Genomic DNA, 56062 nt, shown 5'->3' on the forward strand with positions numbered 1-56062 from the left:
GTTTGGTCTTCCCCTGCTTTGACGGCCTAGGTACTTGCGGTGAATACCGGAGCTAGGTGAGTTGGCACCTTCCCTCGAGGGGCGTGATCGTCGCCTCGCGCTGCGGTCGAGTCCGATGGATGGCTGTGCGTCCCCGGTGCGCTGTGGGCCGGTTGAACTGGGGCAGAGCTCTTGCGTCGGTGTGACTCTTCCCAGGAATGCGTCTTCCGGAATGTTCCCGCTGCGGTTCGACGTGAGCTGCGCCCTGAGATGTTGACACTGGAAATCTCTGTCGCTGGGACTCGTGCTCGCTGGATAGACCTGCCACTGATGCGGGAGTCTTGGTTGTGGAACATGCACCTGGGGGTGATTGCTCCGCGTTGTCTACGGAACTGGCTCCAGTGGTGGGGAAGGAGGCGGCGTGGTGGAGGGGATACGCCGAGGATGTTTCACGTGAAACATCCTCGGTTCACGGTTGTTTGGCGCACGGCGTAGGCGTAGGCGTAGGCGTAGGCGTAGGCATAGGCATAGATGTGGTTCGGTACGCCAGTTCGGATGCTTCCGGTCGATGCTGTGTCCTCGTGCGCGGTTCGGGGATGACTGCGCGCGACGAGAGTGTTTCACGTGAAACGCCGATGATGCCGTCACGCATTGCTCAGAACTTTGTGCAAACGGCTATGGCTACCCAGCCGGCGGTTCAGTCTGGGCGTAGGCATATTCGTGAGCTTCGCGGAGGACGTAGGTAGTGAGTGTACGTTTCACCTGAAACAAGGGACGGCTCCTGCGAAGAGACGCGGTGTCGAGGCGAGTTTCACCGGACCTTGCTGAGCTCGTCTGATTGCGGGTGAACGTCCTCACACAGCGAAGAGAGCTCCTCTGAGAGGTGAGAGCCGCGCGCTTGCCGAAACTAGTGGATGCGGAAGAGGCGTGCGAAGCAGCCGCTCTGAGCTTCTCGAACGTGCTGTGGTGATGATGACGGCACCGCGGGAAGGAGTCCGCTACCACGACAGGGGATTCTGCCAACCTCGCAGCCAGGCTTTCGTCCAGTCGGCGCGGTGTGACTCACGTACAAACGTCGCACTCGGAGTGTTTCACGTGAAACATGGTCCACGCGTGCACACTACGGTTGCTCCGTTGCTGGTGAGGAACCCGCCCCAGTGTCCGAAGGATCAATGAGATCTTGGGGCGGTGGTCGTGTCTCGGAGTCTGTTCAACCCCGATCCGCAGCGGATTGGGAGTACGTGCATCGATGACCGCACCGTGCTCTGGTCGCCTGTGGGGTGTACCGATGCACGAAGGATCACCACTCGTTGACTGGCGCTGGGTACTGCGCGCGGGCGAACGTGGCTTCCATGAATAACAGTGGGGGAGGATAGTGAGTCTTGCCCACGAGGCGAGGTGCAGTCCGTAGGCCTATGTTTCACGTGAAACGCCGCGCCTGTCGAGGGTGATGGCCGGTGTTGGGAGAGCTCGTTCCCGTCTAGCGGGTTCAGTGTGTGATCTATGACAGGCGATGTGTGCCCCGTGGGTGAGTGGTGAGTGGTGAGTGGTGAGTGGTGAGTGGTGAGGCGTGAGGGTGAAGTGGCGACGGAATGGACGGTGGTGGGGCGTGCGGCACCGGATTGTGTGATTTTACGCGCGGTCACGTATCCGGTGTCCGCTGTCCCGATGGCCCCGTGGCCCCGTGGCCCCGTGGCCCCGTGGCCCCGTGGGCGAGCGGCGAGCGGCGAGAAGTGAGAAGTTGAGGCGTGAGAGGTGAAGTGGCGACGGAATGGACGGTGGTGGGGCGTGCGGCACCGGATTGTGTGGTCTTACGCGCGGTCACGTGTCCGGTGTCCGCTATCGGGTTGGTGGATGGCAGTGGTCGACGGCCGGTTTCCGGCTTGATGTGGGGAAGAAGGCAGTCCTGGCGGCTGTGGGAGATGGGTGAGATAGCGAGATCGACCACAGTTTCACGTGAAACAACGCACGAGTCATCCTTCTCCTCTGCGCCTCACGGACCCCAGATGATCCTGGCCGGAGCGGCGAACGTGGTGCGACTGCGTTGAGCATGTTGGCTGATGAGGTGACACTTCACGTGGGCCACCCCTCTGCCTTGCGTCTACCTAGTCGCAGAGGCCGACGATCAGCGTGACCAACGCCCCTCGAACGTGCGGAGGGGGAGTACTTGGCCAACGTTTCACGTGAGACGCTCTTGTGATCCCCCATCCAGTCCTCGTCCACAAGCTCCCAGATGCCCGGCCGGCAAGACGAACGTGACGCGACAGTACTGAAGATGGTGGCGCCGACCACCGTTTCATGCGGGACCGACTTGTTTTCCCCATCCACTCTTCGTCCACAGGCTCCCAGGTGACTCTGATCGGCGTGACGAGAGTGATGCGACAGGCCGAAGATGGTGGCGCTGGCCACCGTTTCACGTGAAACATCACATGAGCGCCCCTCTCTGCTTCACATCCATCTAGTCGCAGAGGCTGACGATCGGCGTGACCAACACCTTGCGGGAGTGCGAAAGGGGAGGAGCTGACCACCGCTTCAGGTGAAGCAATCTTGTGAGCGTCGCATATGCCCTTCGTCCAGGGCTCCCAGCAGCTGCCGATCGGCGTGACCGGCGTCATGGGACAGTGTGGAAGGAGTGGATCCGGCCCCGTTTCACGTGAAACATCACAAAGAGACACCTCGCTACTCTTCGTCCACACATTCCCAGATGTGGCGTCACGAACGCGATACGACAGTCCTGAAGAGCGGTGGATTCGTCCACCGTTTCACGTGAAACGCCACAGGATTCGCCCCTCGGCTCTCCATGCATCGACTCGCAGACGGAGTCGGCCAACGTGACGAATGTGATGCAAGAGCGCGTAGGGGAGTGGTGCCGCATCATGGCGTCACGAACGTCGATGCAACGCGAGCGCACGGACATGCACCTGCCGAGACTGGAGCGACGCCGCAGCCACAGGCATCGGTGGGCGCCCTGCTGCGAGCACACCTTGGCGCAGGCAGAGACTCCGATCTCGCCAGAGCAACACACCTGTCAGTGACTTCTCACCAAGACGAGCAGCTCTGAAGATAACCAGGACAGTCCAGAAAAACACAGAGAGTAGTCCCCAGGCCCTACATCTCCGCTCAGCCACGTCGCCTGTAGCGATTAGACTCGAACCCGGCCCCGAAAGGAGTGGATGTTTCACGTGAAACAATCCGAAAAGGCATCACCGAACACCTTCGGGATGGATACGCCGCTCGCGCGGGAGCTCGCCGACCTCTCTGCCCGCCGCAGGGTTCTCGAAGACGTCTCGATCGACTTCAGCGGTGACACCCGCATCCTCACCGTCTCGAACCAGAAGGGCGGCGTGGGCAAGACCACGACGGCGGTGAACATCGCCTCAGCCCTCGCAGGACTCGGCGCCAAGGTCCTCGTGATCGACCTCGACCCGCAGGGCAACGCGTCCACCGCCTTGGGGGTGCCCCACAGTGCGGAAGTCCCCAGCGTCTACGACGTGCTGATCGATGAGTTCCCTCTCGCAGACATCGTGCAGCAGAGCCCCGAGAACGAGAACCTCTTCTGCGCGCCGAGCACGATCCACCTCGCCGGCGCCGAGATCGAGCTCGTCGCCCAGGTCGCTCGTGAGCACCGACTGCGTCGTGCTCTGCTCGACTACCTCGAGAGCAACCCGATGGACTTCGTCATCATCGACTGCCCTCCGTCTCTGGGGCTGCTGACGATCAACGCCTTCACGGCGGCGTCCGAGGTCTTCATCCCCATCCAGTGCGAGTACTACGCCCTGGAAGGACTGAGTCAGCTGCTCGGGAGCATCCAGATGATCCAGAAGCACCTGAACCCCGGGCTGCACCTGTCGACCATCCTGCTCACGATGTTCGACGGACGCACCCGCCTCGCCCACCAGGTGGCCGAAGAGGTACGCACTCACTTCCCGACGCAGGTGCTCGACACCGTGATCCCGCGCTCGGTGCGGGTCTCGGAGGCGCCGAGCTTCGGACAGACCGTGATCGCCTACGATGGGCAGTCCGCCGGTGCGATCGCGTATCGCGAGGCCGCCGTCGAGATCGCGTCGCGCACAGCGGCGCAGAGCAAGGAGAAATGATGGCGAAGCGCACTGGGCTGGGTCGGGGGATCAGCGCCCTCATTCCCACCGCTGATCAGGCAGAGCGTCCGGTGGATGTGTTCTTCCCCGGGGCATCCATCAAGAAGGTCGAAGAGGCTGCAGCGCAGCCCGTCGAGGATGCCGCGCCCGAACTCGAGGCGATCCCCGGCATCCACCTGATCCAGATCGACCCGCACGAGATCGTTCCCAACCCTCGTCAGCCGCGCACGCACTTCGACACGGAGCACCTCGCAGAGCTCGTGCACAGCGTGCGCGAGTTCGGTGTCATGCAGCCCGTCGTCGTGCGCAGGAACAGCGAGGGAGCTTACGAGCTCATCATGGGCGAGCGCCGTACGCGTGCGGCCCGCGAGGCGGGACTCACGTCGATCCCCGCGGTCGTCCGCGAGACGGCCGATGAGGACCTGCTTCGAGACGCTCTGCTCGAGAACCTGCACCGGTCGGAGCTGAACCCCCTGGAAGAGGCATCCGCCTACCAGCAGCTGCTCGAGGACTTCGGCATCACGCAGGAGGAGCTCGCGACCCGTATCGGACGATCGCGTCCGCGCATCAGCAACACGATCCGTCTGCTCAAACTGCCCGTCCCCGTGCAGCAGCGCGTCGCCGCCGGTGTGCTGAGCGCCGGCCATGCCCGCGCCATCCTGAGTCTGGAGACGCCGGAGGCGATGCAGCGGCTCGCCGACAAGGTCGTCAACGAAGACCTGTCTGTCCGCGCGACCGAGGTCGCGGCGAAGACCGAGCCGTCCACGCCCGCTCGCACCGCGAAGCCGACTCCCGGCGCGCGCCGCGCGTACCTCGATGAGGTCGCTGGAAAGCTGGGTGACAGGCTCAACACCCGGGTGAAGATCAGCCTCGGTGCACGCAAAGGCCAGGTCACGATTGATTTCGCATCCATCCAGGATCTGAATCGCATCCTCGATGAGCTCGGTGAAGAGGGCTACGGCCGCAGCTGACGACCGCCGAGACCACGAAGAACCCCGCGCTGCAGAAACCTGTGGCGCGGGGTTCTTCGTTGTGCAAGTGTGTTGACCACCGACGCCGTCGCCGGTGGTCATGACGGAGGGTGGGATCATGGCTGGACACGGGGCAGTACCCCAGGAGGAATCGGTCTTCGACGACGAGGGCGACTCGAAGAGCGCAGGAGTGATCAGGATCGCCGTGGTCGCCGCGCTCGGTGGCTTCCTCTTCGGCTACGACAGCGCGGTCATCAACGGCGCGGTGTCGGCAGTCGAGAAGACCTTCGATGCGGATCCGGTGTCACTCGGGTTCGCCGTGGCATCCGCTCTGCTCGGCGCGGCCGTGGGCGCCCTGATCGCCGGAAGGATCGCCGACCGGGTCGGCCGACTCGCGGTCATGAAGATCGCCGCGGTGCTGTTCCTGATCTCCGCCGTGGTCGCCGGCCTCGCGCCCGACCTGTGGGTTCTCATCGTGGGGCGCGTGATCGGCGGTCTGGGTGTCGGCATGGCGTCGGTGATCGCCCCGGCCTATATCGCCGAGATCGCTCCCGCACGCATCCGCGGACGTCTCGCCTCGCTGCAGCAGCTCGCGATCGTCACCGGCATCTTCATCTCCCTGCTCGTGGACTTCCTGATCGCCACCGCTGCCGGCGGCTCCAACGAGCCGTTCTGGCTGGGCCTGGGCGCCTGGCAGTGGATGTTCCTCGCCATGGCCGTCCCGGCCGTCGTGTACGGCGGGCTGGCTCTGACGATCCCCGAGTCCCCGCGGTTCCTGGTGGCTCAGCATCGCGTGGACGAGGCCAGGGAGGTGCTGGCGAAGATGCTCGGCCCCGACAAGATCGAGACGACCGTCATCCGCATCCAGGCCACCATGGAGCGCACCACCAAGCCCTCCTGGGCCGACCTGCGCACCCCGACGGGCAAGATCGCCGGCATCGTCTGGGTGGGCCTGCTGCTGTCGATCTTCCAGCAGTTCGTCGGCATCAACGTGATCTTCTACTACTCGAACATCCTCTGGGAGGCCGTCGGCTTCGACGAGTCGCAGGCGTTCGTCATCACGGTGATCAGTGCGGTGATCAACATCCTGACGACGCTGATCGCGATCGCGACGGTCGACCGCTTCGGGCGCAAGCCGCTGCTCATCATCGGCTCGATCGGCATGACCGTGACGCTGGCGACCATGGCCGTGATCTTCGGCACGGCGCCGGTCGTCGACGGCACGCCGGTGCTCCAGGGAGCAGCGGGACCGATCGCCCTCATCGCGGCGAACCTCTTCGTGATCTCGTTCGGCATGTCGTGGGGCCCCGTGGTCTGGGTGCTGCTCGGCGAGATGTTCCCGAACCGCATGCGCGCCGCGGCGCTCTCGCTGGCCGCAGCCGGGCAGTGGATCGCGAACTGGGTCATCACGGTCTCGTTCCCGGGCCTCAAGGACGTCTCCCTGGGCCTCGCATACGGCCTCTACGCGACCTTCGCCCTGCTGTCGCTGCTGTTCGTGTGGCGGTTCGTGCAGGAGACGAAGGGCAAGTCCCTGGAGGACATGGGGGAGACCACGCGATGAGGAGCGGATGCCGCCCGGCATCCGCTCCCGCCACGTAGGCTGGAAGCATGACCGAGCACGTTCCCCGCCGCGCCAGCCTCGAAGTGCTGCGTGCGGAGGCGTCGGACGAGCTGGCCGTGCTGATCCAGGAGCGGCTCCTCGGGGGAGAGGACCCCTGGGAGTTCATGGAGGAGCTGCCCAGCGTCGACGAGCTCGTCGTGTACCTGCTGCGTGCCGACAACATCGCCGCGAACGACGGCGTGCGGCCGAGCGAGGCGCGTCACTACCGTGTCCTGCGGCAGATCGCACTGGAGTATCCGGAGCTGACGCCAGCCGTATGGGGCCTGCTCGACGAGAAGCAGCGTCACCGTCGGTGGGATCCGACAGTGGCAGACGCCTCCTGAGAGGCGCTCCGTGCCCCGGATGCTCGTCGCCTACGACCCCGCCTGGCCGCAGCGCTTCGAGAGTATCGCGGCAGGGCTGCGCGCACTCGGCGACCCTGACTGGGTGATCGAGCACATCGGCTCCACGGCGGTCCCCGGACTGCGCGCGAAGCCGGTCATCGACCTTGCGATCAAGATGGAAGATGCGGCGGAGTTCGTCCGCCATCGACCCGCTCTGGAGAGCGCGGGGTGGCGTGCGGAGAGTTCTGTGCGCACGCATCCCGTCCTCGTCCTGAGCGACGACGGCACGCGCATCGCCATCGCGCACTTCTTCCCCGCGGAGGAGTGGGATGCCGCCAACCAGAGGATCCTGCGGGACTGGCTGCGCGCCCACGGTGATGACGCCGCGCTCTACGCCCACGCCAAGTGCGACGCGGTGGCGGCCGCGGCGCGGGGGAGATCGTCGTACAACGCGGCCAAGACCGAGGTGATCCAGGACATCGTGGATCGGGCGAGAGCATCCCTCGGCCTGCCATCGGTGCCTGTCTCCGACAAGTAGGGGATGCAGAAGGGCCGCCGCCCCGCGAAGGAGCGACGGCCCGAAGACTGCGTGCGGGAGGTCAGCCGATGAAAGCGGCGAGATCCTGCTCGAGAGCGAACTTCGGCTTGGCGCCGATGATGCTCGTCTTGACCTCTCCGCCGACGAAGACCTTCATCGCCGGGATCGAGGTGATCTGGTACTGCATCGCGAGCTGCGGGTTCTCGTCGACGTTCAGCTTGAGGATGGTGATCTTGTCGGGGTTGTCGGCCTGGATCTCATCCAGCACCGGCGACACCATACGACACGGACCGCACCACTCGGCCCAGAAGTCCACCAGCACCGGACCGTCGGCCTGCAGAACGTCCTGCTCCCAGGTCGCCTGGCTCGTAGCCTTTGCACTCATCAGAGTTTCTCCTTGATTCGAGGTTTCGTCCGCTACAACAGCGAACGATGCGATTGTGTTCCCGCTGCCTCAGGCGACGATGACCTCGGCGGCCTCCGCAGCGGGGACCTCCACCGAGGCGTCGTCAAAATCCGCGAGGAAGTGCTCCGCGTCGAGCGCGGCGACCGTGCCGGAGCCGGCGGCCGTGATGGCCTGACGGTAGGTGGGGTCGATCACGTCGCCGGCCGCGAAGACGCCGGGCACCGAGGTGACGGACGAACGACCGTCGACCCAGATGGTGCCCTCGTCGGTGAGCGTCAGCTTGTCGTGCACGAGGTGCGTGCGCGGGTCGTTGCCGATCGCGATGAACAGGCCGTCGAGGGGGAGGTCGCTGAGCGTGCCATCGACCGTGTTGCGCAGCTGCACACCGGTCACGGAATCGCCGCCGAGGACCTCTGCGACCTCGCTGTTCCACACGAACTCGATCTTCTCGTTCGCGAAGGCGCGCTCCTGCATGATCTTCGAGGCGCGCAGCGTGTCCTTGCGGTGGATCACGTAGACCTTGTCGGCGAAGCGCGTGAGGAAGGTCGCCTCCTCCATCGCGGAGTCGCCGCCTCCGACGACCGCGATCGTCTTCTCGCGGAAGAAGAACCCGTCGCAGGTCGCGCACCAGGAGACACCGTAGCCGGAGAGGCGCTCTTCGCCCTCGATGCCGAGCTTGCGGTAGGCGGAGCCCGTCGCGTAGATCAGGGTACGGGTCTCGTGCACGGCTCCGCTGCCGAGGGTGACCGTCTTCACGGGTCCTTCGAGGTCGAGTGAGGTGACGTCGTCGTAGAGGACCTCGGTGCCGAACTTCTCCGCCTGCTCCTGCAGCTTGGCCATGAGCTCGGGCCCCTGGATGCCCTCGGGGAAGCCGGGGTAGTTCTCGACCTCGGTGGTGTTCATCAGCTCGCCGCCGACCTCCACCGAGCTCGCGATGAGCAGCGGCTTGAGGCTCGCCCGCGCCGCGTAGATGGCGGCGGTGAATCCGGCGGGGCCGGAGCCGATGATGATGACCTGACGCATGTGCTCTCTCTCTTCCCTGAAAAGGGGTTCCGCTGCTTCAACCAATGGTAACCGCGGGGCATTCCCCGACCCAGCGCTCTCCTGGACGCGGAGTCCTCGTGCACTCGACGAGTACACGAGGACTCGACGGAGGGGACCGACGGACGAGGGACGGGCAGGGGGTCAGCGGCCGGGGAGGAACCTGCGGAGCATCCGCGTGGCGGCTGACAGCTCGGGGGCGCGGAGCAGGAGGAGCACGATCACGTAGACGACGACGGCGGCGAGGCCGATCACTCCCGTTCCGACGGCGCCCAGGAGGCGATCGAGGAAGTTGGATCCGCTGTTGCCGAGGGTCCAACCGCTCTCGGCGCCGAGAAGGAGATAGGCGCCCCATCCCGCGAAGCCGGCAGGTACGGCGGCGATGAAGAAACGGAGAAGGGAGAGAAGGGTCTTCGGGATCTCGAGTCCGCCGAGGCGATTGCGCAGGATCCAGATCGCGATGATCGTCTGGATGATCCCGGCGATCGACTGCCCGAGGGCGATGGCGGCGGCGAGCTGCTCGATCGGGGCCACAGCGCCCGCGAGAAGCGAGAGCCCGATGATGAGCGCCACCTGCACGAGGGTGAAGTAGAAGGGCGTGCGGGTGTCTCCGTAGGCGTAGAACGCGCGCTGCACGATGAACAGCAGGGCGAGCGGCAGGAGGCCCACGAGATAGCAGATGAGCACGGGGGCCGCCTGGACGGCCTGCTCGGAGGTCGTAGTGAAGATCCGGGTGGCGGGCACGGCGGCGGCGGCGAGAGCGATGCCCGAGCCGACGACGAACAGTGAGATCACGCGGATGCAGCGGGCCACATCCGCACGGACGTCGAGGTCGCGCTTCGCGGCGGCGTGCTCGGCGATCTGAGTGAAGTACGGGGTTCCGATCGAGATCGCGAAGATCGAGTACGGGAGCATGAAGACGAGCCATGCCGCCTGCATGAAGATGACGGAGGGGTTGTCGCCCGAGGCGTCGCCCACGACGGCGGTCTGCACCCAGCCGGCGACCTGGCCGGCGATCACCATCAGGAACGTCCAGCCCGCCAGGGTGCCGACGCCGCGCAGACCGACGCCGCGCCACTGGAAGTCGGCGCGGAGCCGGAGTCCGGTGCGCCGCCAGGAGACGAGGAGCAGAGCGGCCTGCAGCGCGATCCCCAGCGTCGCCGTGCCGGCGAGCAGCGCGATCATCGTGGGGTTCCACATGTCGACGTGATTGCGGTCGCCGCCGAACAGCGCGATGAAGATGAGGAAGCCCGCGATCGAGACGATGTTGTTGGCGATGGGCGCCCATGTGTAGGGGCCGAACACGCGTTTCGCGTTCAGGGTCTCGCCGATCAGAGCGTAGAGACCGTAGAAGAAGATCTGCGGCAGGCACCAGTACGCGAAAGCCGTCGCCAGCGCCTGCTGGTCGGGCGTGAACTTCGGGCCGTAGAGCGCGACCAGCCACGGTGCGAGCAGCATGGCGAGGACGGTCGCCCCGAGGAACACCACGGTGCCCAGCGTGAACAGCTTGGAGATGTACGCCCGCCCGCCGTCCTTGTGGGCGCCGGCCTTCACGATCTGCGGGATGATCACGGCGGTCAGGATGCCGGTCTGGATGATGGTGAAGACGTTGTTCGGCAGCTGGTTCGCGACACCGAAGGCATCGCCGGGGCGGCCGAAGCTGCCGATGGCGGCGAGCAGCACGATCGTCCGGATGAGGCCGGTGACGCGGGAGACGAGGGTGCCCGCCCCGAGGAGGGCGCTGGCGCGGCCGAGACTGCTCACTGACGGTCCTCCGAGGGGTCGGCGGGATTGGCCGCGGCATCCGTCTCCGCATCCTGGGGCGCCTCGTCGCGGTTCTTGCGCTGGCGACGCAGGGTGCGGACGATGCCCAGCACGAGGAGGATGGCGATCAGGCTGCCGAACACGGCGAGTCCGATGCCCTCCCACTCGGCGCGCACGGCGACGCGGACGGTCTGATCCTGACCGATCGACACTCCGGTCGGGCTCTTGAGAGAGAGATGCAGGTCGAGCTCGCCGCTGCCCACCCGTGCCGAGACCGGTACCTTGACTCTGCCGGTGGTGCGGGCCTGGATCTCTGCGGTGGTGACGGGCTTCACCTCGAGGCGCGGGTCGCTGGGGCGCGTGTACAGCACGATGTTGACCGGCCAGGGGAGGTCGTTGCGCACGCTGAAGGGCAGATCCGCGTTGGCCGAGAGCAGCTGGATCGTGCTCGACTGCGGGATGTCCACCGCGGCCAGGGTGTCTTGCGTGGCATCCGTGTGGGATCGCAGGGCCTTCTCGAACTGCGCGGCGCTGTGCCCCACCCCGATCGTGCGCAGGATCCTGATGCGTTCGGGGCTGAGCAGTAGCTGAGGATCGCTGAGGATCGTCGAGAACGAGCCCAGTGTGACCTCGTCGGCGAGCATCCGGTGCAGGGCGGCACTGCGGTCGTCGTCGACGTCGGAATCGACGGATGCCGCGGCAGCCGGGGCCGCACGCACCGAGGCGAGATCGACCCCGGGGGAGTCCGCCGTGGTGACGGCGTCGCGCAGTGCATCGGCCGTGCGGTTCTCGTCGCGGTCGAGTCCGACGATCAGCGGCGACGCCGACTGCTGTGCGGAGAGGAAGAGGTATGCGTTCGCCGCGGCCAGGGACCGCGATCGTGCGGTCGCGTCGGGTTCGTTCGCCGCCGTGGAGAGGGCGTCGGATGCCGCGGCATCCGTGACCAGCACGTCAGCGTCTCCGACGGCGGCGTGCCCGGACGAGCCGGACGACAGCGACGTCGAAGGCAGGACGGTCGACGCCGTGCCGCCGAGATAGGTGCGGAAGTCGGCGAGGTCGTCGGTCGTGACATCTCCGCGCGGCCAGAGGATGCCGGGGGCTGCACCGTCGACGACCGACAGGGTCTCATCGTCGGGAAGCACGGGCCCGTCTGTCGGGGTCGGCGAGGGCGTCGCGTCCGGAGTCGGCGTGGCGGGCGCCTGGAAGTTCTTCGGGTCGAGGAACGGAGCGAGCGTCGTCGGGGCGAGCAGCGACGGAAGGTCGGCCTGCGCCTGCGTGGTGGCGTCGGCATCGCCGAACTGCAGGGCGAAGCGCTCGTTGGGCAGGGCATCGAGGCGGTCGAGCCACTCGGTCACGCTGGTCGGGGCCGACGTGCCGAGCACGCGGATCGCCGCAGGGATCGCCGGGTCGATCGCCAGCACCGCCGAGGTGCCGGAGACGCCGTCCAACTGGGCGGTGAGATCGCCGTCTGCGGCCGTGAGTTCGGTGAGCTCGTCGATCGACAGCAGGGCGCCGTTCTGCGGTGTGGCGGTGATCGGGACCAGCACGGCGACCTGGGGCCGCTGCACGGCCGAGACCACGAGCACACTCGTCGCCGTCGCATCCTCTTCGCTTCCCGACCCCGGGGAGGCGCCGGTGAGCTCGGCGCGCAGCGGGTACACGCCGGGGGCGAGGTCGGCGAAGAGCTCCTGCGGGAGCGGGACGCTGCTCGTGGCCGATGCGCCCGCGTTCACGGCGGCAGTGCTGTCGTCGGCGATGCGATCGAACGCCCCGTCGGCATCCTCGGACTCGAACCAGTCGGCGACAGCGTCGCGGTCGGCGAGGGCTGTCCGGTTCAGCTCCACGACGACGTGACCGGTGGAGAGAGCGTCGCCGGTGCCGTTCTGCACGGTCACCGAGGCGGAGGTGGAGAGACCGGGGGTGACGGCGCCGTTCGCACCCGCCGACAGGTGCAGTTCGACGACCGCGTCGTCGGTCTTGTCGGCGGCGTGGGCGCTGGTGGCGGCGATCCCGCAGACACCCAGAGCGATCGCGAAGACGGCGGCTCCGCTCGTCGCGCGCCGCAGGCGCGCACGGAAGCCGCTCTCGGGGATGATCACGGTCATGGGGGTCTTCCTCGAACGCCCGAGAACGGGCTGATCGTGAGTGCTGACCCTGTGATTCTAGGTGCGCGGGCGATGGAGAACCCTGAAGACGCGTAGAGTGACGGCCGTGTCCGACACCGCAGCACCCACGCCCGAGCCCCTCCTCTGCGCCGCGTTCGCCGCCGATCTCGACGCCGCCGACTTCCGCTCGGAGCCGCTCAGGAGCCTGTGGGGGAGCGAGGCGGACGACGCGCTCGCCCGCGGGACGCGCGAGCCGATCCTGCGTGCGATCTCCGGTGACGATGGCGTGCTCGCCACGCTCGGCAGGCTGCTTGTCCTCGGCATGCCGCAGCCGACCGCCGCCGTCGAGGCCGCGCTCCCGCAGCTGGGCGTGCAGGGACTCGTGAGCCTCGGACTGGCGACGCTGACGGAGGATGCCGTCACCCCGACCGCTCTGCTGCGACCGCAGTCGTTCGTCGACGCCGACGGCATCGGCGAGTGGTGGATCGCGAGCGATCTCGACGAGGTGGCCCTCGACGGTGCCCTCCCCGCCGACCATGTGCTGGGCGTCGGAGGCGCATCCCGCACGCTCGCCGAGATCGTGATGCCCCTCGAGGTCGACCGCGCCCTCGACCTGGGCACCGGCTGCGGCATCCAGGCCCTGCTGGTGTCGCGGCACGCGGCATCCGTCGTGGCGACCGACATCTCCGCGCGTGCCCTCGCTTACGCCGAGTTGAACGCGATGCTCAACGGCGCCCGCAACATCGAGTTCCGTCTGGGCAGCATGTTCGAGCCCGTCGAGGGGGAGGCGTTCGATCTGATCGTCTCCAACCCTCCGTTCGTGATCACGCCGCGCGTCGACGGCGTGCCCGAGTACGAGTACCGCGACGGCGGTCTCGTGGGCGACGCGCTGGTGGAGCAGTTCGTGCGCACCGCTCCGTCGTACCTCACCGCGGGCGGGGCGGCGCAGCTGCTCGGCAACTGGGAGTCGCGTGTCGTCGAGTCCGGGCTCGACCGCCTCTCGTCGTGGGTTCCCGCCGACGTGGACCTGTGGGTCATCCAGCGGGAGGAGCTCTCCCCGCTCGGCTACGCGGAGCTGTGGATCCGCGACGGCGGCACGACCCCGCGCGATGCGGCGTTCACGAGGCTGCTCGCCGCGTGGCTCGACGACTTCGAGGAGCGCGGCGTCTCCGCGGTGGGCTTCGGGTACATCCTGCTGCGCCGCCCGGCGAACCCCACGGCCACGTCGCTGCGGCGGATCGAGCGGATGCCGCAGCCGGTGTCGAACGTCGGCGGAGCGCTGCGTCAGGGGCTCGAGGCGCACGACCTGCTCGCCGACGGACTGCCGACGACGCTCTTCACGGCATCCGACGTCACCGAGGCGCGGCATCTCCTTCCCGGCAACGACGACCCGAGCGTGATCGAACTGCGCCAGGGAGGCGGGTTCGCCCGCACTCTCAAGGTCGACTCCGCACTCGCCGCCTTCGTCGGAGCCTGCGACGGCGACCTCACGGTCGTGCAGATCGTGTCGGCCCTCGCCGACCTGTTCGAGGTGCCGCTGGTCGATCTGTGGGCGGACCTCGAGCCCCGCATCCGTCAGCTCGTGCTCGACGGGCTGCTGCACGGCTGAGCGCGCAGCAGCCCGTCGTCGCTACGCCAAGCGCCGACGCGCGCCGCGGATGAGGGCGAGTCCGCCCAGCAGCGCGAACAGGGCGATGAGCCCGAGGCCGAGAGACGGAGCGGCATCCGCACCCGTCGCGGCGAGTCCGCCGGTTCCGGTGCCTCCGCCCGTCGCGGGTGCGACGACCGTCGTGGATGCCGTCAGCAGGCGCGCAGTGCCCTCGGCGCCGATCCCGACTGCGGCGATCGTGTGCGCTCCGAGGGTCTGGCCGGCGGGGATGGTGATGACGGCCGAGAACGATCCCGTGCCGTCGGCGACGGTCGTGCCGAGCATCGTCGGCACCGAGTAGATGCCGAGCTGGATCGTCGCCCCGGGGAGGAAGCCGGAGCCGCCGATCGTGAGCTGCTGGCCGCGGACGACCGAGGCGGGAACCCCGGTCAGCGCGCCGTCGGATGCGCTCGGGAGCACGGACGGCAGGGCCACGGTGGTCAGCACGGTGATCTGCACGGTGGTCTCGGCGGTGCCGAAGCCGTTCGCCGCGGAGACCGTGATCTCCACCGCGCCGGCGTCGGCGAGGGCCGGGGTGCCGGTGAGGGTGGCGGTGCCGTCGCCGGCATCCGTGAACGTCAGCCAGGCCGGGACACCCGTGGCGGTGAGCGTGCTCACCGGGAGACCGGTGCTCGTGATGTCGACCGTGACGGCGGCGCCCGCCAGCGCGGTGATCGGGTCGATCGCGTCGACGACGGGCGTCTGGCCGACCGTGAGCAGGACCTCGTCGCTCGTCGCCGAACCCGCCGTGTTCGTGAACACCGCACGGAACAGCGTGCCGTCGTCGCCGATCGTCGGCGTGAGCGTCAGCGTGGTGCCCGTGGCTCCGGCGACGTCGGACCAGGAGCCTCCGGTGAAGCGCTGCCACTGCACGGACGGCGCCGGGTACCCGGTCGCGGTCGCGGTGAACGTCGCGTCCGTGCCCTCCAGGACCGTCGCGGCGACCGGCTGGGCCGTGATGACGGGGGCTTCGTTCACCGTGAGCGTGAAGCTCTGCGTGACGCTGCTGCCGTCGATCGAGAGCTCGAAGGAGACGGTTCCGCCCGAGCCCGCAGGGGGCGTGCCCACCAGCGTCTGCGAACCTGCGACGCCGTCGAGGGAGAGCCAGGCCGGCGCCCCGCTGATGCTCACCGCGTTCTTCACGGGGAACCCGGGGCTGACGCTGACGGGGAACGATCCAGCGGAGCCGACCGTGAACGTGGTGTGGTCGGCGCTCGTGAAGCTCGGCGCCTCCCTGATCGTGAGGAAGAACGAGCCCGGCTCGGTGCCGTGGATGTTCGTCGCGCTCAGAGCGATCGAGTACTCGCCGGCCACTGCGGTGGGCGTGCCGTGCAGCCTCGCCGTCCCGTCTCCGTTGTCGTCGAGGGAGAGTCCGGCGGGCACGGGCCCGGTTGCGGCGATCGTCGGCGTCGGCACACCCGTCGTGGAGATGGTGATGTCGACGGGCTCGCCGCGGTCGACGGTCGCGACCATGGCGCCCAGGAACACCGGGAGCGAGCCGACCACCGTGACGTCCACCGTGATCTGATCCGTGCCGAAGCCGTTGTCGGCGGTCACCGCGATCTCCACCGCACCGGCGTCCGTCAGCGCGGGGGTGCCGGTGAGGGTGGCGGTGCCGTCGCCGGCATCCGTGAACGTCAGCCAGGCGGGCACGCCCGTGGCGGTCAGCGCGCTCACCGGGATGCCGGTGCTGGCGATGTCGACGGTCAGGGGCGTCCCGACCGGGGCCGTCACGGGGTCCACCTCGTCCAGCACGGGCACCTGACCGACCGAGAGCACGGCCTCGTCACTGGTGACCGTGCCCGCGGAGCTCGTGAACACGGCGCGCAGTCGTGCTCCGGCATCCGCGATCGTCGTGTCGATGCTCAGCGTGGTCGAGGTCTCACCCGCGATGTCGGTCCACGAGCCGCCGGTGAAGCGCTGCCACTGCACGGTCGGGGTCGGGTAGCCCGAGGCGGTCGCGGTGAAATCGGCGTCCGCGCCGGCGATCACGCTGATCGAGTCGGGCTGGTCGGTGATGACGGGAGCCTCGTGCACCGTCAGAGTGAACTCCTGGGTGACGGAGCTGCCCGTGATGGCCAGATCGAAGGTGTACGCGCCGCCCGCACCCGTGGGCGGCGTGGCCTGCAGCTGCTGCATGCCCGCCGCACCGAGCAGGGTGAGCCAGGCCGGGGCGCCGGTGAGGGTCACCGTGTTCAGTACAGGGAACCCGGCGTCGACGACGATCGGGAAGAGTCCGGGCGTGCCGACCGTGAACGTCGTGTGGTCGGCGCTCGTGAACGCCGGCGGCGCGGTGATCGTCAGGGTGAAGTCGGCCGGGGTGGTGCCGAGCGCGTTCGCCGCGGTCAGATGGATGACGTGCTCGCCGGGTCCGGCGGTCGACGTGCCGTGCAGGCGGGCCGTGCCGTCTCCGTTGTCGTCGAGCTGGAGACCGGCGGGGAGACCTCCCGTCGCCGCGATCTCCGGCACCGGGGAGCCGGACGCGGTGATCGTCACGTCGACGGGGTCGCCGTCGGCGACGGATGCCGTGAGCGATCCGGTGAACGACGGCGCGGCGCCGATCGTGACGGTGAGGGTCTGCTGCACCGGGGCGCCCCCGTTGGACGCGGTCAGGGTCAGGGGATAGGTGCCCGAGCTCGTCGGCGTGCCGGAGAGCGTCGCCGAGCCGGAGCCGGCGGAGAAGGTCAGTCCTGGAGGGGCACTGGGTGAGGTCAGCGAGATGTTCGGCACCGGGAAGCCGGTGGCGGTGACCGTGAAGCTGAACGGCGTGCCGACCGTGGCGGTCGCGCTCGCCGCGCTCGTGAACGCCGCGATCTGACGCACGGCGACGGAGACGGGAACGGATGCCGCCCCGAAGGTCGCCGTGGCGCCGCCGGGGCCGCCCGTGCTGCCGGAGGTGAAGGTCGTGGTCGCCTCGCCGAGGTGGAACGCGGAGGGCGAGACCGAAGAGCCGGACGGAGCGACGCCGGTCCACCCGACGGTCGCGCCCTCGAAGGCGGAGAGGTTCGCGCCGCCGATGGTGCTGCCGGCGGAGTTCGTGCGCAGCGATGCGGTGAACGTGGCGGTCGACGCGGTGTCGATCAGGCTCGCGCTCGTCGTCGCACTCAGCACGAGGTACGGGTTCGCCGATCCGCTGGCGATGCTCGTGGTGTCGCACCCCGCGGCGCCAGGACCGCCGTTGCAGCCCCACCAGCTGTTCGTCAGCGTCGCGACGGTCGTGGCGCTCGTGCGTACGGCGGCGGCGCCGGTGTTGCCCGAGAAGGAGTTGTACTGGGCGCTGAGGGCGCCGTCTGCGGCATCCAGTGCGCCGCCACCGGCGGATGCGCCGCTGGCGACGTTCGCGGTGAAGACGTTGCCGGTCACCGTCGACGGGCCCTGGAGCTGCTGGATCGCGCCGCCTCGCGCCGCCGTGCCGCTCGTGCCGTCGGCGACGTTGGAGCCGAACGTGCTGCCGGAGATCTGCGCCGTCCCGACGCCGTTCGAATCGATCGCGATCGCGCCGCCGCCGGCGACGATCCCCGCCGACGCGGTCACCCTGTTGTTCGTGAACGTGGAATCGGTCACCGAGAGGGCGTCGCCCGATGCGGACGCCTCGTAGTACACGGCACCGCCGTTGGCGGGACCGGCGTCGTTGCCGTCGAACGTCGAGTCCTCGATCGTGAGGTCGCCGCCGATGAACTGGATCGCGCCGCCGGGGTTGGCGGTGCCGCCGGTCGACCTGTTGTCGATGAACCGGGTGTCGCGCACGATGAGCGAGTCGGGGGAGGCCGCGGTGAAGCTGCCGGCGATGATCGCGCCGCCGCCGTAGACGGTGTCCCTGCCGCCGGTGAAGGCGAAGCCGTCGATCTCGACGGAGATGTCGCCCACGAGATCGGCGTCGATCGCGAGGAGCTGCGTCGTTCCGCCGCCGACGACGCTCGCGCGTCCTCCGGACGACGCCAGATGCACGTCGGTGCCCGACTGCGTGCCGAGCTTCAGGGCCCCGCCGGTGAGGGTGTACGTGCCACCGGGCACCGTGATCGTGCTCTCGCCGCCGAGGTTGCTCGCCACGCAGAGCGCGTTGCGCAGCGTCACGGGCGAGGCTGTCGTCGTGACGCTCGGCGTCGAGCATGCGCCGTTCGCATCGGCGTCGGTGAAGCTCGTGACGGTGATCGTGGTCGCGGCCGCAGCGGGATCGGCGACGACGAGCCCGACGGTGCTCAACGCGAGCACGGCGATGGCGGCGATGGCGCCGCGCGTCGAGAGGGGGGACATCCGGGGAGCAGACATCGAAGTCCTTCGCTCGGGCGCTGGGGGCACCGTGAGATCAACGGGAATATCGGAATGCTATCGGTTGGCCACGCCGGGTGATAGCGTCAGTTCCGCACCTCGCCTGATAAGGCAGACCCCAGGGTGCATCCGACTGCAGGAGCGCTCATGACTGCTGTGATCTCCCGCCGAGGCGTGCTCGGAGCCGGTGCCGTCGTGCTCGGCGTCGGCATGGCCGCCGGCGTACCCCCGGCCGTGGCCGCGACCTCCTCGCGGCCGATGACGGATGCCGCGGCATCCGCTCCTGGGACCGATCCCCTCACCCCCGTGCGTTCGATGTTCGCCGGGCGCGAGGGTGCCGAGTTCTCGGGCGCGTCCCCGTGGTCGGCCCACCGCCTGGTGCTGGCGAGCGTCGACGACCTGCACGGGGGAGGGGATGCCGAGAACCGTTTCCGTCTGGAGTTCACGACCGACGAGGGCGCCCGCGACGGCATCTACCGTCTCACGCAGGGCGGAGAGCTCGTCGCCTCGCTCTTCCTCGCGCGGGTCGGCGGCGATGCGCGGCTCGAGGCGGTCGTCGACAGGGCGGAGGGTGCGGCATGAGCGAACCGTACGTCGGCGAGATCCGTCTCTTCGGAGGGAACTTCGCACCGGTCGGGTGGGCCTTCTGCAACGGACAGTTCGTCAGCATCTCGGAGAACGAGGCGCTCTACGCGCTGATCGGCACGACCTACGGGGGTGACGGACAGACGACATTCGCTCTCCCCGACCTCCAGGGACGCTCTGCGGTGCATGCGGGGAACCGGCCGGGCGTCGGCACATACGTCATCGGGCAGAGGGCGGGGGTCGAGACGGTCACCCTCACGCAGCAGCAGCTGCCCTCGCACTCGCACACGGCGTCGTACTCCGCCGCAGCGGGCGGAACCTCCCCTGCGCAGTCACGCTGGGCCGCGCAGGCGTCGAACGCCTACTCCGATGCGGCGGCGAACGCGACATTGGCAGGAGACGCCCTCGCCCCATCGGGCGGCAGCCAGCCGCACGAGAACATGCCGCCCTTCGTGGCGATCTCGTACATCATCTCCCTCTACGGCATCTTCCCCACTCAGAACTGAGGCACCGATGAGCTTGCAATTCCTCGGAGAGATCCGTCGGGTCTCCTTCAACTTCGCCCCCAAGGGGTGGGCTCTGTGCAACGGACAGCTTCTGTCGATCCAGCAGAACGCGGCACTCTTCTCCCTGCTCGGAACGACGTACGGGGGCAACGGCGTCACCACCTTCGCGTTGCCCGATCTGCAGGGTCGTTCTCCGATCCAGCCGGACCTCGCCGGGATCCCGCAGGGGGCGGTCGGAGGGGAAGCCGCTCACACCCTGACGATCTCCGAGCTGCCCTCACACACCCATTTCGCTCAGGCGTCGTCGGGAGCGGCGGACACCGCGAACCCGCAGGGCAAGTACTGGGCCGCGGTGAGCGAACCCGGCTACGGCACGGCTGCGAGCGGAGCGATGACGGCATCCGCTGTCGGTCAGACCGGCGGCAACCAGCCCCATGAGAACCAGTCGCCCTACCTCGTCGTCAACCACATCATCGCGCTGACGGGCGTCTTCCCGTCGCGCAACTGACCACTCGAGCATCCGGAGCGCAAACATGGTGGAACCCTTCGTCGGCGAGATCCGCACCGTCGGCTTCAACTTCGCCCCCCAGGGGTGGGCGATGTGCAGCGGCCAGCTCATCCCGATCTCGCAGAACACGGCGCTCTTCTCGCTCCTCGGCACGTACTACGGCGGCGACGGGAAGGTCACCTTCGCCCTGCCCAACCTGAACGGCTCGTTCGTAATCGGCCAGGGCGCGGGGCCCGGTCTCACTCCGCGTGACCTCGGAGAGATGGGCGGGTCCTCCGCCGTCACGCTCCTCAACTCCGAGATGCCCTCGCACACGCACCCCGCCAACGCGGTCGCGGCCGCGGGCACCACCGGCAATCCGGCGGACCGGCGGTGGGCCGAGACCCGGTACGGCCGCGCGACTCGCAACGCCTACGCATCAACGAAGAACGCGATCATGGCTCCGGACGCCGTTGTGCCGTCGGGAGGCAACGCGCCGCACAACAACATGCCCCCGTATGTCGGCATGTACTACGTGATCGCGCTGCAGGGCGTCTTCCCACCGCGTGGCTGACGACGCCTCTCGACTCGAACGGGTCTCTCTCGACGACCTGCGTCTCCGCGCGATCGCCGCGGAGGAGCTGCATCAGCGCCTGCACGGCATCCCGGTGGCGGTCGCAGGGCCGCTCGTCGAGGTGCAGCTGACCTCGAAGTTCGCGGGACTGCTGGCACAGCATCCGGATGCCGTGGGCCTGCTGCTCTCGGAGAGCGGCGCTCCCGTCGCCTACGCGGTGACCGCGGATGTCGTGGACTCCGTGGCTGCCGTGCGCCTGTGCGACATCGCGGTGTCGGCGACGGCGAGGGGGAGAGGCATCGGCGGGCGGCTGCTGTCGATCATCCTCGGCGAAGCGGATGCCGCCGAGGCCGTCGTCACGCTGTCGGTGTGGCACGACGCCCCGGCGCGCGGCTGGTACGAACGTCGCGGCTTCGTTGTGGCCGGCGGAGACGGGGACGGCTACCTGGAGATGCGGCGGGAGCGCGCGGGGGAATACCCCGGCATCCATTCGGTTGCATAGACATATGAAGGCTTTCGGATTCCTCTCCTTCGGGCACTACGGCGATGTGCCCGGCTCGGCGACCCGCTCCGCGGGCGACATGCTGAAGCAGACGATCGAGATCGCGGAGGGTGCTGACGAGCTCGGCGTGAACGGAGCCTACGTGCGCGTGCACCACTGGGCGCGCCAGGCCGCGTCGCCCATGCCGCTGCTGTCGGCCATGGCTGCGCGCACGGAGCGCATCGAGGTCGGCACGGGCGTGATCGACATGCGGTACGAGAACCCGTTCCAGTTCGCCGAGGAGGCAGCCGCGCTCGACTTCATCGCCGACGGCCGCATCGCGCTCGGCGTGAGCCGCGGGTCACCCGAGACCGCTCTGCGCGGCTACGAGACCTTCGGATACCTCGACCAGGAGGATCCGGAGCGCGGCAGCGTGCTCGCCCGGGAGAAGTTCGACCTGTTCCTCTCGGCCATCGAGGGCGAACGACTCGCGCCGGGCGACCCTCGCATGGTCGGCGCCGGCCACTACCTCGCCGTCGAACCGCACTCGCCGACGCTCCGCGACCACATCTGGTGGGGCTCGGGTTCTCGCGCGACGGCGGAGGAGACGGCTCGCAAGGGCCTCAACATGATGAGCTCGACGCTCGTCACCGAGGCCACGGGGCAGCCGTTCCACGAGCTGCAGCGCGAGCAGATCGACCTGTTCCGCGCCGCCTACAAGGAGGCAGGGCACACGGGATCCCCGCGCGTCTCGGTGAGCCGCAGCGTGTTCCCGCTCGTCTCCGACATGGACCGGGCGTACTTCGGTCTGCGCAGCGAGGAGAACGCCGACCAGATCGGCGTGATCGACGGCTTCCGCTCGACATTCGGCAAGACCTACGCGGCTGAGCCCGACGTGCTGATCCGGCAGCTGCTCGCGGACGAGGCCGTGATGGCGGCGGACACGCTCATGCTGACGATCCCGAACCAGCTGGGGCCGGAGTACAACCTGCACGTGCTGGAGGCGTTCGCCGAGCACGTGGCCCCCGCACTCGGCTGGAAGCCCAACACCGAAGGACCCGTCCAGGGCGATCCCGTGTGACTACTCCGGAGCAGTCGCGGATGAGCGAGTGGCCGGAGGAGCGTTCTGGCCGATATCGGTCCACACTTCGGTGAGCCGAAGGATCCGACCCTCAGCCATGAGTGCGAAGCTCGCGCAGGCGAAGTGCTGGGTCCCGGCCCCGCCATGGCTGGTCACATGAGAGCGACACGCGGCGTCCGCTTCAGTCGCGACGAGCTCCTCGATCGTCAGGCGGTCGAAGTCCGGGTACTCCGCGTTGAACCGGATCCACTCCGTGCGGGAGAAGGTCTCGTTCGTGTGCACCAGGCGACAGAGGAAGTCGGGGTGAAGGTACTGCTCCAGGTCGTCCCAGCGATGCTCATCGATGGCCGTCATGAGTCCCCGTAGTGCAGTGCCGGCGTCCATGAGCTCAGAGTATCCAATGCTCTCACGCTGAGAGCGCGGCATCCGGCCCCGCGCCATGGTCGGGGCTCGACATTCAACATCGCCAACGTTCTGGCATATCGGTACGCTGGGCGCCATGCGTGTGTATCGGAGCGGGGTCATCGCCGGAGCGATCGTCGTCATCGCGGCACTGGTGGGGGCGATTCCCGCCGCCGCGGCGACGACCACGTCGTGGGCGGGGTGGCAGCCGCTGGCCGGAGCGCCCGGCGCCTACACGAGCGCGGTGCAGATCGCGGCGAAACCCGCGGTGACCGCGACGGTGACCAGTGACTCCCGTGGCGGCCAGGTCGGCGTCATCACGGGAGCCTCCACCTGGCTCTCGGAGGGCACGCCGGTCGGCGCGAAGTACGGCAGCAGCCTGAACCAGCCGTACCTGAACCTCCGTCCGAAAGCCGACAACGCCACCAGCCCGTCGACGACGACCTACTCCTTCGCAGCTCCGACCCCGGCATCCGGCTGGACCTTCGTGCTCGGCGACATCGACGCCGACGCTGTACGCATCCACGCCGTCGCCGCCGACGGACACGTGCTCGACGCGACGGAGCTGGGCTTCCGCGGCGGCTTCAACTACTGCGCCCCGGGTGTCGTCGGCAAGCCGTCCTGCACGGGCGATGCCGCAGACGTCCCGACATGGGATGCGGCCACCCTCACCCTCACGGGCAACGCGGCCGCCGCCGACACGAGCGGCGCCGCGGGCTGGTTCGAGCCCTCGACGCCGATCGTGTCGCTCTCGTTCGTGTTCACACGTCGCGCGGGTCTCCCCGTCTACCAGACGTGGTTCGCCTCCCTCGCCCGCGACGTCACCGGCACCGTGACCGACACGGCCGAGGGTCCGCTGGACGGCGTTGAGCTCACGCTCACCGATGCGAACGGCGCCGTCGTCGGCACGACCACGACGGCGGCGGGCGGCACGTACTCCTTCCCCGGTGTCGTGGCGACCGACGGCTACACCGTGCGCGTCGCCCCTCCGGCGGGCAAGATCTCCGAAGGGCCGAACGCGCAGACCGTCGACCTCACGGATGCCGACGGCGTCGCCGACTTCACGGTGCGCGACATCGTGCCCGTTACGGTGTCCGGACGGGTCACCGACACCGACGGCACGCCCATCGCCGGTCTCACCGTCACGATCGACGGGCGCACGACGACGACGGATGCCGACGGCCAGTACCTCTTCGACAAGGTTCCCGTCGGCACGCACAGCGCCACGATCACCAGACCGGACGGCTACACGATCGTCACGACTCCGCCTCCCTTCACCGTCGCGGACGGCAGCGAGACGCCCATCACCGGCGTCGACTTCCGTCTCGCCGAGAACCCGACGCTCAGCGGAACCGTGCGCGCGGGGGGCTCTGGCGTCGCGGGAGTGACGGTGACGGCATCCGGTCCGGGCGGCACCCCGCTCAGCACGGTGACCGACGCGAACGGCGACTACTCCTTCCCGCGGCTTCCGCTCGGGGAGTACACCGTCGCCGTCGAGGTGCCGGACGGGTACGCGGCATCCGGTGCGGTCTCGCGGGAGGAGAGCGTCATCGAAGGCGACGTCGACGACGTGGACTTCGCGCTGGTTCGCCTCGGCGCGATCGACGGCACCGTGCGCACCGACGGCGGCGCCGCGGTGTCCGGCGTCGCGATCTCGGTCTCCGGTCCCGCCGGCACGCAGCAGCTGACGACGGATGCCGACGGCGCCTACGGCCTCGGCACCCTCCCACCAGGCAGCTACACGATCACCGTGACGCCGCCCGCGGGCAGCACCGTGGTCGGCGCCGCCACCCGGACCGTCGTCATCACCGACGCCGGAGAGGTCGTCGTCGACCAGGACTTCACCCTCGCCGCCGCAGTCGTCACCCCGACCCCGACCCCGAGCGTCCCGTCGACCGGAGGCAACCGCCTGCCCGCGACCGGACTCGGCCCCGAGACGTTCATGTGGGCCGGCATCGGCGCCGCGGTGCTCATCCTCGGCGGTGTGCCCGTGGTGCTCTCGCGTCGACGCTCGAAGGGCGACTGACGAGGCAGCGCATCGGCGCGCCGACGCGAGGCGCTACGCTGACGCCATGTCGACCCCAGGCGAGCCCCAGAAACCCTCGAAGCTGAGTCGCTTCGCCGAAAGAGGGCTGAGGAGCAAAGGCGTCCCGGAAGAGGCGTGGCACGACCCCGTGAAGTACCGCGAGTGGCAGCGCGCCCAACGTCCTCGCGTGATTCGCGGGGCGGTCCTGGGCCTCGTAGCGGGGCTCACCAACGGTGCCGTGATCTTGCTCACCTTCCGATTCCGAGTCATCCCAGAGCAGGCAGGCCTCGCGGTGATGTTCACGCTGATGGTTCTCACGATCGCTGCGGTGCTGCTGCTGCGGCGGAGAGACCTCCGCGAGGACCGCGACGGATCCTGACGCTCAGGGTGCCGGGGAGTCGGCGTCCGCGGCATCCGTCCGCAGGAGGAGCCGCACGCCGGCGCGGGCGAGGAGGAGCGCGAGGATCAGTCCCGTGACCGACCAGAAGCCGCCGAGGCTCACGCTGCTGCCGAAGACGAGGGCGATCAGCTCGAGCACGACGAACTTGCTCCCGACGAGCACGAGCCACAGCGTTCCGCCCGCGAGCACCTTGCCGCCGGTCGTCGTCGCGGCCGCGAATCGGCGCTTGAGACGGTTCTTCGCCGCCAGCACGATCTCCAGGACCACCTTGAGGAGGACGGCCGTGAGGAGCGACATCGTGAACGTCTCCGTGATGACCGTGGGCACGTACTCGACGGCGAGGTTGAGCACCACCACGTACACGAACACATCGACGACGTGCTCGGGTGCGAGCAGGCGTCTGCCTGTGCTGTCGGAGTCGGCCATGCGCCTACGCTAGCGTTCCGCGGAGCGTGCCGTCAGGCGGAGGGCACCGGTCAGAGCTCCCGCATCGTCATCAGCGAACGCCCGCGCTCGGGGTCGATCCGGTGGGGACCGGTCTCGGCGAAGCCGAGCCGCCCCAGCACCCGGCGTGACGCGGTGTTCCACTCCCACACCGAAGCGCGCAGCCGGGGTATCCCCGCGGCGCGGGCGCCCTCCACGATCGCCTCCGCGCTCTCGGTCGCGTAGCCGCGCCCCCAATGCCTGCGCAGGAACTCGTAGGCGATCTCGGGGTCGGGCTCGCCCTCGATCAGCCCGCAGTAGCCCAGCCGCTCGCCCGATTCACGCAGCTCGACGACCAGGGTGCCGATCGTGCCCTCATGCGGCGAGCGGCGGATCCGCTCGGCGAGCTCCTCGACCGTCGGGTGGCCGTCTGCGTCGATCCTGCGATGCGGCGGTACCCGCGGATCGCGTTCCAGCCACAGCTCGCGGTGGAACCCGGCATCCGCCACCGTCCAGGGCCGCAGCGTCAGCCGCTCGGTGACGATCATGCGCCGTCATCCGGCGGGCCGAAGAGCTCCTCGCCGTGCTCGTGCAGCAGGCGGTAGGCGTCGGCGAACGTCTCGGGTTCGGGTTCGTCCGGGCGGCCGTATCGTGCGATGAGGAGTCCGAGGAGTCCGCGAGCCGGCGGGGTGAGAGGGCGGTCGTGGTCGGCCGCAGCGGGTGGGGCCTGCTCGGGGTTCGGCGGCGTGTAGGCGGGCACCGTCACCGGCCAGTCGGACGGATGCCGCGGACGGTCGAGGTTCACCACGTTCTGCAGCGTGCGGGCCGAGGCGTCGCGCTCGTTCAGGGGCTTCAGGCCGTGCAGCCGGGAGAGCGTCGCGGTGACGGATCCGTGGTGCATCTCGTCGTGGATGACGGTGCCGCGCTTCGTGTAGGCCGACACGGCGATCGCGGGCACGCGGCATCCGAGGCGGTCGAAGGTGAACCCCATCTCCCCTGGACCGCTGTCGGGAGTGGGCTTCGTGGCCGCGGGCGGCGGCACGTGGTCGTAGCATCCGCCGTGCTCGTCGAAGGTGATCAGCAGCAGAGTGTTGACCGCGTTCGAGCCCTCGGGCGACGCGCTGGTGCGCACGGCCTCGTAGACGTCGTGCACGAGCCGGTCGCCTGCGCGCACATCGGAGATCGCGCTGTCGAGCACCGGCTCGCCGTCGACCTCCCCCTCCCGCAGCACGCCGAACGGCGGGTGGAAGTCGTTGTGGTCGTAGACCATGCGCGGCTCGATGAACGCGTATGCGGGGAGGGTGCCGTTCTTCGCGTCCGCGTAGAAGTCCTCCATCGTGCCGAAGCGATCGGTGCGCCAGTACTTCTCTAGGGCCGCGGCGTGCAGCATCCCCGTGAACGACACCAGCTGCAGCTTGTCGATGTAGACCTTCCAGCGCACGCCGGCGTCTTCCAAGCGGTTGAAGACCGTCGGCGCCTCCGGAGCATCCAGCCACTTCCGGTACCCGCCGCCGGCGACGTTCGTGACGAAGCCGTGCGAGGTCGACGCGTGGAAGAACGAACGGTTGCAGAAGGTCTGCGACGGCACCGCCGCGTACCAGTGGTCGAAGACGGCGAACTCCGTCGCGAGCGTCGACAGCACCGGCAGCATCTCCGGTGAGAACGAGCCCATGATGTGCCTGGCCTCGTCGATCCCCGGTTCGACACCGCGGCGCAGTCGGCGGACGTTCACGAAGTAGTCCTTCAGAAACCCCGACATGTCGGCCTTCTCACCGTGGGTCGGGGCGTTGAACGGGGCGCTCATCCCGTCGACGAAGAGGTCGGCGTTGCCCGGAGGGTCGATCGTGCCGAAGAGCTGGGTGTTGACGTGCGGGTACTCCTCGCCGGGATCCGGGTCGGGGAGGCTCATGATCCGGTCGGTGGGCCCCTGGTAGACGTGCGCCTCGACCACCGTGCCGTCCGGAGCCGTGTTGCTGTGTGAGCCGAAGGCGAGTCCGTCGAAGGTCTCTCCGGCCGGGACGGTCTCCGGCGTGTAGAGGTAGCCCAGCAGGTTGTCGAACGATCGGTTCTCGCCCATCAGGACGACGATGTGGTCGAAACCGGGCTCGCTGCGTGGACGAAGGGCCGAGAACGGGTCAGGATCCGAGGCGAATCCGTCGTCGCCTCCGCCGCCCGCGAGCGAGGCGCCGATCGCCGCGCCGCCCGCGCCGCCGATCACGGCGCCCGCCAGCGCCGCACCGCCGATCTTGAGGAAGCCTCGCCGGTCGGTGCCCGCAGAGGAATCGTCTTGTGCCACGAGCCGATCCTACGACCGGAATGCCCGACGCCGGCCGAGCTGCACGCAGAGGGCGCCGCCGGGGCCGAAGCCCCGACGGCGCCCTCCGGCGTGCGCGGCGGACTACTCTGCGGACTCCGCCTGCGTCAGGCGACGACGACGCAGCGCCACCAGGCCGAGGCCCAGAGCGAGCAGCACGACCGCCGTGACGATGTACGGCGTGCTGTCGGCGCCGGTCGTGGCGAGGTCCCCCTTCGCGGCGCCGCCGGTCGAGCCGCCGGGCGTGACGACCCCGCCGGTCGACGCTGCGGTGACCGTGAGCGGTGCGGTGACCTCGGTGCCGTCGGGCAGCACGGCGACGAGCGTGTGGGCGCCTGCCGGGGTGTTCGCCGGGATGGTCACGGTGCGGGTGAACGCGCCGTTCGCATCGGCGGTGACGGTGCCCAGGGACACAGGGTCGGAGTGCAGCTCGAGCGCCAGCTTCGCGTCGGCCGCGAAGCCGGTGCCGGTGACCGAGACGGTGCCGCCGGCGACGACGGATGCCGCGCTCAGCTCGACCTTCGCGGGGACCTCCGGCTCCGGCGTCACCGGGGGAGTGACACCCTTCTCGGTGACCCACTTCTCACCGGCATCCGACTTGGTCACCGTGAAGGTGTCGTAGACGGCGCCGACGGGAAGGTCGGTCGTGGAGCTCGCGGTCTTCTCGGCGACATAGGAGCGGTAGACGAGCTGGTTCTTGGACACGTCGATCACCTGATACGTCGTGACGCCCTGACCGCGCAGCACCTGCGTGGCGCCGTTGTTGGTCCAGACGTTCTTCTCCGGGGTCTCGAGGTCGTAGTACTTCGCACCCGAGTTCGACACGACATAGACCGGGCCGGTGGTGAGACCGGGGGTGTCTGTGGCATCGGCGTTCACGTAGCCGCGGGCGTAGACGTGGTCGTGGCCCATGAGCACGAGGTCGATGTCGTTGCGCTGGAAGATCGGCAGCCAGTCGGCGCGCAGCACCGGCTCGTCGCGACCCTCTGACGCCGAGAACACCGGCTGGTGGAACGTGACGACGTTCCACTTCGACGGGCTGTTCTGCAGCAGCAGGTCGACCCAGGCGCCCTGGAAGCGGGTCCACAGCACGTCGATCTGGTTCGCCGGGCACTCCGCACCGGTGCATGAGGGGAGTCCGGGCGGGGTGAGGAACGTCTTGTCGCGGGTCGCGTTCAGCGTGATGAAGCGCACGCCCTGGTAGTCCGTGTAGTACGCGGTCTCGGCGGCGAAGCTGCTCCAGTGGTCGAAGAACGCCCGGTACTGGCGCGCAACATCGGTGTCGCCCTGTGCGAGGTTCGCGAGCTCGCCGACCGAGCCGGTCGACGGGTTGTTGTGCGGGTACTCGAAGTTCGCCTTCCAGGCGGTGAGCAGCTTGTCGCCGGAGTACTCGTGGTTGCCGGGCGCGGCCATGACGTTGGTCCGCACGGCGGAGTCCTTCATGCCCTTGAACCAGTTGAGCCATTCGTTCTCGTTGCTGGACGTGTTGATGAGGTCGCCCGCGTGCACGGAGCCGATCGAGCGGGGAGCGTTCGCCTCGGCCTGCTTCACGACGCTCGGCCAGGTGGTGTCGAGGCCGATCTGCGCGTCGCCGTAGTAGATGAACTGGAAGTCCGTCGCCTTCGGGTCGGCCGTGCGGAACTCGAACCAGTCGCTCCAGCTGCCGGGGAGTCCGACGCGGTAGCGGTACGAGGTCGCCGGGGTGAGCCCGGTGACGGTCGTGGAGAAGTGGTGGTTCGGGTTGCCGTTCGCCACACCGGCGTCGTAGGCGTCGACCGTGCGGGTGGAGCCGCCGGATGCCGGTGCGATCTCGACCTGTCCCACGGCGTGGGAGGCGTCGCCGGCGAGCCAGGAGAACGCCTGCGAGACGTCGGGCTTCTCGGTCGGGGTGAGGATGACGCGGGTCGGCGGGGCCACGACGGGCGTGCCGGGGTCGGCCTTGCCCGTCAGGGTCAGCGAGGGCATGTCGAAGTAGATGTCCGAGCTCGACTCGCGGTCCTGGTAGAGGGCGACCGCGATCGTGTTCGTGCCGTCGCGGAGGACGTCGCCTGCGGCGGCGAGGGTGCTGGTCGCCGGGTCGCCGGCGGAGGCGCCGGCGTACTCGAGGTTGGTGGTGTCGGTGATGCGGGCGTCGACGTAGCGGCCGACCTCGGTGCCGTTGACCCACACGACGATCGCGTCGTCGTAGGTGATCGTGCTGGAGAGGGAGGCGACCTTCTCGGCGACGCCGCTGCCGAGCTCGAAGGTCGTGCGGAAGAAGTAGGTCGGGACGGTCGGCTTCGCCTGACCGTCGATGTAGTGGTTGAGCAGGGTCTTCGGCGTGACCGGGCCGACCGGTGCGAGTGCGCCGTTCTTCGCGCCGAACGAGCCCGGCGCGGTCTTCCAGGCGTCGTCGTCGTACTCGGGGAGGGTCCAGGCGCGCAGTGCCGCGGGCTTCGGCGACGGATCGGTGCCGTCGTCGAGATAGTGCCAGGTGGTGTCGGCGGTGATCAGTGAACCGGTGGGGACGGTCGGTGCTGCGGTCGCGGCGGTCGCCGCGGGGGCGACGACGGCGCCGCCGAACAGCGCGAGGAGCGCCACGGACGCCGTGCTCGAGCCGCACGGCGTCCTCAGCCCATCGAACCCGGATGACCTCCGGCTGACCGCCAGGAGGCGCGCAGGTGAACTCGGCGGAGGCGGCTACGGTTGACGGCATGAGCCCCGCTGACGACTCGTTCATCGCCGACCCCGTGGCCGCGGTGGAGAAGGACTACACCGCCCGTCTGGTCCGTACGTTCATCGTGTTCGCGGCGATCGAGGGTGGCCTTCTCGCTATCGTCGTTGTGCTCGTCTTGGTGTTCAAGATCGTCGACCGGGAATCCGGCAGAATCGTGCTCTTCAGCATCGTCCTCCTCGGCGGCTTCGCGCTCAGCATCATCCTCAACCGGCACATGCGCGCACGGACTCGCGCCGTCGCCCAGGCCCGCGCCGAGAATCCGCTGTTCTGACGGCATCCGGTTCTGACGGCATCCGCTTCTGACCGCCCGACGCACCGAGCACGGTTTCGGAGCTGTCGCACGACACGCCGCGGCCTACCGCCGCGGCGCGGCGTGTCGGAACCGGGATCCGAATCTGTGCTCGGCGGTGGACGATGACGGCGCCCGAAATCTGTGGCCGAGCCGAGGGACGCCGAACGCCCGCCCGGTACGCTGGAACCCATGCTCAACATGGCTGACGGCCTCGCTCGTCTCGGTGCGCTCGCCGAGAATCCGGTCGTCCGCACCCTCGCCGCGGCGTTCGACGCCGCCGGCTTCGACCTCGCCGTCGTCGGCGGTCCGGTGCGCGACGCGCTGCTGGGGCGTGCGACGCACGACCTCGACTTCACCACGAACGCGCTGCCCGACGACATCCTCCGCATCGTGAAGCCGATCTCCACCGCGCACTGGGACATCGGCCGCGCGTTCGGGACGATCGGCGCGCGCGTGCAGGGCGAGCAGGTGGAGATCACGACCTACCGCGCTGACAGCTACGACGGCGTGACCCGCAAGCCCACGGTCGAGTTCGGCGACACCATCGACGGCGACCTGATCCGCCGCGATTTCACCGTGAACGCGATGGCCCTGCAGGTTCCCGCCGTGAAGCTCGTCGACCCGACGGGCGGTGTCGAAGACCTCGTCGCGGGTCTCCTCCGCACGCCGACCGACCCGCATGTCTCCTTCGGCGACGATCCGCTGCGGATGCTCCGCGGCGCGCGCTTCAGCGCCCAGCTCGGCTTCCGCATCGAGGAGCAGACCACCGCGGCGATCACGGAACTGCGCGAGACGCTGAAGATCGTCAGCCCCGAGCGTGTCCAGTCCGAGCTCGTTCGGCTCATGCAGACCGACGATCCGGTGCGCGGCATCCGCGTGCTCGTCGACACCGGGCTGATCGAGGAGTTCCTGCCCGAGGTGAGCGCGCTGCGCCTCGAAGCCGACGAGCACCACCACCACAAGGACGTCTACGAGCACTCCCTCACCGTGCTCACCCAGGCGATCGCGCTGGAGCACGCGCGTCACCCCGGCGCCGAGCCCGACGTCGCACTGCGCATCGCGGCGCTGCTGCACGACATCGGCAAGCCCCGCACGCGCAAGCTGGAGGACGGCGGCATCGTCACCTTCCACCATCACGACGTGGTCGGCTCTCGCATGGCGCGCAAGCGGCTGCAGGCGCTGCGGTTCGACACGGGGACGACGGATGCCGTCGCCACGCTGATCGAGCTGCACCTGCGCTTCTTCGGCTACTCCGAGGGTGCGTGGACGGACTCCGCCGTGCGCCGCTACGTGCGCGACGCCGGCGACCTGCTGGAGCGCCTGCACATCCTCACCCGCGCCGACGTGACCACGCGCAACAAGCGCAAGGCCGCCCGTCTCTCCGCCGCCTACGACGACATCGAGTCGCGCATCGCCGCTCTCCGCGAGCAGGAGGAGCTCGACAGCATCCGTCCGGAGATCGACGGCAACCGCATCCAGGAGATCCTCGGCATCGCCCCCGGGCGCGAGGTCGGCGAGGCCTACCGCTTCCTGCTCGACCTGCGCCTCGACGAGGGCGTCATCGGAACGGATGCCGCCGAGCAGCGCCTGCGCGACTGGTGGGCCGCGCGGGGCTGATCACCGCAATTCGGGGACGATGATCTCGACCTCGTCCGCGACGAGGTCGAAGTCCTTGGGGTTGAACGTGAGAAGAGCGGCGCCGAGCGCGTACGCCTGACCGGCGAGCATGATGTCCTTGCTGCGGGCATGAGCCGGTCGGGCGCGGATCACACGAGCGGCCAGACGGGCGTAGCCGTCTGCGGACGCACGGTCGAAGGGAAGCCACGCGGAGTCGAACAGCGATGCGACGCGCGCCAGTTCTGTGCGTCGTGCGCGGCGGACGGCCGGATCGGTGCTCCGCTCGACCCCCAGCTGCAGTTCGGCGTACACGATCGCGCTCAGCACGACCTCGTCGGACGGCAGCAGGACGTCGTCGAGCCGGATGAGCACGTTGGTGTCAAGAAGGATCACGGCGTTCCCACGGGTCGTCGAACGGGTCGAGGAAGAACGGTTCCGCACGAGAGGCCTCGATCTCGGCAGCCCAGTCCGCGAGTACTCGACGCTGCTTCTCGCTCGGCGGGTTGGCGGCGACCCTGTTCATCAGCTCCTCCGAGGGGATCGACCAGCGCCGTGGCGAGAGGAGTTGCCGGGAGGCCTCGTGCTCGAGTCCACTGGGTGGGCTCTCACCGCTCGCAACCACGCGGATGAGGAGCTCGCGCACCTCGGCCTCCATGGAGCGGGAGTTGCGACGAGCGCGCTCCTTCAGAGCGGCGACGACCTCGTCGCTCAGGTTTCGAATGGTCACTGTGGCCACGGGGCACCTCCTGACAGCAGAATGCTAGCATCGCCCTCCGTGCTCAGCCCTGTTCGTCTTCGTGCTCCGGATGCTGCTGCTCCAGCGCCGCGATGACGAGGTGCGTGATGTCGATCGAGATGATCCGCTCGGCCATGATCGTCCTCACGGCGCCGGAGTGGCGGCGGGATCGGTCGCCGGATCGGTGACGGCATCCGTCGGCGCCGGGGTGGGAGTGGGAGTGGGCACCGTCGCGGCGACACCGGGGGCCCGCTGGAAGGGCGGAGACGGCTGACGGATGCTCGACTTCTTCGCCTCACCGGTGTTCGGGTTGAGCGTGCCCTCGTCGAGAGGGAACACGTTCCAGACCGGCTGATTGCGGAAGTCCCGGAAGGGGACCGTCAGTGTCTCGCCGTCGTCGAACAGATCGCCGATGGGTCGATTGGCGCCGTTCGCGCCGTAGAGATTGAGCGGCGTGCCCTTGCCCGTGTACAGCTGCACGTGCTCGATGGGATCGCCGTTCTCATCGAAGGCGAAGATGTTGCCGATCTGCACGCCGTCGAGCTGCAGCCCCTGGGGCATGTAGCCGCTGTCGACGTACTCCACACGGGGCGAGAGGAGAGAGCCGATCGCGAACGGCAGTGCGATGACAGCGGCGATGCTGACGACCGTCCGAATGTGGCGCAGGAGGTTCTTCGGCAGCCAGCGGTCTCGTCCCCACTGCACGCTGACGACGACGAACGCCAGCAGCGCCGCCCCCTCCAGCGGGGACCTCGGCAGCATCCAATCGTCCCGTCGATTGCCGCTGACCAGCATCGCCGTCATCGCGATGACGTAGGCGCCATAACCACGCAGCACCCACCACACCGGTCGCATCGCGACGAGGAAGTCGAGCAGCCAGGCTCCGAAGGGGCTGCGGCGGATGCGGTCGGCAAGGCCCGCACGCCACAGCGCGAAACGCTCGCGCAGCGGCAGACGAGTCGGCGTCTCTGCGCGCGGAGGGAGTCCGGCAGCGCTGCGCAGCTCGTCGGCGTAGGCCTCGGGGTCGCCGAGCTCGAGCACGCCGTCGTTGTCGGCGGCCTGGTCGGCGAGATCGGCGGTCAGGCCGGAGAGGATCTCGTCGAGCTCGTCCTCCGGAAGATCGTCGAGGTGCTGGCGCACGGATGCTGCGAACGAGCGGATCCGCTCGTCGATGGAGATGTCGGTGCCGTTCATCAGTTCTCTCCGTTCGTGGATGCGCCGCTGCGGTCGCCCGCGAGCAGGTCGGACATCGCTCCGGCGAAGTCCAGCCAGGTGATGGTCTGCGTCTCCAGGGCTGTACGTCCCTGGGGGTTGATCGCGTAGTACTTGCGGTGAGGCCCGCCGTCGGAGGGGACGACGTAGCTGGAAAGGCTTCCGGCTGCGTACAGCCTGCGCAGCGTGCCGTACACAGAGGCGTCTCCGACGTCGCCGAGTCCGGCATCCCTGAGCCTCCGAACGATGTCGTAGCCGTAGCCGTCTTCGGTGCGGAGCACGGCGAGCACGGCGACGTCGAGCACTCCCTTGAGTAACTGGGTGGTATCCATCCGACCTCCTTCGATGCACTGCACACTACCACGCAGTGCACAGTAGTGCGCGACGCGTGAGAGCGGCGCGTCGTGCCGCTCCCTCCGCCGCGCTGTGCCGCTCCCTCCGCCGCGCTGTGCCGCTCCCTCCGCCGTGCTGTGCCGTGCTGTGCCGTGCTCGCGCAGTGCCGCGCCCTGCCCTGTCGGCGCTGAGAGGTCACGAACTGCGGCGTCGGGACCACGGCATCCCGCACTTTGCGACCCCTCATCGGGCTGGACGGGCAGCGCGCGGTCGGGACGGCAAGGCAAGGGGGACGTGGGGGGTGGGGCGGCGGGGCGCCGGGGCGACGGGGCACGCGGGAGCGGGGATGCTGTTCCCCCGGAGGCCTCCGGCTCGTACACTGAGAATCGCCCCGTTCACGATGATCGGAGACCGCAGTGGCAGCGTCATGGAACGCGTCACGCGACGCGCTTCCAGAGGCGTCACGTCTTCTGATCGAGCGTGCCCACGAGGAGCTCATCGCAGGCAATCTCGACGACCGCCGACTGCAGCAGGTGCGCCCGCTGGTGCGTGCGTCGTGGGAGCGGTCGTGGCGCGGCCGCGTCGGCCCCGAGGGGGCTCCGTCTCTGGAGCTCGCGGAGGAGGAGCTGGAGAGGTACCGCCTCTCGCACCCTCTCGCCTCCGCGATGGATCTGATCCGGGCGCTGCTGCTGCCCGGCGAGTCAGAGGACTCCGGCGTCATCATCGCGGTCGGCGATCAGGCCGGCCGTCTGCTCTGGGTCGAGGGCGACCGCCGCCTCAGATCCCTCACCGGCGACATGGGCTTCGTCGCCGGCGCCAACTGGGCGGAGGATGCCGTCGGCACCGCGGCGCCCGGCACCGCGCTCGCACTGGGCGAGTCCGTGCAGATCCGCGGCGCGGAGCACTACAACCGCCTGGTGCATCCGTGGTCGTGCACGGCAGCGCCGGTGCGCGACCCGGAGACGCAGCGCGTGCTCGGCGTGATCGACATCACCGGCGGAGACGAGGTGGTCTCGCGTCAGGCGCGTCTGCTCGTCGACGCCACGGCCAGGGCCGTCGAGTCGGAGCTCATGGTGACCCGGTTGCGCGAGCGCGCCGAGGCGCCGCGCCCTCCGGCGACGCCGACGAGGACGACCGGCTCCGAGACGGCGAGGGGCGTCCTGCACGTCCTCGGTCGGGACCGCGCACGCCTGGAGACCGAGACCGAGCTCGGCGAGCAGGTCATCGAGCTCAGTGCACGGCACGCGGCGATCATGCTCATGCTCGCAGTCCATCGGCACGGTCTCTCCGCCGAACGACTGGCCGAGCTCGTCTACGGGGAGGGCGCGTCTCCCGACACGCTGCGGCCCGAGATGGTGCGGCTGCGCAGGGTGCTCGGCGGTGCGGCATCCGGGCTCATCCCCGAATCGCGGCCGTACCGGCTGCCGATGACGTTGGAGACGGATGCTCAGGACGTGCTGTCGCTCCTCGACCGCGGCGCCCACCGCGTCGCCCTCACGGCCTATCGAGGACCGGTGCTGCCGGAGTCGACGTCGCCGGGGGTGGAGGAGTTCCGCGACGCGGTCAGGGCGACTCTGCGCGAGGTGATGGTGTCGGAGGCCAGCCTCGACGTGCTGCTCGCGTACGCGGAGATCCCCGAGGGGCAGAACGACATCGAGGTGCTGCGTCTGGCGCTCGAGATGCTGCCCGCTCGTTCGCCGAAGCGGGCCGGTCTCGTCGCGCGCATCGAGCGGCTCGACGAGGGCTGAGGCCCCGCGCGCGGCTCTCGGGCACGGCCGCGTGGTGCCGGGTGCAACCGCACGCAACGGTGCGCAACCGGACCGCAACCCCGCGCGGCCTACCGTCGGAGCACAGCCGCCGAGCACCGACGCCGCGGCACCGTCGAAGGAGACCACGATGACCATCGTCGAAGAAGACGTGTCCACCGCCTACGCCGCGCCCGGCCAGCCCGGAGCCGTCGCGAACTACCGTCCCCGCTACGGCCACTACATCGGCGGGGAGTTCGTGGAACCGGCCAAGGGCCAGTACTTCGAGAACGTCAGCCCCGTCAACGGCAAGCCGTTCACGGAGGTCGGACGCGGCACCGCCGAGGACATCGACCGCGCGGTGGACGTCGCCTGGAGGGCGTTCGCCGGCTGGGGGAAGACGAGCCCGACCGAGCGCTCCGTGATCCTGAACCGGATCGCCGACCGCATGGAGCAGCACCTCGAGGAGATCGCGATCGCCGAGACCTGGGAGAACGGCAAGCCCGTGCGCGAGACGCTGGCGGCCGACATCCCCCTCGCGATCGACCACTTCCGCTACTTCGCCGGCGTGCTGCGGGCGCAGGAGGGCGGAATCAGCCAGCTCGACGAGAACACCGTGGCGTACCACTTCCACGAGCCGCTGGGAGTGGTCGGTCAGATCATCCCGTGGAACTTCCCGATCCTCATGGCGGTGTGGAAGCTGGCGCCCGCGCTCGCCGCGGGCAACTGCATCGTCATCAAGCCGGCCGAGCAGACGCCGGCATCCCTCCTGTTCCTGTTCGAGATCATCGGGGACCTGCTGCCCGCGGGCGTCGTGAACATCGTGAACGGATTCGGGATCGAGGCCGGCGCCCCGCTCGCGCAGCACAAGCGCATCCGCAAGGTCGCCTTCACCGGAGAGACCACCACCGGCCGGCTGATCATGCAGTACGCCTCGCAGAACCTCATCCCCGTGACCCTCGAACTCGGAGGGAAGAGCCCGAACGTCTTCTTCGAGGACGTCGCCCGCTCCACCTCCGATCCCTTCTACGACAAGGCGCTCGAGGGCTTCACGATGTTCGCGCTGAACCAGGGCGAGGTCTGCACCTGCCCCTCGCGCGCCCTCATCCAGCGATCGATCTACGACGGCTTCCTCGCCGACGGCCTCGAGCGGGTCGGCAAGGTCGTGCAGGGCAACCCGCTCGACCCCGCCACGATGATCGGCGCGCAGGCCTCGAACGACCAGCTGGAGAAGATCCTCAGCTACATCGACATCGGGAAGCAGGGTGGGGCCCGGCTGCTCGCGGGCGGTGAGCGGGTCGACCTCGGCGGCGACCTCAGCGGAGGCTTCTACGTCGCGCCGACCGTGTTCGAGGGCACGAACGACATGCGGATCTTCCAGGAGGAGATCTTCGGGCCCGTCCTGTCGGTGACCTCCTTCGACGATTTCGCCGACGCGATCTCGATCGCCAACGACACCCTCTACGGTCTCGGAGCCGGAGTCTGGAGCCGCAGCGGAGACACCGCTTACCGTGCGGGGCGGGCGATCGAGGCCGGCCGCGTCTGGACGAACACGTATCACCAGTACCCGGCGCACGCCGCGTTCGGCGGCTACAAGCAGTCGGGCGTCGGCCGCGAGAACCACAAGATGATGCTCGACCACTACCAGCAGACCAAGAACCTCCTGGTCTCGTACGCGGAAGGCCCGATGGGATTCTTCTGATGACCGTGTTCCGGCGGGTCGACGTGACGGATGCCGCGGCATCCCTCGTCCGCGACCTCACCGTGCAGCACGGACCGCTGATGTTCCATCAGTCGGGCGGATGCTGCGACGGCTCTGCACCCATGTGCTACCCGGTGGGGATGTTCCTCACGGGGCCGGGGGACGTGCTGCTGGGCGCTCTCGACGTGGGGCTGGATGCTCCGGTCGAGGTGTTCATGTCGGCGTCGCAGTTCGAGTACTGGAAGTACACGCACCTGACGATCGACGTCGTACCGGGCCGCGGTGCGGGGTTCAGCGTCGAAGGGCCGACGGGAATGCGGTTCCTCATCCGCTCGCGCATGCTCGACGCGACGGAGCTGGAGCACTTCGGCCTCCGCGCGGCGGCAGAGGTCCGGTGATGGTCGGTGGAGAACCGCAACCGGTTGCAACGTCGAACGGTATACCGTTAATGCATTCACGTGCAGTACGTCAGTCCCCAGCTGATCGCACGTGCGGACGGTCATGCCGTCCTGCGGAGGGAGAGTCGATCTTCTTCTGATCCCGAGGGGGGATGGGGTGGGCGGCTGGTCCCCAAACAGCACCCACCCCCACACCCGATGTCCGCTCAGCCGAGTGTTCGCATCCAGATCCAGGCGATGCCGATCACCACGGCGACCACGATCGGAACCCACGAGAACCGTCGCTTCAGTCGACGCCCCTCGTGCGCGACGCCCGGCGGCGGCGTGAGCATCCCGACCGGGGGAGCGAAGGGCAGCGCGACCGGAGTCGCAGCCTGCACCGCGCCGATGTTCTCCGCCAGCAGGCGCTCGTCCCGCCAGCGCGCCCACTGATCGAGCTTCGTGATCAGTGCGCCGACCGCGCCGAACAGCCACGCCCAGGTGGCGGGGTCGAGGGTCGACGCCTTGCGCTGCGTGTACAGGAACATCCAGTCGTCGACGATCTCCACGTCGAGCTGGGCCGCGTTGTCGATGAAGCGCGCCATGATGTCGGGCGTGAACAGGTACAGCGCGTCGCGCTCGTAGCCCTCGGGGCAGTACAGCGTGAAGTAGTCGTCGAAGTCGCCCTCGAGCGACAGCCGCTGCCTGCGCTCGAACGCCGCAGGCAGGTTCGTGCCGAAGGCGTTGTTGCCCTTCGCGTCGAGCACGATGTTGGGCAGCGGCACGTCGAGCTTCACCGCGACGTAGCCCCAGTGGTACGTGGTCGAGTTCTTCCCCGATTGCACGGTGTACTGGTAGTTCCCGAACTCGACGAAGCGGGGAATGGAGCCTCGGACCAGGTCGGTGGACATCCGCGACCGGCCGAGGCTGAAGATCATCCCCGGCAACGGAGGGTCGGCCACCCTCTCCTGGTAGCTCATGCCGTTCGCCTGCGCGAAGCGGTGCAGCCGGTAGGCGGAGACGCGCCGGTTGCGCCATCCGGCCCACGCCACGACCGCGATCAGGATGCCGCCGCCTCCGAAGAGCACGAGCGGGAGCGCGGCGAGCAGTGATCCGTCTCCTCCCGAGAAGGCGAGGCCCGCGAAGGCCACGCCGATCATCGGGATCATGATGACGCCGGCCACCACGGCGATGACGGTGCCGATGATCGCCGAGGTCGAGCCGCCGCCTGTCGTGCGGCGGGCGCGCAGCTCGGCGGCGAAGGCCCGCACCGCCTGAGGATCGACCGGCTCCCACAGGGGGCGCGCATCGAAACCCGGCTGCGGTGCGGGCGTCGTCACCGGTTCTCCTCGTCGGCGTCCTCGTGCAGGAGGGAGCCCTCAGGGACGGGGAATGCCTCGATCCGCTCGTCGGCGCAGATCGCCGCGATCAGGTCGACGGAGCCCGCGATCACGGTCGAGTCATAGTCGATCTCCGAGACCAGCACCCACGCGCGGTCATCGGGCCACAGGATCTGCGGACTGATCGCGTTCGGAGGGAAGCCGTGCTCCTCGGCGGGCAGATCCCGCCACGGTGCGTGCAGCATCCAGTCCAGCTCCGCGAACTCGCGGGCGGATGCCGAGAACTGCACGTACGCGCGCTCGGGCAGCTCGAGCCGCGGCCCCTCGGAGATTTCCCGCGACAGGATGCCCTCCTGCCAGGTGGGCTTGCGGAACACGTTGTTGAACGGGTCGTGGGTGCTGCGATCGAGCATCGCCCGATGGTTCGGATCCTCGTCGACCGTGAAGAACAGACGGGACGGACTGTGGCCGAGGAAGCCGAGGAGACCCCCGCGTCCCTCCCAGAGCGCGGCGACACCGGCATCCGGTGTCGAGGTGTGCTCGGCGAGGTGACCGGCGACGGACGAGAGGAGCTCGGAGCTCAGCTGCCCGAGCGCCGGCCCCGAGAACTCGCGTCCGTCGGGGGCGATCCTGACGTTCCCGTCCTCACCAGGAGGCGTGCGCACGAGGTGCAGCCACTGCGCGAGCGGATGCAGGACGGTGCCGAACGCGTCGGCGGCGTCGCGCCAGGTGGCGAGTTCGGTGACGAGCAGCTCCGACAGGCGCAGCCGCTCGCGATCCGGCATCCGCGTCCATTCCTCGGGAGTCGGCACCGCGCGGTCGGGCAGCGACTGCACGATCGTCGGGTGCAGCACGCGGGCGTAGGCGGGGTAGCCGCGCGGGACGACGCCGTGCATGCTGTCGAACGAGGCGTCGAGGCGGTCTCTCAACCAGGCTCCCGCGGTCGGATCGGCAATCCACTCCATGCGTCCACGGTACCCGTCGTCGTCGCGCCCGCATCGGGCGACGCCGGTGCGGCAGACTGGGCGCATGAGTCAGGTCTCCGTCGCGCCCGCAGAGCGCGTCTTCCGCCGGCATCCGCTCCGCACCGCCGGGGGATCGCTGCTCCTCACCGTCGTGTTCGCGGCCGCCGTGCTCTTCCTCCTGCCGAAGTTCCTGCCGCCGAACATGACGATCTCGACGCGCGGCACGATCGTGCTCGTCGTCGTGATCGCCATCACACTGGCGGTGTGGATCGGCGCGTTCTGGTTCCGCAACATCCGGGTGATCGTGCGGGCCGACTCCGTGGAGATCGGCCGTCCGGGCAGCACCGAGACCTACAGCCGTGCGACGACGGCCTTCCGCTCGAAGATCACCGAGCACCGCACGAACGGCTTCCGCACCGGCACCACCAGGGCCCTGATCGCCTGGACGGGCGGGCGCGAGACGGTGATCGAGCTGCCCGGCTTCACCCGGACCACCTTCAACGAGCTCATGGCGCAGCTCACGCCGATCAGTGCACCGCCCGCGGTCGACCCCGTCGAGGCGGCGCGCGCCAGGGCGAAGCTGCCGACGACGTTCACGATCGACGCCTCGAAGGAGCGCAGCCTCGGCCGCGGCTTCCTCATCGCCGCGATCGTGTTCGCCGCGGCGACCATCGGGACGGTGCTGATGGCGTTCACGCCCGGCTTCCTGGAGGGGGAGCTGTCGGCGCTCATCCTGATCGCGCCGATGGCGGGTGTCGCCGCCATCGGATTCGGCATCGGCGCCGCACAGCGGTACCGCGTCGCCCGGACGACCCCGACCCAGATCTCCCTCAGCCACCACGGCATCCGGATCGGCGAGGTCGACCACCCGTACGCGCAGCTGACGCGCATCTGGCTGACGCCGCCCGCATACCCGATCAGGAGGATCAGGATCGAGCGCGCCGCCGGTCGCAGCATCACCCACGTGCTCGGGTCCACGCGGATCACGATGACCCCCGACTATGCCGCGTTCCTCGAGGCGGTGCGCGCCGAGACCGCGCCGTGGCCCGGACTGCTCTCGCTGGATCTGGAGTGACGATGCTCGCACCGGAGTACCCGATCCGCACCGAGCGGCTGCTGCTGCGTCCGCTCCGTCCCTCGGACGCCGAGCAGATGGTCGTCTACAAGTCGGATGCCGACGCGGTGCGCTACGTGCCGTACGACCCGCTCACGCTCGCCGAGGTCGAGGAGCGGCTCGCGACGCGATGGTCGACGAGCCGGTTCGAGAAGGTGGGCGACGCGATCTGCCTCGGCGTGGAGGAGCAGGAGACCGGACGCCTGGTCGGTGACATCGTGCTGTTCTGGCGCAACGAGGAGGACCGCGAGGGAGAGGTCGGCTACATCCTCGATCCGGCCTTCTCGGGGCGCGGCTATGCGACGGAGGCGGTGTCCGCCCTGCTCGATCTCGGCTTCGACGGACTCGGTCTGCACCGCATCGCTGCACGCATCGACGAGCGCAACACCGCGTCGGCCAGGGTCGCTGAACGACTGGGTCTCCGCAGGGAGGCGAGGTTCGTCGAGGGCTCCTGGTTCAAGGGCGAATGGACGACCCTGCTCGTCTACGGCATCCTCGACCGCGAATGGCGCACCCGCTCCGATCGTCCATAATCAGGAGCATGAGCATTCCCTCCCTCGACGGCCGGCGCTTCCGGATGATCTCCTCCACAACCTCCGCCGTGGACCCTGAGGCTCCGAGCGAGTTCGTGTACTGGGAGCGCGACGGCGCGATCTGGGGCGACTACTCCGGCGACACCGTGACCTTCGGACGCTTCGTCGGAACCCGCACGGGCGACACGATCTGGGTGTCGTTCGTGCACGTGCTCGTCGCCGACGGCACGGTCGTGACCGGAGACGGCGAGAGCGACCTCGAGCTCACCGACGACGGACTCATCCGCCTGGTGGAGCACTACGAGATGCACGGTGCCCCGCAGCTCAGCGTGTGCGAGGAGATCGCCGCCGCCTGAGCGCCGCGCCCGTCCACGAGTGCGGTCATCTGACGGCCCTCGCGCTCTCGCGCTCTCTCGCGCTCTCTCTCGCGCGCTCTCTCTCGCGCGCTCGCTCCTACTCGCCGAGGGGTCATGAAGTGCTGAGTGTGGGGGTGCGGATGCCGCGTTTTGTGACCTCTCACGCCTGGTGCGTGCGTGAGCGTGTGCGTGCGTGTGGGGTGAGGGGTCGTGAAGTGTGGGGTGTGGGGGTGCGGATGCCGCAGTTGTTGGCCCCTCGCGCAAGTGCCGAGCGCACGAGCGCGCGACCACCGCGCGCAGAGCGTCAGCGCGGGGGGAGCGTGTCGCGGCCGGGGGACGCGGGGGTCCAGCGGGTCATCCCCAGGGGCACCTCGACGCTGCGCTCCGGCAGGTCGGACGGCAGCAGGTACGAGCGGCGGATCACCTCGTCGAGCACGACGACGCTGACGACCGTGCGGACCTCGGGGAGCTGGGCGATGACCCCGGTGGAGAACTCGTGCACGCCGCTGACATCGACGGCGCGGATCAGCAGCATCGCATCGTGCTCGCCGGTCGTGATGGCGCACCACTCGACGTCGGGCATCTCCATGATCCGCTCGCGGAACGACGCCCACGCCTGGGGCATCACGGTCACGAACACGAGGGCGCCGATCGAGAGTCCGGCCTTCGCGGGGTCGACCCGTGCGCTGAACCCGGTGATGACGCCGTCATGCACGAGCGACTCGACCCGGGTGTACGCGTTCGCCCTCGAGATGCCGACCTTCTCGGCGAGGGCGGCGATCGAGACGCGCCCGTTCTCACGCAGCACGTCGAGAATTCTGTACGCGATGTCGTCGAGTGGCATGGCACTTCGTCCAGATTGCTTCAGGACTTCTGCGTCACTGCTGGACATATTGCACCTCTCGGCTAGGGCTGGCATCAGATTGAGCCAGCGTTACGCATTCTTGATAGACAGATCGTCGCACATCATGGGAATCTGAACACGGTCGTCCATATCGGGCGTCCTACCCGAAATGTACTCCTCGCCCTTGGAGGTCACCATGGTGTCGCGTCGCAGCACCTCACTCATCGCTCTGGGAGCCGTCGCGCTCCTCGCCCTCGCCGGATGCTCCGGCGGCAACTCCGCCAACGGCGGCGGCAACTCCGCCGGTGGCGACTCGCTCGTCATCGACACCGCCTTCTCGATCGAGACGGGCGACCCCGGTCACACCTACGACCCCACCGGCAACATGATCGCGAAGGCGCTCTACGAGACGCTGGTCGACTTCAAGGGATCCGACGTCTCGACGCCGATCCCCGGTCTCGCGTCGTGGGAGCAGAACGACACCGCCACCGAGTTCACGTTCACGCTCGAGGGCGACCGCGTCTTCTCCGACGGCACGCCGATCGAGGCCAAGGACGTCGTGTTCTCGCTGCAGCGCATCCAGGGCATGGCCGACGCCAAGCCCAACTTCCTGCTCGGCGGGCTCACCATCGCGGAGGTCGACGACAAGACCGTCACGATCACCTCCGAGACGCCGCTGCTCCAGCTCCCCGCGATCCTCGCGAACCCGGCCCTGGGCATCGTGAACTCCGACGTCGTCATCGAGAACGGCGGCTCGACCGACGGCTCCGACAGCGCGCAGAAGTTCCTCGACGGCGCATCGGCGGGCTCCGGTCCCTTCGTCCTCGACACCCTCGACCTCTCCTCGCAGGTCGTGCTGAAGAAGAACGACAAGTACAACGGCGACGAGAAGGCCGGCTACGACCGCGTCGTCGTGCGCAACGTCTCCGAGAGCGCGACGCAGCTCGCGAACCTCAAGGGCGGCGACTCGATGGTCGCGATGGACCTCAACGGCGACCAGGTCGCCGGTCTCGGCGACAGCCTGAAGGTCGAGTCGGTCCCGTCCGGTCAGACGATCTTCCTGCTGCTGAACCAGTCGCAGGCCGTCGCGGGCGACCTCGCGAACGTCAAGATCGCCGAGGCGATCCGGTACTCCCTCGACTACGACGCTCTGCTGGAGCTCGCCGGCGCCGGAGCGGTGCAGGCCACCGGCGTCATCCCGCCCGGATTCGAGGGCGCGCTCAAGACGGGTGTGAAGCCCGACAAGGCGAAGGCCGACGCCGCGCTCGCCGCAGCCGGCTACACGGGTCAGACGCTCAAGCTGCAGTTCCCGAACGACTACCCGGTCGGCGGCGTGGAGTTCACCCCGCTCGCCGAGCGCATCCAGTCGCAGCTGGCGGATGCCGGCATCACCGTGGAGCTCGCCCCGCAGCCCTTCGCGACCGAGCTCGACGCGTACGTCAACGGCACCGAGGGCTTCGGCCTGTGGTTCTGGGGTCCCGACTACGCGGACTCCGCGAACTTCCTCCCCTTCGCACCCGGTCTGAAGGTCGGCCTGCGCGCCGGCTGGGCGGCCGACGCGAACCCGGAGATCGCGGGCATCGCCGCCGGTGCGGCCAGCGCCACGGATGCCGACACCCGTTCCGCCGCGTTCACCTCGTTCGCCGAGGCGATGCAGGAGGAGGGCCCGTTCGTGCCGCTGATCGTCCCCGGTCGCAACATCGCCACGGCGGATGCCGTCACCGGCGCCGTGTACAACTCCGTGTGGGAGATGGACATCGCCGAGATCACTCCCGCGGGCTGAGGCGCTCATGACGACAGTGGCGGTGCAGAGACAGGCGCAGCGGCGCAGGTCTCCGCTGATCGGCTACCTGCTGCGCCGGATCGGGACCTCCCTGCTCCTGCTGGTGGGAGTCACGATCGTGACCTTCGCGCTCACGAACCTGGTGCCGGGCGACCCCGTGTCGGCCGCGCTGGGTGAGGGCGCGTCGCAGAACCCGGCGACGCGAGAGGCGTTCATCCAGGCGCACGGGCTCGATCAGCCGCTGATCGTGCAGTACTTCATCTACATGGGGAACCTCCTCCGCGGAGACCTCGGCACGTCGCTGGTGACCGGACGCCCGGTCACCAGCGACCTCGCCACCGCGGTGCCCGCGACCATCGAGATCGCGATCGGCGCCATCATCCTCAGCCTCGCGGTGAGCATCGTGCTCGGCACGCTCGCCGCGTACCGCCGTGGGCTCGTCACCGACCAGGTGATCCGCGTGGTCACCCTGGTGGGGCTCAGCGTTCCGACGTTCTGGCTCGCGCTGGTCAGCTTCTACGTGTTCTTCCTGCAGCTGCACATCGCTCCCGGCTCCGGGCGCATCTCGCCGTCGATCCTGCCGCCGCCGAAGATCACCGGCATGTACACGATCGATTTCCTGCTGAACGGCGACGGCGTCGGCTACTTCGACGCGCTGGCGCACCTGGCGCTTCCGATCCTCGTGCTCTCGCTCGTGACGATCGGACTGCTCACCAGGTTCATCCGCACCTCGGTGCTGGAGGTGCTGGGCAGCGACTACGTGCGCGCGGCGAGAGCCAAGGGTCTGCCCGCGATGCGTGTGATCCTCGACTACGTGCTGCGCGGAGCATCCCTCCCCATCCTCACGGTCGTGGGCGTCGCGTTCGGCTCGCTGCTGTCGGGCACCGTGCTCGTCGAGTCGGTGTTCGCGTGGCCGGGCCTCGGCACCTACGCCTACAACTCGGCCGCCAACCTCGACCTCCCCGGCATCATGGGCGTCGGTCTGGTCGTCGGCCTCATCTACCTCCTCATCAACTTCGTCGTCGACCTGCTCTACGGCGTCCTGGACCCGAGAGTGAGGATCGCATGAGCCGCATCGAAGAGGCCGGCGGGCGGTGGCGGTTCCGGTTCCGCTGGCCGCGCGCCTGGCGCACGCCGCTCGGCGTGATCGGCACGGTCATCGCACTGGCCTGGGTGATCATCGCCTTCACGGCGCAGTGGTGGGTGCCGTTCGACCCGAACGCGCAGAAGCTCCCCCGACTGCAGCCGCCGGGCATCGACACGCTCCTCGGCACCGACGGCAACGGCCGTGACATCTTCTCCCGTCTGATGACGGGCGCGACCGTGAGCCTTCCGCTCGCGCTCATGCTCGTGATCGCGGCCATGATCATCGGCACCGTGATCGGCGCCGTCGCCGGCTACTTCGGCGGCTGGGTCGACGAGACGCTGATGCGCATCACCGACCTGTTCATGGCGTTCCCGACGGTGATCCTCGCGATGGTGGTCGCCGCATCCCTCGGCCCGTCCCTGTTCAACGCGGTGATAGCGGCGATCGTGGTGTCGTGGCCGCAGTACTCGCGCGTCACCCGCAGCATCGTGCTGGGTCTCCGCGGGCAGAACTACGTGATCGCCGGGCGCCTGCTCGGCCACTCGCCGCTGCGCACCCTGTTCGTCGACATCCTGCCGAACATCGCGGGCCCCATGCTCGTGCTCGCGACGCTCGACATCGGCGCGGCGATCCTGCTGCTCTCCGGGCTCTCCTTCCTCGGTCTCGGCGCTCAGCCGCCGACCCCGGAGTGGGGGTCGATGATCTCCGCGGCGATGCAGAACTTCGACGCGTGGTGGCTCGGGGTGTTCCCGGGTCTCGCGATCCTCACGGTGGTGCTGGCGTTCAACTTCCTCGGCGACGCGATGCGCGACGTGCTCGACCCGACCGCCGAGATGGCGCACGAGAAGCAGGCCGAGCACAAGGCCGACGCGAAGGTGGTGACGGCATGACCGCGCTCAGCATCCGCGACCTCACGATCGACATCGGCCGTCCGCTGGTGCGCGGCATCTCCCTCGACCTCGAGGCGGGGCGCATCCAGGGTCTGGCCGGAGAGTCGGGTTCGGGCAAGACGCTGACCTCGCTGGCCGTGCTCGGACTCCTGCCGCGGCAGGCCCGCACGGGCGGCTCGATCACCCTCTCGGGCGACGAGCTCATCGGCATGCGACGGCGCCAGCTCAACCGGGTCCGCGGCAAGAGGGTCGCGATGGTGTTCCAGGACCCCTCGGCGTCCCTGCATCCGCAGCTGCCGGTGGGTCGCCAGCTCACCGACCACATGCGCGTGCACCTGAACCTCAAGAAGGATGCAGCGAAGGCCAGGGCGATCGAGCTGCTCGAGATCGTGCAGGTGCCGAACCCGGCCGAGGCGCTGAAGCGCTACCCGCATCAGTTCTCCGGTGGACAGCGTCAGCGCATCGCGATCGCCTGCGCGCTCGCGTGCGACCCCGAGGTGCTGCTGGCCGACGAGCCGACGACCGCACTCGACGTCACGGTGCAGGCCGGCATCCTGAGGCTGCTGCGCGACCTCGCGATCGAGCGCAACCTGGCCGTGCTCCTCGTCACGCACGACCTCGGCGTGATGAGCGCCATCGCCGACGACGTCGCGGTCATGAAGAACGGCGAGATCGTGGAGCGGGCCGACCGCGAGACGCTCTTCCTCTCGCCGCAGCACGAGTACACCCGCACGCTGCTCGCCGCGCTGCCCGGTTCGAAGATCGCCGAGGCGGATGCCGAGCACCAGGAGGTCGCGGTGGAGACACCGCGCGAGGAGGAGGCGACGAATGAGTGAGGTTGCTGTCCTCGATGCCCGCGATGTGGTGGTGCGGTACCCCGGCACCCCGCCGGTGATCGCCGTCAACGGCGTCTCGCTGAGCGTCGCCCCCGGCGAGACCGTCGCGCTGGTCGGCGAGTCCGGCAGCGGAAAGTCGAGCCTGGCCCGCGCGGCCGTGGGCATCGAGAAGCTCGCCGCGGGGACCGTGCGGTTCCGTGACGCTCCGGTGACCCCGCTCGGGATTCGCCGCCGATCGACCGCGCTCACCGGCATCCAGATGGTGTTCCAGGATCCGTCCACCTCGCTGAACCCGCGGCGCCGCATCGGCGATCAGATCGCCGACGGCATCGCGACCGCCAAGGCGCGGGGAGCCGAGGGGTCGAGGGTCGAGGAGTGGCTGGAGAAGGTCGGCCTCCCCACCACGGTCACCTCGCGCTTCCCGCATCAGTTCTCCGGGGGCCAGAAGCAGCGCATCGCCATCGCGCGGGCGCTCGCCGCGCGGCCGTCGCTGCTCGTGGCCGATGAGCCGATCTCCGCGCTGGACGCCTCGACGCAGACCAGCGTCGCCGGTCTCATGCGCGACCTCGTCGCCGAGGCGGGGGCCGGGATGCTGTTCATCTCGCACGACCTCGCCGTGGTGCGCCGCATCGCCGACCGGACGTTCGTGCTCTACTCCGGCCGCGTGATGGAGTCGGGCCCCACGGACCGCGTGTGGTCGGACCCGCAGCATCCGTACACCCAGGCGCTGCTCGCCGCGATCCCGGAGCCGGACGGTGCAGGGCGTATTCCGGAGGCCCCCTCGACAGACGACCGCATCCTGTGGTCCGAGGTGCCGCCGGTCCTGGGCTGATCTCTTTTGTATCTTCTATCACTTATGTACATAAGTGATAGAATGTGTGCATGAACACGATCAGCCGCAGCATTGCTTCGAAGGATCTTCGCGACGGTCTGGCCGATGTCCTCGGAGGTGTCGCCTATGGTTCCGAGCGCGTCGGCGTCACCCGTCATGGCAAGCTGACCGCCGTGGTGATCAGTGTGGATGACCTGGAGCTGCTCGAAGAACTCGAAGCCGCGCGCGATGCTGCCGAGTTCGCAGCCGCGAGGGCAGTGGACGACGGGCAGCGCGTGTCTCTCGATGAGCTGCGCGACGAAGTCGCGTGACGGCCTATCGGGTCGAGTTCACTGCTGCGGCCGCCAAGGAAATCCGCAAGCTCGACACTCAGATCCGTCGACGGATCCTTGCCGGCGTCGCCGAACTCGAGCATGAACCCCGTCCCCACGGTGTCCGCAAACTCTCCGGCTACGACAACGCGTGGCGGGTGCGGATCGGTGACTATCGCGTCCTCTACGAGGTGATCGATGACCAGGTGCTCGTGACCGTGGTCAGGGTCGCGCACCGGCGCGATGTGTACGACTTCTGAGAAAGGTCCCATGAGCGCAAGGGAGAAGCGCACACCAGGCTGGGTGTACCTGCTGATGCTCGTCATCGGCGCGGCCTTGATCGCGATCGGGCTGTGGCTTGATGTGCGCGACGGTGTCCCGACGACGCGCAAAGGGGACCAACCCATCGAGGTGGTCGTGGCACTGGGCGTCGGCATCATGCTGCTGGGCAGCGGCCTGGTCGGGATCTGGCGTGCCTACAAGGGGTGGAGAGATCTCGACGGAGGGCCGCGAGCCTAGCTCCGTCGCGCGGATCCGGGCCTGTCGGGCTTCGGCGAGACGCGGGCGTCCGGTCGGGCGCGGAAGCTCTCAAGACTCGCAACTCGGAGGCAGCATCGATAGGGGCCTGTGGCTATCATGTCTCGGTGCCGGACCAGGAAGATCTGAGAACTGTTCCACCGCCGCCGCTGCAGGGGGTGCGCGTCCTTGACGTGTCCACGCTGTTCGCGGGGCCGCTGGCGGCGACCTTCCTCGGTGACTTCGGCGCCGACGTGATCAAGGTCGAGCATCCGACGAGGCCGGACGCCTCACGCGGCCACGGGCCGCAGAAGGACGGCGTGAACCTCTGGTGGAAGACGCTCGGGCGCAACAAGCGCACGGTCACGATCGACCTGAGCACGGATGCCGGAGCCGACGTGCTCCTTCGCCTCGTCGCCGACGCCGACGTGATGATCGAGAACTTCCGGCCGGGGACGCTGGAGCGCTGGGGGCTCTCGCCCGAGCGTCTGCACGAGGCGAACCCGCGCCTGGTCCTGGCCAGGGTCACGGCCTTCGGCCAGTTCGGCCCGTACTCCTCGCGGCCGGGGTTCGGGAGTCTGGCCGAGGCGATGAGCGGGTTCGCCGCCCTCACCGGGGATCCGGACGGGCCTCCCACGCTGCCGCCGTTCGGCCTCGCCGACGGCATCGCGGCGCTGGCGACGTCGTACGCGGTCATGGCCGCGCTGCGCGGCGCCGAGCGCGACGGGCGGGGGCAGGTCGTCGACATGGCGATCATCGAGCCGATCCTGATGCTGCTCGGCGGGCAGATCACGGCGTGGGACCAGCTCGGTCTCGTGCAGCCCCGCACGGGCAACAGGTCGGTGAACAACGCGCCCCGCAACGTGTACCGCTCGCGCGACGACGTCTGGCTCGCGGTGTCGACCAGCTCGCAGTCGATCGCGGAGAGGGTGATGCGGATCGTCGGCCGAGCGGAGCTCATCGACGAGGACTGGTTCGCCTCAGGCCACGAGCGCGCACGGCATGCCGACGAGCTCGACGACGCGGTGCAGTCGTGGATCGGCGCGCACGACGCCGCCGAGGTGGTCGCGGCGTTCGAGGCGGCATCGGCCGCCGTCGCCCCGGTCTACGACGTCAGGGGAGTCGTCGACGACCCGCAGTACCGGGCGTTGGGGACGGTCGTGAGAGTGCCGGACGAGGAGCTCGGCGACATCGCGATGCAGAACGTGCTGTTCCGGATGTCGCGCACCCCGGGATCGATCCGGTGGGCAGGGCGCCCGCACGGCGCCGACACTGACGAGGTGCTGGGTGAGGCCGGGTTCTCGGATGCCGACATCACGGCGCTGCGCGAGGCGGGTGCGGTGTGATGGACCTCTACCGGACGGGTCTTTACGTGCCGGGGGACCGCCCCGACCGCTTCGCGTCAGCCGAGGGAAGCGGAGCCGACCTCGTCGTCTTCGACCTCGAAGACGCTGTCGCGCCGGATCGCAAGGTTCTGGCTCGGGACGCGGTCGTGGAGTGGCTTCGCGGGGGTCGCCACGCGGCGGGCTCCGCGGCGACCGGCGCCGCGGATGCGCCGTCGGTCGCGGTGCAGGTGCGCGTGAACGCCGGGGATGAGGACGATCTCCGCGTCGTGTCCGCACTTCCCGAGGGGATCGGCATCCGACTCCCGAAGGTCGAGAGCGCTGCCGATGTCGATCGGGTGGCGTCGGTCGCGCCCGGGCGGCCGCTGATCGCGTTGCTCGAATCCGCGCGCGGGGTGGTGGACGCGACGGAGATCGCGCAGCATCCCGCCGTGTCCGCGCTGGCACTCGGCGAGAGCGACCTGCGCAGCGATGTCGGGGGAGGGGAGCGGATGCTCGAGCACGCGCGCCTCACGGTGCTGTTCGCGGCGCGGGCCGCCGGCCTTCCGGCTCCCATGGCATCCGTCTTCCCGGCGATCCGCGACCTGGAAGGCCTCGACGCCGACACCCGCCGCGCGGCGGATCTCGGTCTCTTCGGTCGGATGGCGGTGCACCCGTCGCAGCTCCCGGTGATCGCGGCGGTGTTCTCCCCGACGCCCGCGGAGGTCGCCTGGGCCGAGGAGGTTCTCGCCGCGCTCGCCGCGGGGGGCGTCGCAACCCTGGCATCGGGGGAGATGGTCGACCCCGCCATGCGAGCACGCGCCGAACGCATCCGCAGCCTCGTGGGCTGATCCGGCACATCGTTCTCGATCCCGACCCGACAGGCACAGCTTCGGAGTGCGGCTCCGGGGTGCGTGGGCACAGCTTCGGAGTGGGGCTTCGGGGTGCGTGGGCACAGCTTCGGAGTGCGGACGCGACACGCGGGCTCACGGCATCCATCGTCGGGGTGTCGGAGTCTTCACCCCGAAGCTGTGACCGGGGAGGGAGGACCCCGGAACCGAAGCTGTGCCCGGGGAGGGGGGGACCTCGGATCTGAAGCTGTGCCCGGGAAACCCCCCTTGACACCGGCATCCGACACCCCTAGATTCCCTGGAGCCCGACCAGCGCCGATTTGGAAACGTTTCCATGATCGGATGCTGGAAACGTTTCCACTCGAAGAGGAGCATCATGGGGACGAAGCCGACTCTGCACGAGGTCGCGGCCGCGGCCGGCGTCTCGCTGGCCTCGGCGTCTCGCGCTCTCACCGGCCGCTCGGCGAGCCCCGAGATGGTCCGCAAGGTCCGCACGGCGGCGAAGCGCATCGGCTACCTGCCCGACGCCACCGCGCGATCGCTGCGCCTCGGCGGTCACCGTCAGGTCGTGTTCGCGGTCGACGACATCGGCAACCCGAACTACGTGCAGATGCTGCGCGCGATCGAGGCCGAGCTGGGGGAGACCACCCGCATCAGCGTCTCGTCCACCGGCCGGCGCCCTGATCAGACCGTCGAGCTCGTCCGGATGCTGAGCATGGGAGCGGGCGACGGACTCATCATCTCGCCGCTGCGCGTGACCCCCGCGCTGCGCCAGGCCATCGCCGACACCGTCGTGCCGGTCGTCGTGATCGGCACCCTGCACTCCGACCTCGGCATCGACAACGTCTTCGTCGACTCCTCGGTCGCCGTCGGCATGGTCGTCGACCACCTCGTCGAGATCGGCCGCACGCACATCGCCGTCATCAACGGGCCGGGCAACACCAACCCCGGTGCGGCCCGTCGCGCGGGCTTCACCGCCGCCGTCGAGCGGCACGCGCTCCACCGCGCCGATGCGCTGCAGATCACCGCCGGCGACTTCACGGTGGGGGCGGGCGTCGAGGCGGCTGAGCGGCTGCTTGCCGCGACGCTCGACGACGGCATCCCCGTCGACGCGATCGTGTGCGCGAACGACCTCATCGCGATCGGCGCCATCAGCGCCGCCCGGCGCCGCGGGCTGCGCGTCCCCGAGGATCTCGCCGTCACCGGCATCGACGACACCGAGCTCGCCGCCCTCTACAGCCCGCCGCTCACCTCCGTGTCGCTGCAGTCCGAGCGTCGAGGGAGGATCGCGGCGCGGATGCTCAGCGAGAGGTTCGCCGATCCGTCCCGCCCGCCGCGGCGGGAGACCGTCGAGGCGACCCTCGTCATCAGGGCGTCGACGATCGGAGAAGCAGCATGAGCGTCGACTCCGGCATCCGGCGGCCCGCCGCCTCGCCCGCTCCGCGCACAGGCGGACTGGCTCGCTCACGGCGCAACGAGGCGATCGGCCTCGTCATCCCCACGCTGATCCCTATCCTCGCCCTCAGCGTCGTCCCGCTCGTCATCGGCGTCGCGACGGCCTTCACCGACTCGCGTCTCGCCCGCAACCACGAGACGCAGTTCATCGGCTTCGAGAACTTCATCAAGCTCGGGTCCGACACGCAGTTCTGGCAGTCGTTCGGCATCGGCATGATCTGGGCCGTGACGGTGACCGCGCTGCAGCTGATCGGCGGTCTGTGCCTCGCGCTGCTGCTGAACACCGACCTGCGCTTCCGCGGCATCACCCGCGTGCTGGCGCTGATCCCGTGGGCCATGCCGCCCGTGGTGGTGGCGGTGATGTGGCAGATGATCTACTCGCCGACCAACGGTCCGCTGAACTGGCTCATCGAGTCCCTCGGAGGGCCGACGAACATCAACTGGCTCGGCGACTTCGGACTCGCCCTCCCCGCCGTGATCCTCGTGGGGGTCTGGGTCGGGATGCCGCAGAACACGGTCGTGCTGCTCGCCGGTCTGCAGCAGGTTCCGAGCGAGCTGCTCGAGGCCGCGGCGGTGGACGGCGCCGGCACCTGGCGGCGATTCGTCAACGTCACGCTCCCCGCTCTGCGCCCCGTGATCTTCTCGATCGCCAGCCTGAGCTTCATCTGGAACTTCAACTCCTTCGGCATCGTCTACGTGATGACCGAGGGCGGCCCCGGCGGCCGGACCATGCTGCCGATGCTGTTCACCTACCTCGAGGCGTTCAAGACCCGCAACACCGGTGGGGCCGCGGCGATGGGCGACGTGATCGTCCTCTTCCTCATCGTGATCCTGGTGATCGCCCTGTGGCGCCAGTTCCGTCCTGAGAGGAGCGCGCGATGAGCGACACGACCGCGACCAGGAGCATGGTCACCCAGAACGCGACGAAGACGCAGCGGCGTCGGGCCGACCGGCGCGCGAAGAAGCCGCTCGTGCGCATCCTGCAGTACCTCGCGCTCGCCGGATTCCTCGTCTTCCTCGGCTTCCCGCTGCTGTGGCTGATCTCGACCGCGTTCAAGTCCTCGGCGGAGATCAACTCCCTCGCCGTGAACCTGTTCCCGCTGCAGCCGACGATCGACAACTTCATGGTGGCGCTCGAACGCCAGGGGCTCGTCCGCGCGGCGGGCAACAGCCTCCTGGTGGCGGTCGCGACGACGATCATCGTGACCCTGCTCTCGATACCCGGCGCCTACGTGATGGCCAGGTACCAGGGCAAGCTCCGCTCGATCGGCGTCGGATACATCCTGGTGAGCCAGATCTTCCCGGTCATCCTCATCGTCATCCCGCTGTTCTTCATCCTGCGGTCGCTCGGCCTGGTCGACTCGCTGCTCGGTCTCGTCGCGGTGTACTCCGTCTACACGCTGCCCTTCTCCCTGTGGATGCTGCAGGGCTACGTGGCGGCGATCCCCTACGACGTCGAGGAGGCCGCCGCGATCGACGGCGCCAACAAGTTCCGCACCCTCCAGCGGGTCGTCTTCCCGCTGCTCATGCCGGGGCTCGTCGCGACGGCGATGTTCAGCTTCGTGTCGGCGTACAACGAGTTCTTCTTCGCGCTGGTGCTCCTGCAGTCGCCCGAGAACTACACGCTGCCGATCGCGCTGTCCACGTTCGTCGGCGGTGAGGGCAAGGTCGCGGTCGGGCCCCTCGCCGCAGGCGCCCTGCTCTCCAGCATCCCCAGCATCGTGTTCTTCACCCTGCTCCAGAAGCGCCTGGCCACCGGTCTGCTGTCCGGCGCGGTCAAGGGCTAGAACCCGCAGTCTCCACGCAGTTCCCGAACACACAGAGAAAGAGGTATGAAGTGAAGAAGCTTCATCGCGCATCCATCGCGCTCGCCGCAGCGGCCGTCACGGCCCTGACCCTGGCGTCGTGCTCCCCGGGGGGAGGGGAGACGCCCGACGACTCCGGCGACGGCAAGCCGGTCTCGATCACGTTCCAGTCGTTCTCCGACCAGCCCGCCGCGATCCAGGCGACGAAGGAGATCGTCGACGCCTGGAACGAGGACAACCCCGACATCCAGGTCGAGATCGTGCAGGCCCCGACCGACAGCCTCGACGACAAGCTGACCACGCAGTTCGCCGGCGGCGTCGCCCCCGACATCATCCACTACGAGGTCCTCGGCATCGTGCCCTTCGCCCGAGACGGCTACGTCGCCGACCTGAGCGATCTGCTGAGCAAGAAGACCATCGACGACATCGACCCCGGCGTGCTGGAGTCGGT

The 56062-nt window shown here is 68.9% G+C and carries 53 protein-coding genes (1 of these 53 only partly in view); 36 read left to right on the forward strand and 17 right to left on the reverse strand.

Features of this window, described 5'->3' with window-relative positions:
* Positions 1–3200: 3200 nt before the first annotated feature.
* From MRBLWH10_RS16810 to MRBLWH10_RS16830, 5 genes are all read left to right on the forward strand, one after another.
* Positions 3201–4076 (forward strand): ParA family protein, encoded by an 876-nt coding sequence (locus MRBLWH10_RS16810; protein WP_341940798.1) that lies wholly within the window; start codon positions 3201–3203, stop codon positions 4074–4076.
* On the forward strand, positions 4076–5047 hold the full coding sequence (locus tag MRBLWH10_RS16815) for a ParB/RepB/Spo0J family partition protein (RefSeq protein ID WP_223585475.1): 972 nt from the start codon (positions 4076–4078) through the stop codon (positions 5045–5047). The genes MRBLWH10_RS16810 and MRBLWH10_RS16815 overlap by 1 nt, the downstream gene beginning before the upstream one ends.
* Before the next feature lie 118 nt (positions 5048–5165).
* Positions 5166–6608 carry a sugar porter family MFS transporter gene (locus tag MRBLWH10_RS16820; protein WP_105677490.1) on the forward strand — a complete coding sequence of 481 codons (1443 nt, stop codon included), beginning with the start codon at positions 5166–5168 and terminating at the stop codon, positions 6606–6608.
* Between the two features lie 47 nt (positions 6609–6655).
* Positions 6656–6991, forward strand: a complete 336-nt coding sequence (locus MRBLWH10_RS16825; protein ID WP_105677492.1) for a tryptophan synthase subunit alpha — start codon at positions 6656–6658, stop codon at positions 6989–6991.
* A gap of 19 nt (positions 6992–7010) precedes the next feature.
* The gene (locus MRBLWH10_RS16830; protein ID WP_341942603.1) at positions 7011–7529 is read left to right on the forward strand and encodes a GrpB family protein; all 519 of its coding nucleotides are present in this window, start codon (positions 7011–7013) and stop codon (positions 7527–7529) included.
* Positions 7530–7590: 61 nt separating this feature from the next.
* Here the strand turns inward: MRBLWH10_RS16830 and trxA are convergent, their stop codons facing one another.
* The 4 genes from trxA to MRBLWH10_RS16850 form a co-directional block, all read right to left on the reverse strand.
* Positions 7591–7914, reverse strand: coding sequence for a thioredoxin (gene trxA / locus MRBLWH10_RS16835; protein WP_105677494.1), 324 nt, complete (start codon positions 7912–7914; stop codon positions 7591–7593).
* A 69-nt stretch (positions 7915–7983) separates the two neighbouring features.
* On the reverse strand, positions 7984–8958 hold the full coding sequence (gene trxB / locus MRBLWH10_RS16840; protein ID WP_105677495.1) for a thioredoxin-disulfide reductase: 975 nt from the start codon (positions 8956–8958) through the stop codon (positions 7984–7986).
* A 162-nt stretch (positions 8959–9120) separates the two neighbouring features.
* The gene (murJ, locus tag MRBLWH10_RS16845) at positions 9121–10740 is read right to left on the reverse strand and encodes a murein biosynthesis integral membrane protein MurJ (RefSeq protein ID WP_341940799.1); all 1620 of its coding nucleotides are present in this window, start codon (positions 10738–10740) and stop codon (positions 9121–9123) included.
* Complete coding sequence (locus MRBLWH10_RS16850; RefSeq protein ID WP_341940800.1) at positions 10737–12845, reverse strand: DUF6049 family protein; 2109 nt, start codon at positions 12843–12845, stop codon at positions 10737–10739. Before MRBLWH10_RS16850 ends, murJ begins: the two co-directional genes overlap by 4 nt.
* Before the next feature lie 106 nt (positions 12846–12951).
* On the opposite strand from MRBLWH10_RS16850, the gene MRBLWH10_RS16855 reads away from it, so the two are divergent.
* Positions 12952–14454 carry a methyltransferase gene (locus MRBLWH10_RS16855; RefSeq protein WP_341940801.1) on the forward strand — a complete coding sequence of 501 codons (1503 nt, stop codon included), beginning with the start codon at positions 12952–12954 and terminating at the stop codon, positions 14452–14454.
* A 21-nt stretch (positions 14455–14475) separates the two neighbouring features.
* On the opposite strand, the gene MRBLWH10_RS16860 is transcribed toward MRBLWH10_RS16855, so the two are convergent.
* The gene (locus MRBLWH10_RS16860; protein ID WP_341940802.1) at positions 14476–18747 is read right to left on the reverse strand and encodes a putative Ig domain-containing protein; all 4272 of its coding nucleotides are present in this window, start codon (positions 18745–18747) and stop codon (positions 14476–14478) included.
* Positions 18748–18909: 162 nt separating this feature from the next.
* Here MRBLWH10_RS16860 and MRBLWH10_RS16865 point away from each other — a divergent pair, with 162 nt between their 5' ends.
* Genes MRBLWH10_RS16865 through MRBLWH10_RS16890 form a run of 6 tightly spaced genes read left to right on the forward strand, consistent with a single transcriptional unit; the run spans position 18910 to position 22476 of the window.
* Complete coding sequence (locus MRBLWH10_RS16865; protein ID WP_341940803.1) at positions 18910–19344, forward strand: hypothetical protein; 435 nt, start codon at positions 18910–18912, stop codon at positions 19342–19344.
* Positions 19341–19853 (forward strand): tail fiber protein, encoded by a 513-nt coding sequence (locus MRBLWH10_RS16870; protein WP_341940804.1) that lies wholly within the window; start codon positions 19341–19343, stop codon positions 19851–19853. Before MRBLWH10_RS16865 ends, MRBLWH10_RS16870 begins: the two co-directional genes overlap by 4 nt.
* A gap of 7 nt (positions 19854–19860) precedes the next feature.
* Positions 19861–20361, forward strand: coding sequence for a tail fiber protein (locus tag MRBLWH10_RS16875; RefSeq protein WP_341940805.1), 501 nt, complete (start codon positions 19861–19863; stop codon positions 20359–20361).
* Positions 20362–20386: 25 nt separating this feature from the next.
* The gene (locus tag MRBLWH10_RS16880) at positions 20387–20914 is read left to right on the forward strand and encodes a tail fiber protein (RefSeq protein WP_341940806.1); all 528 of its coding nucleotides are present in this window, start codon (positions 20387–20389) and stop codon (positions 20912–20914) included.
* Positions 20907–21416 carry an N-acetyltransferase gene (locus MRBLWH10_RS16885; protein ID WP_341940807.1) on the forward strand — a complete coding sequence of 170 codons (510 nt, stop codon included), beginning with the start codon at positions 20907–20909 and terminating at the stop codon, positions 21414–21416. The genes MRBLWH10_RS16880 and MRBLWH10_RS16885 overlap by 8 nt, the downstream gene beginning before the upstream one ends.
* Before the next feature lie 4 nt (positions 21417–21420).
* Positions 21421–22476, forward strand: a complete 1056-nt coding sequence (locus MRBLWH10_RS16890; RefSeq protein ID WP_341940808.1) for an LLM class flavin-dependent oxidoreductase — start codon at positions 21421–21423, stop codon at positions 22474–22476.
* Here the strand turns inward: MRBLWH10_RS16890 and MRBLWH10_RS16895 are convergent, their stop codons facing one another.
* Positions 22477–22830: a nuclear transport factor 2 family protein gene (locus MRBLWH10_RS16895; RefSeq protein ID WP_341940809.1), complete on the reverse strand. Its 354-nt coding sequence runs from the start codon at positions 22828–22830 to the stop codon at positions 22477–22479.
* A 145-nt stretch (positions 22831–22975) separates the two neighbouring features.
* Between MRBLWH10_RS16895 and MRBLWH10_RS16900 the strand changes: the two genes are divergently transcribed.
* Together MRBLWH10_RS16900 and MRBLWH10_RS16905 are read left to right on the forward strand one after the other, a co-directional pair.
* Entirely contained in the window at positions 22976–24904 is a 1929-nt protein-coding gene (locus tag MRBLWH10_RS16900; RefSeq protein WP_341940810.1) for a carboxypeptidase regulatory-like domain-containing protein, read from the forward strand.
* Positions 24905–24950: 46 nt separating this feature from the next.
* Positions 24951–25283 carry a hypothetical protein gene (locus MRBLWH10_RS16905; RefSeq protein WP_341940811.1) on the forward strand — a complete coding sequence of 111 codons (333 nt, stop codon included), beginning with the start codon at positions 24951–24953 and terminating at the stop codon, positions 25281–25283.
* A gap of 3 nt (positions 25284–25286) precedes the next feature.
* On the opposite strand, the gene MRBLWH10_RS16910 is transcribed toward MRBLWH10_RS16905, so the two are convergent.
* From MRBLWH10_RS16910 to MRBLWH10_RS16925, 4 genes are all read right to left on the reverse strand, one after another.
* On the reverse strand, positions 25287–25730 hold the full coding sequence (locus MRBLWH10_RS16910) for a hypothetical protein (protein ID WP_341940812.1): 444 nt from the start codon (positions 25728–25730) through the stop codon (positions 25287–25289).
* A 50-nt stretch (positions 25731–25780) separates the two neighbouring features.
* Positions 25781–26275 (reverse strand): GNAT family N-acetyltransferase, encoded by a 495-nt coding sequence (locus tag MRBLWH10_RS16915; protein WP_341940813.1) that lies wholly within the window; start codon positions 26273–26275, stop codon positions 25781–25783.
* A complete protein-coding gene (locus tag MRBLWH10_RS16920) occupies positions 26272–28023 on the reverse strand; it encodes an alkaline phosphatase family protein (protein ID WP_341940814.1) in 1752 nt (583 codons plus the stop codon). The genes MRBLWH10_RS16915 and MRBLWH10_RS16920 overlap by 4 nt, the downstream gene beginning before the upstream one ends.
* Positions 28024–28125: 102 nt before the next feature.
* Positions 28126–30621, reverse strand: a complete 2496-nt coding sequence (locus tag MRBLWH10_RS16925; protein ID WP_341940815.1) for a fibronectin type III domain-containing protein — start codon at positions 30619–30621, stop codon at positions 28126–28128.
* Positions 30622–30734: 113 nt separating this feature from the next.
* Between MRBLWH10_RS16925 and MRBLWH10_RS16930 the strand changes: the two genes are divergently transcribed.
* Together MRBLWH10_RS16930 and MRBLWH10_RS16935 are read left to right on the forward strand one after the other, a co-directional pair.
* The gene (locus MRBLWH10_RS16930; protein WP_223585493.1) at positions 30735–31028 is read left to right on the forward strand and encodes a hypothetical protein; all 294 of its coding nucleotides are present in this window, start codon (positions 30735–30737) and stop codon (positions 31026–31028) included.
* A 210-nt stretch (positions 31029–31238) separates the two neighbouring features.
* Positions 31239–32666 carry a CCA tRNA nucleotidyltransferase gene (locus tag MRBLWH10_RS16935; RefSeq protein ID WP_341940816.1) on the forward strand — a complete coding sequence of 476 codons (1428 nt, stop codon included), beginning with the start codon at positions 31239–31241 and terminating at the stop codon, positions 32664–32666.
* Here the strand turns inward: MRBLWH10_RS16935 and MRBLWH10_RS16940 are convergent, their stop codons facing one another.
* From MRBLWH10_RS16940 to MRBLWH10_RS16955, 4 genes are all read right to left on the reverse strand, one after another.
* Complete coding sequence (locus MRBLWH10_RS16940; protein ID WP_341940817.1) at positions 32667–33059, reverse strand: PIN domain-containing protein; 393 nt, start codon at positions 33057–33059, stop codon at positions 32667–32669.
* Positions 33046–33393 carry a hypothetical protein gene (locus MRBLWH10_RS16945; RefSeq protein WP_341940818.1) on the reverse strand — a complete coding sequence of 116 codons (348 nt, stop codon included), beginning with the start codon at positions 33391–33393 and terminating at the stop codon, positions 33046–33048. Before MRBLWH10_RS16945 ends, MRBLWH10_RS16940 begins: the two co-directional genes overlap by 14 nt.
* A 153-nt stretch (positions 33394–33546) precedes the next feature.
* Positions 33547–34596 carry a hypothetical protein gene (locus MRBLWH10_RS16950; RefSeq protein ID WP_341940819.1) on the reverse strand — a complete coding sequence of 350 codons (1050 nt, stop codon included), beginning with the start codon at positions 34594–34596 and terminating at the stop codon, positions 33547–33549.
* Complete coding sequence (locus MRBLWH10_RS16955; protein WP_341940820.1) at positions 34596–34946, reverse strand: PadR family transcriptional regulator; 351 nt, start codon at positions 34944–34946, stop codon at positions 34596–34598. The genes MRBLWH10_RS16950 and MRBLWH10_RS16955 overlap by 1 nt, the downstream gene beginning before the upstream one ends.
* A 417-nt stretch (positions 34947–35363) precedes the next feature.
* On the opposite strand from MRBLWH10_RS16955, the gene MRBLWH10_RS16960 reads away from it, so the two are divergent.
* The 3 genes from MRBLWH10_RS16960 (at position 35364) to MRBLWH10_RS16970 (ending at position 38792) form a co-directional block, all read left to right on the forward strand.
* Positions 35364–36695, forward strand: coding sequence for a GAF domain-containing protein (locus MRBLWH10_RS16960; protein WP_341940821.1), 1332 nt, complete (start codon positions 35364–35366; stop codon positions 36693–36695).
* Between the two features lie 148 nt (positions 36696–36843).
* Positions 36844–38394, forward strand: a complete 1551-nt coding sequence (locus MRBLWH10_RS16965) for an aldehyde dehydrogenase family protein (protein WP_341940822.1) — start codon at positions 36844–36846, stop codon at positions 38392–38394.
* Positions 38394–38792, forward strand: coding sequence for a DUF779 domain-containing protein (locus tag MRBLWH10_RS16970; protein ID WP_341940823.1), 399 nt, complete (start codon positions 38394–38396; stop codon positions 38790–38792). The genes MRBLWH10_RS16965 and MRBLWH10_RS16970 overlap by 1 nt, the downstream gene beginning before the upstream one ends.
* A gap of 206 nt (positions 38793–38998) precedes the next feature.
* On the opposite strand, the gene MRBLWH10_RS16975 is transcribed toward MRBLWH10_RS16970, so the two are convergent.
* Together MRBLWH10_RS16975 and MRBLWH10_RS16980 are read right to left on the reverse strand one after the other, a co-directional pair.
* Positions 38999–40111 (reverse strand): hypothetical protein, encoded by a 1113-nt coding sequence (locus MRBLWH10_RS16975; RefSeq protein WP_341940824.1) that lies wholly within the window; start codon positions 40109–40111, stop codon positions 38999–39001.
* Complete coding sequence (locus MRBLWH10_RS16980) at positions 40108–41076, reverse strand: hypothetical protein (RefSeq protein ID WP_341940825.1); 969 nt, start codon at positions 41074–41076, stop codon at positions 40108–40110. The genes MRBLWH10_RS16975 and MRBLWH10_RS16980 overlap by 4 nt, the downstream gene beginning before the upstream one ends.
* A gap of 64 nt (positions 41077–41140) precedes the next feature.
* Here MRBLWH10_RS16980 and MRBLWH10_RS16985 point away from each other — a divergent pair, with 64 nt between their 5' ends.
* The 3 genes from MRBLWH10_RS16985 to MRBLWH10_RS16995 are packed head-to-tail and all read left to right on the forward strand — an operon-like array spanning position 41141 to position 43079.
* The gene (locus MRBLWH10_RS16985; RefSeq protein ID WP_341940826.1) at positions 41141–42151 is read left to right on the forward strand and encodes a hypothetical protein; all 1011 of its coding nucleotides are present in this window, start codon (positions 41141–41143) and stop codon (positions 42149–42151) included.
* Between the two features lie 2 nt (positions 42152–42153).
* Positions 42154–42723, forward strand: coding sequence for a GNAT family N-acetyltransferase (locus MRBLWH10_RS16990; protein WP_341942604.1), 570 nt, complete (start codon positions 42154–42156; stop codon positions 42721–42723).
* A gap of 8 nt (positions 42724–42731) precedes the next feature.
* Positions 42732–43079 carry a hypothetical protein gene (locus tag MRBLWH10_RS16995; protein WP_223585500.1) on the forward strand — a complete coding sequence of 116 codons (348 nt, stop codon included), beginning with the start codon at positions 42732–42734 and terminating at the stop codon, positions 43077–43079.
* Between the two features lie 304 nt (positions 43080–43383).
* Here the strand turns inward: MRBLWH10_RS16995 and MRBLWH10_RS17000 are convergent, their stop codons facing one another.
* Complete coding sequence (locus MRBLWH10_RS17000) at positions 43384–43923, reverse strand: Lrp/AsnC family transcriptional regulator (RefSeq protein ID WP_105676746.1); 540 nt, start codon at positions 43921–43923, stop codon at positions 43384–43386.
* A gap of 196 nt (positions 43924–44119) precedes the next feature.
* On the opposite strand from MRBLWH10_RS17000, the gene MRBLWH10_RS17005 reads away from it, so the two are divergent.
* From MRBLWH10_RS17005 to MRBLWH10_RS17070, 14 genes are all read left to right on the forward strand, one after another.
* Positions 44120–45706 (forward strand): ABC transporter substrate-binding protein, encoded by a 1587-nt coding sequence (locus MRBLWH10_RS17005; RefSeq protein ID WP_105676747.1) that lies wholly within the window; start codon positions 44120–44122, stop codon positions 45704–45706.
* A 7-nt stretch (positions 45707–45713) separates the two neighbouring features.
* Positions 45714–46775, forward strand: coding sequence for an ABC transporter permease (locus tag MRBLWH10_RS17010; protein WP_105676749.1), 1062 nt, complete (start codon positions 45714–45716; stop codon positions 46773–46775).
* Entirely contained in the window at positions 46772–47683 is a 912-nt protein-coding gene (locus tag MRBLWH10_RS17015; RefSeq protein WP_105676750.1) for an ABC transporter permease, read from the forward strand. Before MRBLWH10_RS17010 ends, MRBLWH10_RS17015 begins: the two co-directional genes overlap by 4 nt.
* On the forward strand, positions 47680–48519 hold the full coding sequence (locus MRBLWH10_RS17020; RefSeq protein ID WP_341940827.1) for an ABC transporter ATP-binding protein: 840 nt from the start codon (positions 47680–47682) through the stop codon (positions 48517–48519). The genes MRBLWH10_RS17015 and MRBLWH10_RS17020 overlap by 4 nt, the downstream gene beginning before the upstream one ends.
* Positions 48512–49351, forward strand: a complete 840-nt coding sequence (locus MRBLWH10_RS17025; protein WP_105676752.1) for an ATP-binding cassette domain-containing protein — start codon at positions 48512–48514, stop codon at positions 49349–49351. The genes MRBLWH10_RS17020 and MRBLWH10_RS17025 overlap by 8 nt, the downstream gene beginning before the upstream one ends.
* 50 nt (positions 49352–49401) lie before the next feature.
* Positions 49402–49662 carry a type II toxin-antitoxin system prevent-host-death family antitoxin gene (locus MRBLWH10_RS17030; protein WP_341940828.1) on the forward strand — a complete coding sequence of 87 codons (261 nt, stop codon included), beginning with the start codon at positions 49402–49404 and terminating at the stop codon, positions 49660–49662.
* Complete coding sequence (locus MRBLWH10_RS17035; RefSeq protein ID WP_341940829.1) at positions 49659–49922, forward strand: type II toxin-antitoxin system RelE/ParE family toxin; 264 nt, start codon at positions 49659–49661, stop codon at positions 49920–49922. Before MRBLWH10_RS17030 ends, MRBLWH10_RS17035 begins: the two co-directional genes overlap by 4 nt.
* Positions 49923–49932: 10 nt before the next feature.
* A complete protein-coding gene (locus MRBLWH10_RS17040; RefSeq protein ID WP_341940830.1) occupies positions 49933–50181 on the forward strand; it encodes a hypothetical protein in 249 nt (82 codons plus the stop codon).
* A 176-nt stretch (positions 50182–50357) separates the two neighbouring features.
* Positions 50358–51524, forward strand: coding sequence for a CoA transferase (locus tag MRBLWH10_RS17045; protein WP_341940831.1), 1167 nt, complete (start codon positions 50358–50360; stop codon positions 51522–51524).
* Positions 51524–52351 carry a CoA ester lyase gene (locus MRBLWH10_RS17050; protein ID WP_341940832.1) on the forward strand — a complete coding sequence of 276 codons (828 nt, stop codon included), beginning with the start codon at positions 51524–51526 and terminating at the stop codon, positions 52349–52351. The genes MRBLWH10_RS17045 and MRBLWH10_RS17050 overlap by 1 nt, the downstream gene beginning before the upstream one ends.
* A gap of 376 nt (positions 52352–52727) precedes the next feature.
* Entirely contained in the window at positions 52728–53750 is a 1023-nt protein-coding gene (locus MRBLWH10_RS17055) for a LacI family DNA-binding transcriptional regulator (protein ID WP_341940833.1), read from the forward strand.
* Positions 53747–54688 (forward strand): sugar ABC transporter permease, encoded by a 942-nt coding sequence (locus MRBLWH10_RS17060; RefSeq protein WP_341940834.1) that lies wholly within the window; start codon positions 53747–53749, stop codon positions 54686–54688. Before MRBLWH10_RS17055 ends, MRBLWH10_RS17060 begins: the two co-directional genes overlap by 4 nt.
* Positions 54685–55593 carry a carbohydrate ABC transporter permease gene (locus MRBLWH10_RS17065; RefSeq protein ID WP_341940835.1) on the forward strand — a complete coding sequence of 303 codons (909 nt, stop codon included), beginning with the start codon at positions 54685–54687 and terminating at the stop codon, positions 55591–55593. Before MRBLWH10_RS17060 ends, MRBLWH10_RS17065 begins: the two co-directional genes overlap by 4 nt.
* A 50-nt stretch (positions 55594–55643) precedes the next feature.
* A protein-coding gene (locus MRBLWH10_RS17070; protein ID WP_341940836.1) for a sugar ABC transporter substrate-binding protein crosses the window boundary here: on the forward strand, positions 55644–56062 show its 5' end (the start). The gene runs 877 nt beyond the window's last position; 419 of the gene's 1296 nt are visible here — the first part of the coding sequence; it begins with the start codon at positions 55644–55646; the stop codon falls past the right edge of the window.

This window comes from Microbacterium sp. LWH10-1.2 (assembly GCF_038397765.1).
GTDB lineage: Bacteria > Actinomycetota > Actinomycetes > Actinomycetales > Microbacteriaceae > Microbacterium > Microbacterium natoriense.

Coding starts and splice junctions, on each gene's coding strand:
- MRBLWH10_RS16810 (WP_341940798.1), top strand. CDS start 3,201: ATGGATACGCCGCTCGCGCGGGAGCTCGCCGACCTCTCTGCCCGCCGC.
- MRBLWH10_RS16815 (WP_223585475.1), top strand. CDS start 4,076: ATGGCGAAGCGCACTGGGCTGGGTCGGGGGATCAGCGCCCTCATTCCC.
- MRBLWH10_RS16820 (WP_105677490.1), top strand. CDS start 5,166: ATGGCTGGACACGGGGCAGTACCCCAGGAGGAATCGGTCTTCGACGAC.
- MRBLWH10_RS16825 (WP_105677492.1), top strand. CDS start 6,656: ATGACCGAGCACGTTCCCCGCCGCGCCAGCCTCGAAGTGCTGCGTGCG.
- MRBLWH10_RS16830 (WP_341942603.1), top strand. CDS start 7,011: ATGCTCGTCGCCTACGACCCCGCCTGGCCGCAGCGCTTCGAGAGTATC.
- trxA (WP_105677494.1), bottom strand. CDS start 7,914: ATGAGTGCAAAGGCTACGAGCCAGGCGACCTGGGAGCAGGACGTTCTG.
- trxB (WP_105677495.1), bottom strand. CDS start 8,958: ATGCGTCAGGTCATCATCATCGGCTCCGGCCCCGCCGGATTCACCGCC.
- MRBLWH10_RS16850 (WP_341940800.1), bottom strand. CDS start 12,845: ATGACCGTGATCATCCCCGAGAGCGGCTTCCGTGCGCGCCTGCGGCGC.
- MRBLWH10_RS16860 (WP_341940802.1), bottom strand. CDS start 18,747: ATGTCCCCCCTCTCGACGCGCGGCGCCATCGCCGCCATCGCCGTGCTC.
- MRBLWH10_RS16865 (WP_341940803.1), top strand. CDS start 18,910: ATGACTGCTGTGATCTCCCGCCGAGGCGTGCTCGGAGCCGGTGCCGTC.
- MRBLWH10_RS16870 (WP_341940804.1), top strand. CDS start 19,341: ATGAGCGAACCGTACGTCGGCGAGATCCGTCTCTTCGGAGGGAACTTC.
- MRBLWH10_RS16875 (WP_341940805.1), top strand. CDS start 19,861: ATGAGCTTGCAATTCCTCGGAGAGATCCGTCGGGTCTCCTTCAACTTC.
- MRBLWH10_RS16880 (WP_341940806.1), top strand. CDS start 20,387: ATGGTGGAACCCTTCGTCGGCGAGATCCGCACCGTCGGCTTCAACTTC.
- MRBLWH10_RS16890 (WP_341940808.1), top strand. CDS start 21,421: ATGAAGGCTTTCGGATTCCTCTCCTTCGGGCACTACGGCGATGTGCCC.
- MRBLWH10_RS16895 (WP_341940809.1), bottom strand. CDS start 22,830: ATGACGGCCATCGATGAGCATCGCTGGGACGACCTGGAGCAGTACCTT.
- MRBLWH10_RS16900 (WP_341940810.1), top strand. CDS start 22,976: ATGCGTGTGTATCGGAGCGGGGTCATCGCCGGAGCGATCGTCGTCATC.
- MRBLWH10_RS16905 (WP_341940811.1), top strand. CDS start 24,951: ATGTCGACCCCAGGCGAGCCCCAGAAACCCTCGAAGCTGAGTCGCTTC.
- MRBLWH10_RS16910 (WP_341940812.1), bottom strand. CDS start 25,730: ATGGCCGACTCCGACAGCACAGGCAGACGCCTGCTCGCACCCGAGCAC.
- MRBLWH10_RS16915 (WP_341940813.1), bottom strand. CDS start 26,275: ATGATCGTCACCGAGCGGCTGACGCTGCGGCCCTGGACGGTGGCGGAT.
- MRBLWH10_RS16930 (WP_223585493.1), top strand. CDS start 30,735: ATGAGCCCCGCTGACGACTCGTTCATCGCCGACCCCGTGGCCGCGGTG.
- MRBLWH10_RS16935 (WP_341940816.1), top strand. CDS start 31,239: ATGCTCAACATGGCTGACGGCCTCGCTCGTCTCGGTGCGCTCGCCGAG.
- MRBLWH10_RS16950 (WP_341940819.1), bottom strand. CDS start 34,596: ATGAACGGCACCGACATCTCCATCGACGAGCGGATCCGCTCGTTCGCA.
- MRBLWH10_RS16955 (WP_341940820.1), bottom strand. CDS start 34,946: ATGGATACCACCCAGTTACTCAAGGGAGTGCTCGACGTCGCCGTGCTC.
- MRBLWH10_RS16965 (WP_341940822.1), top strand. CDS start 36,844: ATGACCATCGTCGAAGAAGACGTGTCCACCGCCTACGCCGCGCCCGGC.
- MRBLWH10_RS16970 (WP_341940823.1), top strand. CDS start 38,394: ATGACCGTGTTCCGGCGGGTCGACGTGACGGATGCCGCGGCATCCCTC.
- MRBLWH10_RS16980 (WP_341940825.1), bottom strand. CDS start 41,076: ATGGAGTGGATTGCCGATCCGACCGCGGGAGCCTGGTTGAGAGACCGC.
- MRBLWH10_RS16985 (WP_341940826.1), top strand. CDS start 41,141: ATGAGTCAGGTCTCCGTCGCGCCCGCAGAGCGCGTCTTCCGCCGGCAT.
- MRBLWH10_RS16990 (WP_341942604.1), top strand. CDS start 42,154: ATGCTCGCACCGGAGTACCCGATCCGCACCGAGCGGCTGCTGCTGCGT.
- MRBLWH10_RS16995 (WP_223585500.1), top strand. CDS start 42,732: ATGAGCATTCCCTCCCTCGACGGCCGGCGCTTCCGGATGATCTCCTCC.
- MRBLWH10_RS17000 (WP_105676746.1), bottom strand. CDS start 43,923: ATGCCACTCGACGACATCGCGTACAGAATTCTCGACGTGCTGCGTGAG.
- MRBLWH10_RS17005 (WP_105676747.1), top strand. CDS start 44,120: ATGGTGTCGCGTCGCAGCACCTCACTCATCGCTCTGGGAGCCGTCGCG.
- MRBLWH10_RS17010 (WP_105676749.1), top strand. CDS start 45,714: ATGACGACAGTGGCGGTGCAGAGACAGGCGCAGCGGCGCAGGTCTCCG.
- MRBLWH10_RS17015 (WP_105676750.1), top strand. CDS start 46,772: ATGAGCCGCATCGAAGAGGCCGGCGGGCGGTGGCGGTTCCGGTTCCGC.
- MRBLWH10_RS17020 (WP_341940827.1), top strand. CDS start 47,680: ATGACCGCGCTCAGCATCCGCGACCTCACGATCGACATCGGCCGTCCG.
- MRBLWH10_RS17025 (WP_105676752.1), top strand. CDS start 48,512: ATGAGTGAGGTTGCTGTCCTCGATGCCCGCGATGTGGTGGTGCGGTAC.
- MRBLWH10_RS17030 (WP_341940828.1), top strand. CDS start 49,402: ATGAACACGATCAGCCGCAGCATTGCTTCGAAGGATCTTCGCGACGGT.
- MRBLWH10_RS17040 (WP_341940830.1), top strand. CDS start 49,933: ATGAGCGCAAGGGAGAAGCGCACACCAGGCTGGGTGTACCTGCTGATG.
- MRBLWH10_RS17050 (WP_341940832.1), top strand. CDS start 51,524: ATGGACCTCTACCGGACGGGTCTTTACGTGCCGGGGGACCGCCCCGAC.
- MRBLWH10_RS17055 (WP_341940833.1), top strand. CDS start 52,728: ATGGGGACGAAGCCGACTCTGCACGAGGTCGCGGCCGCGGCCGGCGTC.
- MRBLWH10_RS17060 (WP_341940834.1), top strand. CDS start 53,747: ATGAGCGTCGACTCCGGCATCCGGCGGCCCGCCGCCTCGCCCGCTCCG.
- MRBLWH10_RS17065 (WP_341940835.1), top strand. CDS start 54,685: ATGAGCGACACGACCGCGACCAGGAGCATGGTCACCCAGAACGCGACG.